Annotated in this window: 37 protein-coding genes (1 of these 37 cut by a window edge); 19 read left to right on the top strand and 18 right to left on the bottom strand. The window is 71.1% G+C overall.

Annotated elements, in window-relative coordinates; all coding sequences use genetic code 11:
* Positions 1-856 (bottom strand): serine/threonine-protein kinase (locus tag ACH34T_RS39025; protein WP_396026028.1); only part of this gene is annotated, 856 nt, incomplete at its 3' end.
* 383 nt (positions 857-1,239) lie between these two features.
* On the opposite strand from ACH34T_RS39025, the gene ACH34T_RS39020 reads away from it, so the two are divergent.
* Both ACH34T_RS39020 and ACH34T_RS39015 read left to right on the top strand, forming a co-directional pair.
* Positions 1,240-1,995, top strand: coding sequence for an SDR family NAD(P)-dependent oxidoreductase (locus ACH34T_RS39020; RefSeq protein WP_396026027.1), 756 nt, complete (start codon positions 1,240-1,242; stop codon positions 1,993-1,995).
* 74 nt (positions 1,996-2,069) lie between these two features.
* Positions 2,070-2,471 (top strand): MerR family transcriptional regulator, encoded by a 402-nt coding sequence (locus ACH34T_RS39015; RefSeq protein ID WP_396026026.1) that lies wholly within the window; start codon positions 2,070-2,072, stop codon positions 2,469-2,471.
* 121 nt (positions 2,472-2,592) lie between these two features.
* On the opposite strand, the gene ACH34T_RS39010 is transcribed toward ACH34T_RS39015, so the two are convergent.
* Positions 2,593-3,315 (bottom strand): S1 family peptidase, encoded by a 723-nt coding sequence (locus ACH34T_RS39010; RefSeq protein ID WP_396026025.1) that lies wholly within the window; start codon positions 3,313-3,315, stop codon positions 2,593-2,595.
* Positions 3,316-3,586: 271 nt separating this feature from the next.
* Between ACH34T_RS39010 and ACH34T_RS39005 the strand changes: the two genes are divergently transcribed.
* Together ACH34T_RS39005 and ACH34T_RS39000 are read left to right on the top strand one after the other, a co-directional pair.
* On the top strand, positions 3,587-4,288 hold the full coding sequence (locus ACH34T_RS39005; RefSeq protein WP_396026024.1) for a sulfotransferase family protein: 702 nt from the start codon (positions 3,587-3,589) through the stop codon (positions 4,286-4,288).
* A 214-nt stretch (positions 4,289-4,502) separates the two neighbouring features.
* The gene (locus ACH34T_RS39000) at positions 4,503-4,994 is read left to right on the top strand and encodes a DinB family protein (RefSeq protein ID WP_396026023.1); all 492 of its coding nucleotides are present in this window, start codon (positions 4,503-4,505) and stop codon (positions 4,992-4,994) included.
* 24 nt (positions 4,995-5,018) lie between these two features.
* On the opposite strand, the gene ACH34T_RS38995 is transcribed toward ACH34T_RS39000, so the two are convergent.
* Positions 5,019-5,330 carry a tetratricopeptide repeat protein gene (locus ACH34T_RS38995; protein ID WP_396026022.1) on the bottom strand — a complete coding sequence of 104 codons (312 nt, stop codon included), beginning with the start codon at positions 5,328-5,330 and terminating at the stop codon, positions 5,019-5,021.
* 354 nt (positions 5,331-5,684) lie between these two features.
* Between ACH34T_RS38995 and ACH34T_RS38990 the strand changes: the two genes are divergently transcribed.
* Both ACH34T_RS38990 and ACH34T_RS38985 read left to right on the top strand, forming a co-directional pair.
* Positions 5,685-6,374, top strand: a complete 690-nt coding sequence (locus tag ACH34T_RS38990) for a hypothetical protein (protein WP_396026021.1) — start codon at positions 5,685-5,687, stop codon at positions 6,372-6,374.
* A gap of 1 nt (position 6,375) precedes the next feature.
* Positions 6,376-7,020: an RES family NAD+ phosphorylase gene (locus tag ACH34T_RS38985; protein ID WP_396026020.1), complete on the top strand. Its 645-nt coding sequence runs from the start codon at positions 6,376-6,378 to the stop codon at positions 7,018-7,020.
* A 10-nt stretch (positions 7,021-7,030) separates the two neighbouring features.
* Here ACH34T_RS38985 and ACH34T_RS38980 read toward each other — a convergent pair whose 3' ends face one another.
* The 6 genes from ACH34T_RS38980 to ACH34T_RS38955 all read right to left on the bottom strand — a co-directional run bounded on the left by ACH34T_RS38980 (position 7,031) and on the right by ACH34T_RS38955 (position 15,397).
* Positions 7,031-10,765: a CHAT domain-containing protein gene (locus ACH34T_RS38980; RefSeq protein ID WP_396026019.1), complete on the bottom strand. Its 3,735-nt coding sequence runs from the start codon at positions 10,763-10,765 to the stop codon at positions 7,031-7,033.
* 93 nt (positions 10,766-10,858) lie between these two features.
* Entirely contained in the window at positions 10,859-11,860 is a 1,002-nt protein-coding gene (locus ACH34T_RS38975) for a hypothetical protein (protein WP_396026018.1), read from the bottom strand.
* Between the two features lie 141 nt (positions 11,861-12,001).
* Entirely contained in the window at positions 12,002-12,691 is a 690-nt protein-coding gene (locus ACH34T_RS38970; protein WP_396026017.1) for a 4Fe-4S single cluster domain-containing protein, read from the bottom strand.
* Positions 12,688-14,010: a hypothetical protein gene (locus ACH34T_RS38965; RefSeq protein ID WP_396026016.1), complete on the bottom strand. Its 1,323-nt coding sequence runs from the start codon at positions 14,008-14,010 to the stop codon at positions 12,688-12,690. Before ACH34T_RS38965 ends, ACH34T_RS38970 begins: the two co-directional genes overlap by 4 nt.
* 8 nt (positions 14,011-14,018) lie before the next feature.
* Positions 14,019-14,753, bottom strand: coding sequence for a hypothetical protein (locus ACH34T_RS38960; protein ID WP_396026015.1), 735 nt, complete (start codon positions 14,751-14,753; stop codon positions 14,019-14,021).
* The gene (locus ACH34T_RS38955; RefSeq protein WP_396026014.1) at positions 14,750-15,397 is read right to left on the bottom strand and encodes a hypothetical protein; all 648 of its coding nucleotides are present in this window, start codon (positions 15,395-15,397) and stop codon (positions 14,750-14,752) included. The genes ACH34T_RS38960 and ACH34T_RS38955 overlap by 4 nt, the downstream gene beginning before the upstream one ends.
* Before the next feature lie 273 nt (positions 15,398-15,670).
* Here ACH34T_RS38955 and ACH34T_RS38950 point away from each other — a divergent pair, with 273 nt between their 5' ends.
* Genes ACH34T_RS38950 through ACH34T_RS38935 form a run of 4 tightly spaced genes read left to right on the top strand, consistent with a single transcriptional unit; the run spans position 15,671 to position 22,389 of the window.
* On the top strand, positions 15,671-18,031 hold the full coding sequence (locus ACH34T_RS38950; RefSeq protein WP_396026013.1) for a serine/threonine-protein kinase: 2,361 nt from the start codon (positions 15,671-15,673) through the stop codon (positions 18,029-18,031).
* Positions 18,028-19,599, top strand: coding sequence for a hypothetical protein (locus ACH34T_RS38945; protein WP_396026012.1), 1,572 nt, complete (start codon positions 18,028-18,030; stop codon positions 19,597-19,599). The genes ACH34T_RS38950 and ACH34T_RS38945 overlap by 4 nt, the downstream gene beginning before the upstream one ends.
* Complete coding sequence (locus ACH34T_RS38940; protein WP_396026011.1) at positions 19,596-21,701, top strand: AAA family ATPase; 2,106 nt, start codon at positions 19,596-19,598, stop codon at positions 21,699-21,701. Before ACH34T_RS38945 ends, ACH34T_RS38940 begins: the two co-directional genes overlap by 4 nt.
* 13 nt (positions 21,702-21,714) lie before the next feature.
* A complete protein-coding gene (locus ACH34T_RS38935; RefSeq protein ID WP_396026010.1) occupies positions 21,715-22,389 on the top strand; it encodes an FHA domain-containing protein in 675 nt (224 codons plus the stop codon).
* Here the strand turns inward: ACH34T_RS38935 and ACH34T_RS38930 are convergent.
* A complete protein-coding gene (locus tag ACH34T_RS38930; RefSeq protein WP_396026009.1) occupies positions 22,355-26,254 on the bottom strand; it encodes a CHAT domain-containing protein in 3,900 nt (1,299 codons plus the stop codon). The genes ACH34T_RS38935 and ACH34T_RS38930 overlap by 35 nt on opposite strands.
* A gap of 227 nt (positions 26,255-26,481) precedes the next feature.
* Here ACH34T_RS38930 and ACH34T_RS38925 point away from each other — a divergent pair, with 227 nt between their 5' ends.
* The gene (locus tag ACH34T_RS38925; RefSeq protein WP_396026008.1) at positions 26,482-27,705 is read left to right on the top strand and encodes a hypothetical protein; all 1,224 of its coding nucleotides are present in this window, start codon (positions 26,482-26,484) and stop codon (positions 27,703-27,705) included.
* A gap of 199 nt (positions 27,706-27,904) precedes the next feature.
* On the opposite strand, the gene ACH34T_RS38920 is transcribed toward ACH34T_RS38925, so the two are convergent.
* Positions 27,905-28,891 carry a hypothetical protein gene (locus ACH34T_RS38920; protein ID WP_396026007.1) on the bottom strand — a complete coding sequence of 329 codons (987 nt, stop codon included), beginning with the start codon at positions 28,889-28,891 and terminating at the stop codon, positions 27,905-27,907.
* Positions 28,892-28,895: 4 nt separating this feature from the next.
* The gene (locus ACH34T_RS38915; protein WP_396026006.1) at positions 28,896-29,753 is read right to left on the bottom strand and encodes a hypothetical protein; all 858 of its coding nucleotides are present in this window, start codon (positions 29,751-29,753) and stop codon (positions 28,896-28,898) included.
* A gap of 710 nt (positions 29,754-30,463) precedes the next feature.
* Between ACH34T_RS38915 and ACH34T_RS38910 the strand changes: the two genes are divergently transcribed.
* A complete protein-coding gene (locus ACH34T_RS38910) occupies positions 30,464-31,243 on the top strand; it encodes a hypothetical protein (protein ID WP_396026005.1) in 780 nt (259 codons plus the stop codon).
* 61 nt (positions 31,244-31,304) lie between these two features.
* Positions 31,305-32,408, top strand: coding sequence for a hypothetical protein (locus ACH34T_RS38905; protein WP_396026004.1), 1,104 nt, complete (start codon positions 31,305-31,307; stop codon positions 32,406-32,408).
* Between the two features lie 43 nt (positions 32,409-32,451).
* Here ACH34T_RS38905 and ACH34T_RS38900 read toward each other — a convergent pair whose 3' ends face one another.
* Entirely contained in the window at positions 32,452-34,971 is a 2,520-nt protein-coding gene (locus tag ACH34T_RS38900; protein ID WP_396026003.1) for a hypothetical protein, read from the bottom strand.
* Between the two features lie 354 nt (positions 34,972-35,325).
* On the opposite strand from ACH34T_RS38900, the gene ACH34T_RS38895 reads away from it, so the two are divergent.
* Complete coding sequence (locus ACH34T_RS38895) at positions 35,326-35,937, top strand: hypothetical protein (protein ID WP_396026002.1); 612 nt, start codon at positions 35,326-35,328, stop codon at positions 35,935-35,937.
* 89 nt (positions 35,938-36,026) lie between these two features.
* Here ACH34T_RS38895 and ACH34T_RS38890 read toward each other — a convergent pair whose 3' ends face one another.
* Both ACH34T_RS38890 and ACH34T_RS38885 read right to left on the bottom strand, forming a co-directional pair.
* Entirely contained in the window at positions 36,027-36,908 is an 882-nt protein-coding gene (locus ACH34T_RS38890) for a hypothetical protein (protein ID WP_396026001.1), read from the bottom strand.
* Positions 36,901-38,256: a radical SAM protein gene (locus tag ACH34T_RS38885; RefSeq protein ID WP_396026000.1), complete on the bottom strand. Its 1,356-nt coding sequence runs from the start codon at positions 38,254-38,256 to the stop codon at positions 36,901-36,903. Before ACH34T_RS38885 ends, ACH34T_RS38890 begins: the two co-directional genes overlap by 8 nt.
* Positions 38,257-38,855: 599 nt before the next feature.
* On the opposite strand from ACH34T_RS38885, the gene ACH34T_RS38880 reads away from it, so the two are divergent.
* The 4 genes from ACH34T_RS38880 to ACH34T_RS38865 all read left to right on the top strand — a co-directional run bounded on the left by ACH34T_RS38880 (position 38,856) and on the right by ACH34T_RS38865 (position 48,356).
* Positions 38,856-39,731: a hypothetical protein gene (locus ACH34T_RS38880; protein WP_396025999.1), complete on the top strand. Its 876-nt coding sequence runs from the start codon at positions 38,856-38,858 to the stop codon at positions 39,729-39,731.
* Between the two features lie 272 nt (positions 39,732-40,003).
* The gene (gene pafA, locus ACH34T_RS38875; RefSeq protein ID WP_396025998.1) at positions 40,004-41,362 is read left to right on the top strand and encodes a Pup--protein ligase; all 1,359 of its coding nucleotides are present in this window, start codon (positions 40,004-40,006) and stop codon (positions 41,360-41,362) included.
* 259 nt (positions 41,363-41,621) lie between these two features.
* The gene (locus ACH34T_RS38870) at positions 41,622-44,453 is read left to right on the top strand and encodes a LuxR C-terminal-related transcriptional regulator (protein WP_396025997.1); all 2,832 of its coding nucleotides are present in this window, start codon (positions 41,622-41,624) and stop codon (positions 44,451-44,453) included.
* Between the two features lie 552 nt (positions 44,454-45,005).
* A complete protein-coding gene (locus ACH34T_RS38865; protein WP_396025996.1) occupies positions 45,006-48,356 on the top strand; it encodes a S8 family peptidase in 3,351 nt (1,116 codons plus the stop codon).
* Between the two features lie 172 nt (positions 48,357-48,528).
* Here the strand turns inward: ACH34T_RS38865 and ACH34T_RS38860 are convergent, their stop codons facing one another.
* The 3 genes from ACH34T_RS38860 to ACH34T_RS38850 all read right to left on the bottom strand — a co-directional run bounded on the left by ACH34T_RS38860 (position 48,529) and on the right by ACH34T_RS38850 (position 52,109).
* On the bottom strand, positions 48,529-49,269 hold the full coding sequence (locus tag ACH34T_RS38860; protein WP_396025995.1) for a DUF6069 family protein: 741 nt from the start codon (positions 49,267-49,269) through the stop codon (positions 48,529-48,531).
* Between the two features lie 5 nt (positions 49,270-49,274).
* The gene (locus ACH34T_RS38855; RefSeq protein WP_396025994.1) at positions 49,275-50,273 is read right to left on the bottom strand and encodes an RNA polymerase subunit sigma-70; all 999 of its coding nucleotides are present in this window, start codon (positions 50,271-50,273) and stop codon (positions 49,275-49,277) included.
* Positions 50,274-50,435: 162 nt separating this feature from the next.
* Positions 50,436-52,109, bottom strand: a complete 1,674-nt coding sequence (locus ACH34T_RS38850; RefSeq protein WP_396025993.1) for an amidase — start codon at positions 52,107-52,109, stop codon at positions 50,436-50,438.
* A 675-nt stretch (positions 52,110-52,784) separates the two neighbouring features.
* Here ACH34T_RS38850 and ACH34T_RS38845 point away from each other — a divergent pair.
* Positions 52,785-53,142, top strand: the start of a protein-coding gene (locus tag ACH34T_RS38845; RefSeq protein ID WP_396025992.1) for a LysR family transcriptional regulator. Its footprint extends 548 nt past the window's final position; the window shows 358 of its 906 coding nt (coding positions 1-358); the start codon lies at positions 52,785-52,787; the stop codon falls past the right edge of the window.

Below are 53,142 nucleotides of genomic sequence, written 5' to 3'. Positions count from 1 at the left end.
GTGCGGGGGCGGGTGGTGCGGGGGCGGGTGCGGGTTGCGGCTTGTGGAGGTCACGTAGGTGGGCGCTCACCTCGGCCGCGGTGGGGCGTTTTGCGGGGTCCTTCTGCAGGCAGGCGCGGACGATGTCGGCCAGGTCGCCTTCTAGACCGTCCAGCTCCGGTTCCTTGTGGAGGACGGCGAGGGCGACGGCGGAGAAGCTGGCGCCGGGGAAGGCCCTGCGGCCGGTGGCCGCGAAGACCATGGTGGCCGCCCAGGCGAACATGTCCGCCTCCGGACCGGCCGTCTCGCCGTCGATGTGTTCGGGGGCCATGTACCCGGGGGTCCCGATGGCCTGGCTGCTGGTGAGTGACTGGCTGAGGTCCAGGGCGCGGGAGATGCCGAAGTCGATGACCACGGGGCCGTCGGGGCCGAGCAGGACGTTACCCGGCTTGAGGTCGCGATGGACGACTCCACCTTTGTGGATGGCCGCCAGCGCGGTGACGGTGTTGATCGCCAGTCGTTCGAGTGCGGCTTCGCCGCGCGGCCCGTTGCCGCCCTTGACGGAGGCCAGTAGGGACGGCCCGTCGACGAATTCGCTGACGATGTAGGGCTGTTCGTTGATCACGCCGCTGTCGAGGACCTGTGCCGTGCAGAAGGGGGCGACGCGTTTGGCGATCTCGACTTCGGCGAGGAAGCGGCTGCGCGCCGTTTCGTGGGTAATCAGGTGGGCGTGCAGAAGTTTGATGGCGGCGCGCTGGCCCTGCTCGTCCTGCCCCAGGTAGACGGTCCCCTGGCCGCCGACGCCGAGCCGCCCTCCGAGCTGGTACCGGCCGATGGTCCCGGGGTCGGTGGACAGGAGCGGCGTCGGCTCGGGCACGTATCCTCCAAATGCACGGATCGCCATGATCATATGAATGATTAGTAGATCGCGGAGCGATTTGGGACGATTTAGACCCTTAAAACGTCACGGCCCCGACCTGCTCGGCTTGTCTTGGCCTCGTCCGATCAACGGCTGTCAAGCCTCGACATATCTATCGGACCCAATCGGTCGTGGGCAAGGACTGGAGAAAGACCGGGGACCAATCCGGAAACCTCATGGCGGCGGGCCCCGCTCCCCACCTGCGGCGGAGGCATTTCCGGCTGCCTTGAGCCGTCCGGTCTTGACCCTGACGCCGGGGTCAACCCTTAGCGTCGCAGCCGACCGGGCCGGCGGTTGCCGGCGACCAAGTGCACGGAAGGACGCATCCAAGCATGCCGGACATGGCTTCCACCACATTCCACGGCAGAGCAGTGATCATTACCGGAGGGGGCACCGGGATCGGCCGTGCGACCGCCCATCGGTTCGCCGCCCTCGGCGCCGACGTTCTGGTCGTCGGACGGACGGCCACCCGGTTGAAAGAGACCGCCGACGGACACCCGACGATCCGGACCCTGGTCGCCGACCTCGCGACACCGGAGGCCGCCGGAGCGATCGCCGCCACCGCGGTCGAGGAATTCGGACGCATCGACGTCCTGGTCAACAACGCCGCGATCTACCGTCCGGCTCCGCTGGAGGCGATCGACCTGAAGACCGCCGAGGAGGAACTGGCGACCAACCTCCTCGCCCCCATCCTGCTGGCCCAGCAGGCTCTGCCGCACTTGGCGACCAGCGGCGGCGTCATCGTCAACGTGACCACCAGCCCGCCCCAAGGGGGCCTGCCGAACAACTCGGTCTACGGCTCGACCAAGGTCGCACTCGACTTCCTCACCCGCACCTGGGCGGTAGAGCTCGCGCCGCGGGGGATTCGCGTCGTCTCGGTCGCCCCGGGCTCGACCCAGACGCCCGTGCTGGTCCACGCCGGGCTCTCCGAGGAGCAGATCACCGCGACCGAGAAGGGGGTCACGGCCCGGATACCGCTCGGACGCCTCGCCCGGCCGGACGAGATCGCCTGGTGGATCACCACCGCCGCCGGTCCCGAAGCCGGCTATGTCACCGGGGCGGTCGTTCACGTGGACGGCGGGCTCGGCGTCTCCTGACGACCCCGTCCAGGAGCCGGTGAATCCCGGCTGCGCGATCGCGGCTAGCCTGCGGACGGAGGCGAGACGAGACGATGCTGATCGGCGAACTGGCCCACGCGGCCGGCACCACCATCCGGGCGTTGCGGTACTACGAGCAGCAAGGCCTGCTGCACCCGCGGCGGGCGCCCAACGGCTACCGGCATTACGAGGAATCGTCCGTGACCAGGGTCCGCAACATCCGGCGGCTCCTGGCGCTGGGTTTCACCGCCGACGACATCCGCAGCTATCTGCCCTGCCTTGACGGCGAGATGCCCCACGGCCCCGCAAGCCCGGCGAACATACCGCAGATCACACGGAAGCTCGGCGAGCTGGAAGAAAAGATCGCCGCTCTGAACGCTGTCCGTGAACGTCTCATCGAGATATTGGCCCACGCCAGAAACCAAACCGGAAATGGCGAGCGCCACGGGCCAGGCGGTGCTCGAACGCAAAATTGACCGTCGACTTGGAGGCCCCACCGCGGACACGGTGGCGGTGTGTGTCCGCGGCGGGGCGGGTTGGGAACCGGGGTCAGGACGTGAAGCAGTCCGCCTATTCGGCGATCCTGCGGGTGCGGGGTCAGCTGCCGATCTGCTGGTTGATCCAGGACAGGTACGCCGCGATGCCGGTGTAGAGCGTGCTGGTCGCGCACTCGCCCCGGTTGTCGCCCGGGCCGTGGGTCTCGCCGACGAGCGTCCAGTCGCCGCGGCCGCCGACCACCGCCGGACCGCCGGAGTCGCCGTGGCAGGCGGAGTGCGTCCGGTCGCCCGAGACGCAGACGTCGTTCGCCGTGCCGCCGCCGGGGGCGCACTGACCGCTGGGCAGCACGGTCAGGTCGATCTCCTGGAGGGTGGTGGCGGTCCTGCAGCTCGGCCAGCTCATGCAGCCGAAGCCGAGCAGCCGGACGGGGGTGTTCGCGGCCGGGTTGGACTGCGCCATCTTCACCGGGGCCAACTGCGACGGGGTGCTCAGGTGCATCAGCGTGAGGTCGGTGCCCGGCCGGGTGACCCGCCGGTCGATCTGGCGGACCTCGCCGCCGGAGTTCTTGCTGTTCGAGCCGATCCGGCCCTGCGACGCCGACCCGCAGTGGTTCGCCGTGACGATCCACTGGGGCGCGACCAGGCTGCCGCCGCAGCCGTTGCTCAGCGACACCATCCAGGAATACGTCTCGGTGGCGTTGTGGCCGCCGATGATCGGCCGGCCGCCGCCACCGCCGGGTTCGGCGGCGTTCGCGGCGGTCGTACCGCCCAGCGCGAGCGCGAAGGCGCAGGCGACCAGCGCCCCCCGCATGAGTTTGCGCATGACAACTCTCCAATCGGCTGTGTCCACGCCAGGGCGAAGTGCGGCGGGGACGTACTTCTCGGGACGGTTCTCAGCACCGTATGGAAATGACATTCGCGTAAAGACGGCAGTGGCCGGCCGTGCGCAGGACGGTACTATTAGATGTTCAATGTTGATTTCGAGGGGTTCGGAAATTCGCCGACACCGGGGCACGTGTATGGCCACTCCGCCCCCGGAAGATGAGTGCGCGGCTAGCATTTGAAATGATCGAGGTGCGGAGAAGGGACACGTCATGACCGAGGGACTGCAGGTCATCGGCGTCGGCTTGCATCGGACCGGATCGACGTCGGTAAAGGCGGCGCTGGAATGGCTGGGGTACGGGCCGTGCTATCACGGCTTGGAGGCACTCCGCCGATGCGTGGACGGCGAGCATTGGCAGGCGGCGTACGACACCGGCGGCGCGGCCGACTGGTCGGTGATCTTCGAGGGGTATCGGGCCGCCTTGGACTGGCCGACCGTCCACTTCTGGGAGCAGTTGGCCGCCGCGTATCCGGACGCGAGAATCCTGCTCACCGACCGCGATCCGGAGCGCTGGTGGGACAGCCACGTCCAGATGTTCCAGCTCGGCGCCCAGTTCAACCGGGAACTCACCGGCGAGCAACGGCAGTGGGCCGAGGAGTCCGGCTTCGCGCGGACGCAGACGATCCTGCGCACGATCGTGACGGAGACCTTCGGCGGACGGGTGTTCGACAAGACGCACTGCCTGCGGGTGTTCCAACAGCACTACGAACGTGTCCGGCGTACCGTGCCGGACGATCGGCTGCTGGTCTATCGCGTCCAGGACGGTTGGGAGCCGCTGTGCCGATTCCTCGACGCCGACGTCCCGGACGAACCATTCCCGCACGTGAACACCCGCGACAACCTGCTGCACAACATCCGCGCGGCGATGCGGCTGGCCAGTGAACAGGCGGGTGGGGAGGCGGTCTGGCACTGACCACCGGCCGGGCGTCAGGCGCGGGCCGCGCTGGCCGGTCGGGCGTGTTCGCAGGTGCGCTCGCTCGCCACGCCATCTTGCCAAATCGGCAATTTTTCGTGCCGGTCGCACCGGCCCGCGAGCAGAGTGGTGTGCGCAACCGATCCTGCGAGGAGAGCATGAGACTTCACGACCACGTACTGGTCATTCGCCGAGCAGACCCGGAGGGACGGCCATGAGCACCAGGCGCAAACGCGACACAGGACCGCCCTCGACCGGACCCGGCGAGCGGGACGTGCTCATCGGCTTCCTGGACTACCTGCGGGCCGCCGTCGCCGCCAAGGCCGAAGGGCTGACCGAAACGCAGGCCCGCGCCCCCGGCGTTCCGTCCGGGACGAACCTGCTCGGGCTGATCAAACACCTCACCCACGTGGAACGGCACTGGCTGCTCGGTCACGACGTGGCCGACTGGCAAGCCACCTTCCATCTCGTCCCGGAAGACACCGCCGACGCGATCCTCGCCGCCTACCGGGAAACCGCCACCGAAGCCAACGAGCAGATCGCCTCCTGGGACGACCTCACCCAGCCAGGTCCCCGCCCGGCCAGAGGCGGCCGGCCGGGGCCGTCCCGGCGCTGGACGCTGACCCACCTGATCGAGGAGACCGCACGGCATGCAGGACACGCCGACATCCTGCGCGAACTCACCGACGGCAACACCGGCCGCTGAACTTGCTTCGGTGCCTGCCGGTCCCTACTCGTCGGCCGGGGCGCTGTTCTCCAGGGCGGCCAGGTAGGCGGCGGCCTGGTCTGTTTCGGTGGAGCCGAGTCGCTGGTAGAGCGCCACGGCTTCCCGCATACGGGCCACGGCTGTGGGCCGATCGCCGATGTGGTCTGCGCAGTGGGCCAGGCCGTCGAGTGCGTGCGCTTCGTCCAGCGGGCTCTGGACCCGCCGGGCCAAGGTGAACGCCTGCTCGAACACGGCCGCCGCCGCGTGAGGGCCGGTCGTCTCGGTCAGTACCTTGCCGAGCTCGTTGAGCGCCTCGGCCTCGCCTGCGGTGGCCAACGCGCCGGCAGATCGCTCGCGACCGGTCGTACAGGCGTTCCGCGGCGACGTAGTCGCCGCTCAGGTGGCGCCCAGATTGTTGAGGGCGTCGGCCTGGCCCGCTGAAAGGTCCTCTTTCAGTCACACGTTTCCTTCGATGTGGGGGAGGTCGTCACCTGGGGGTGTGTTGCGCCATCAGGGCGATTGGCGGCGCGATCTCGAATTCCCAGGTTCGTGGTTATTTATGGAATCTGTCAGATCTGCGGTGCGGGCCTGAATCGTTGCATATGATCGGGATGGTCGGCGTGCCTTTTGGAGGCTGGGCTGCGGTGGATCGGCGTGGTGTTCCGCTGTACTGATCTTGGGAGGACGGGAATGGCGGCTCGCAGCCCGCTCGAAGAGGCGTTGCGCGCGTTGCGCGACGACTGGGAGGGGGTCACCAGGGAGCTTGACGAGGAGGCCCGCGCACAATTGATCGAACTGGTCCGGGAGTATCGCGGCGCGGAACCGGACGAACGGCCGGACGTGGCCCTTCATATCGCGATGTTCCTGGGCGAGGTTCTGCCGCGCGACCATCCGGTGCGCCGGGCGCTCGCCGAGGGGGACTCGTCCGTCCGCGGGGTCGGCACGGCCGATCCGTCGCTGGACGTCCAGGCCGAGGTCGATGCTCTCTTCGCCGAGCTGGACGAGCTGGCGGCGGCGGGCTCGGCACGGGCGCAGGCGGTGTGGGAGGCGAAGGCGCGGTTGCTGTCCTTCCCCACTGTCACCGCGGCGGAGCTGCGGGAGCGCGGCGCCGATCCGGCCGCCCACGCGCTGGTCCGGCTGACGGACCCGGCCGGCGAGCAACGCCTTCCGGCGTTCCAGTTCGACGCGGACGGCCGTCCCTTGCCGGTCGTGCTGCGGATCAACGAGATCCTGGGCGCCCGCACCGACCCCTGGGGGGTCGCGAGCTGGTGGCTCGACCCCAACGCCCGCCTGCGGGACGCGCCGTTCCGGCTGCTGGGACGCATGCCGGACGAGGATCTCACCGCCGCCGCGTCCGCCGTCGTCGAGGACGGTGACTGAGGTGCCCCCCCAGGAGCCGCCCGAGAACTACGGCGGGACGCCCAATTTCCACCATCTGGAAGCGGGTACGGTCCTTTACCGGATTCACGACGGGAACAGGACGGCGGCCGATTTCAGCGACCGCCTGGCCCGTTCGCCTTTCAAGGGAGGGCGTTTCGACTCGGTCCCGGGGCACGAGTACCGCTACTGGTACGCGGGGACGAACCAGACGACCGCCGTGGCCGAACGCCTGCTCCGCGATATCCCGTTCGGATCCACGGATCACCGTTTCCTGCCCCGCGCCGAGCTCGCGGGACGCGTACTGTCCACGGTCGAGACCACCGTCGATCTCACGCTGGTGTCGCTGATCGAGAGCAAGGATCTGGCGGCCGTGTGCCAGGACACCTGGCTCGTCCACTCGGGTGCCTATGCGGAGACGCGTTACTGGGGCCAATGGTTGCGGAGGCAGGCAACGGACGCGGCGGGGTTCATCTGGCAGTCGCGGTACGACATCCCGCATTCCAGCCTCGTGCTCTTCGGCGATCGCTGCGACGCGAAGAACGTGCTGGCCTGCCCACCGGATGATTCGTTCGCCCTCGACACCCCCGCGGGGATCGCCCGGCTGAACGTGCTGCTTGAGCCGTATAACGCCAGCATCGAACCCTAGGTCGGCCAAGTCACGCTGGAGGGGCGGGCGCCTTCGCGGCCAGCGCCCCCTGGTGAGTGAACGCGGCCCAGACGTAAATGTCGGTGAGGTCGGCGTCGCTCAGCAGCGAGAGGTTCCCGGAGAGGGGCTCCGGGAGCGTGCCCGGGACGCTCCTGCCGGAGTCGAGCATCCACAGCTGTGCCAAGCGCAGCGCGTCGACCGGCGGATGCTCCTCCTCCACCAGGAAGTGGTGGAACATGAACATGAGGACGGCCGTGGCGAAGTCGGGGACCCTCCAGCGGGAGCCGACCACGCAGGCGCATCCGGCGGTGAGGAACGCTGTCGCCAGCGTGAGCGCTTCATCGTGGTCGTACGCGGCCAGGTTGCTGGTGCACGCGCTCAGCACCACCAGCCCGCCGGGGGCGTCCACCGGGCGGTCCCGCGCGCGTTCGATGATGCTGCGGACGTCCAGTTCGCCGGTCTGGTCGGCCGGGTGGAGGTAGAGCACCGAACGGGTCGGCGGGTTGCGCGTCGTGCCGTGGCAGGCGAGATGGAGCACCTCGGCCCCGGTGCTTCCGGCGTGGGGAAGGGCGTCCAGGATCGCCTCGACGGTCCCCAGTCCGTGGGTGAGCTTCTTCGGTCGGCCGAGGACGGTCGAACCTGGATAGAAGGCCTTGGAGATGGCCTTCGCCTCCGGGAACGCGTACACCAACTCATCATCGGGGTCCGGGTATACGCGCGGGTTCGCCACGAAGGTCGGCCTGACGTCGGCCGGTGGCCGCGAACCTGCGAGCGGTTCCCCGGCCCGCGCCGCGACGATCTTCGCCTTGTCGATGAGCTGGCGTCCCGTGGCGGCGTAGGAGATCACGAGGTCCTGGACGGCGTGGCGCGGACGTCCCTCGGCGGTCACGGTGCGGGCCGCATGCCACGGGACGACGCCGAGCATTCCGCACGGGACGAGCACGATACGGGGAGCGTCCCCGGACGTCCGGTCTGGGAACAGGTCCAGCAGCGGGCCGATCGCCGCGTCCCACGCCCAGTCGCACAGCGGCTCCAAGCCCGCCTTGCCCACGCCGTCCTGGTGAGCGTTCTCGTCCAGGGGGATGTCGTCCTGCGTCAGCCGCGGCAGTTCGACGGTGTCGAGCCGTCCGTCCGCCCATACGACCACGGCGTATCCGGATTCCGTGCCGGCGCCGTGCTGCAGGTAGACCAGTGCGTCCATGGAAATGGTGGAAAGCGCGGCGGCGATGTCCGCCGGTCCGGGCGGGTCGAAGAGCCCGGCGGCCTTGGGCGACTCCGTCAGCGCTTTGAGCACCTCGTGGCGGAGGTCGGTGGGAATGCTCCGCTCCGCGAGATCACCGAGAAGCCCGTGCAGAACGTCCTCACTCATCAGCATGATCCTTATGGAGCTGTAGTCGGACGCGGACTCTTCCGGCCGGGCCGGTGTGGCGGCGGCGAACAGCCGCGAGAAGGACGATCTCGCGGAGTCCTCGGTGGCGGTACGCCATTTCTCCGCCAGCTCGGAATGGCCGTCGCCGAGGAGCTCGGGCACGTCGGCCGCCACCGTGCTCGCGTAGAGCACCAGGCCACGGCCGAGTTCCAGGGCGTGGACCGCGGCCTCGGGCCGCCCGTCCCGCAAACACCATTCGGTGATCCGCCGGGCGAGCGCCGCCGCGCCCCGCGCGGCGCTGAGCCCGTGGTCGGGGGTCGTCTGGAGGAGCACCTCCGCCGCGTACGCGCGCAGCGCGTCCAGACCGGCGTCCACGGCCTGCGTCAGGTCGCCCCTTTCCGCGTGGGCCTCGGAAAGGTAGGCCGGAATTTCGGTGCCCCTGAGCCAGCGTGGACGGTCGGCCGCCAAGGCGCGCGCCTCTTCGAGTACACGGACGCACTCGTCGAGGTCCTCGCGATTCCCACCGAAGAACTGTGCCCTGAGAAGCCGGGCGAGGCCGATCGTCCGCAGTTTCAAGACGCGGTCGCCGTACGGGGGGCGGATAACGTCGAGCGCTTCGAGCAGTGAGGTGAGGCCGCGGTCGAATGTGGCCGCGTCCTCTTCGCGCACCCCGGCGTAAAGGCGGCCGAGCGCCGAGGCCACTTCGCAGAGCGTGCCCCATTGGCCGGTGCCGCCTTCGGCGACGTAGCCGTCGACGATGTCGGCGGCCGCGCGGACTTCCGCGGGGTCGTCCGACTGGAGGCCGTGCCGCAGCCTGGCCATCCCGAGGCCGACCAGCCACAGGGGCCGGAACGCGGAGGTCGCGGGAGGGGCGTCCGCGGCCGCCGTCAGATGCGTGATCGCGCGCTTGAGGCGAGCGTCCTCGTTGTCGTCGGCATCGGGGAACAGCAGTGACAGCAGCCCCAGGCCGCCGCGCACGAGAGGGTCCGGCAGGGTGCCGACGTCGGCGTCGGCGAGCGTGGCGTGGATCTCCAGGCCCTTCATCATCAGATCGCGGCCGAGGTGCGTGTCGGCGAGCCCGCCGACCCCGCGCTGGACCAGGACCAAGCCGAGGGAGGGCAGGACATAGGCGGCCAGTTCGGCATCCCCCGCGGCGAAGGGCAGGACGGTCGCCAGCCGCTTCTCCGCCTCGCCGAGCGAGCCGCCGTCGCCCAGCCAGCTCCGCAGCGCGAGAGCCGAGCCCAGCGCCGCCACATTCCACGCCTGCCGCACGTCCTGCGGAGGGTCCTCCGGCCTCGCCGGGACGGTCAGGCGGCGCGCCACCGCCACGGCCTCCTCCACGGCCTCCGGGGTCGGAGCGAAGGTCGCCAGGACGTACTGCACCGCGGCCAGCGACACGCGGATCCCGTCGCTCTGAGGATCGTCGTCGTCGAGGTCGTCGAGCACGTCCGCCAGCGCCTCGCGCGCCTTGACCAGCTCGGTGGTGTCCGCTTCGCCGCCGGCCGACATCGCGTACGCGAACGCGAGATTCTGGAGGATCTGAGTTCGGAGCGGACCGGCGGAATCCTTCAGCGGCTCCAGGTCCTCGGCCAATTTCCGGGCCCGGGCCGGATCGGCGCTGACCCGCAGCTCGATACCCCTCGCCAGGCCGCGGAAGGTGTCGGCGATCTGTGGCGGAAAAACCGTCTGGCCGTCCCCGGTGAGCAGGGTCTGGATTTTCTGCATCACCGTGAAAATGCCTTGGGGGGTGAGCGCGCCGCTCTTGGCCTCCACGAGCATGCGAGCGCTCGTCAGGATGAGCCGCATCGGGGGCGGCAATGGCCGCAGATCGGCGGGCAGCAGCGGTTCACGAATACGCCCGAGCACGTCGATGGCCTCTTCGAGTTCCGACGTGTCGCCGGTCATGAACCTACCGACGGCTTCGGCGAACCCGGTTGCCCCGCGGCCCAGATAGGGCCGTAGCGGCTGCCGGAGCAGGAGCAGGCCCAGCATGAGCCGGACGCCCTCGGCCTTCTCGGGCGGGAGGCGGCTGCCGGAGGTCAGCGCCTCGCGCAGCAACCCGGCGCAGCGGTCCAAGTCGGCTTCGGACGTCGGGTCTTGCCGTGAGGTGAGCAACTTCACCAGCCAGAGGGCCACGTCCGTGCGCAGGCCCGCGTCCGATGCCTCGCCGGTGGCGTCCAGCAGCACGTGGGCCGTCTCCGTCACCTCGATCGCCTCGTCGAGGAGCGGACGTCGGGACTCGCCGGTCTCCTCCGCGAGGGCCGCCCTTCCCAGCGCCATGCCCAGGTCGAGCAGCGCCCGGACGCGTTCACGCCCCTCGATCTCGGCCGCCCTCCGCCGCAGGGCGTCCATGTCGGGCGGGGGCGTGTCGCTCATGGAGACCTCCTGGGCGTCGTGCCGTCCCCATCAGGGTCACGTCCCGATGACCACGACGGCCAGACGTTCCAGAGAAGTCCTGGAAGTACGGAATCAGCCGGGATGTGGTTGCCAGCGCAGGCCGAAGGCGTGGCCCACGGCCAGGTCCTCGAAGCCGACCTGGGCCTCCGCCGCTCGATCCAGGGCGACCTCGGTGAGCCCGGTGGGCGGATCGTCGAGTGTCCGGGGCGGGACGCCGTCCAGGAGCCAGACCCGTCCTGGCGGACGGGAGAGGGAGAACCTCACCCGGAGCATGAAGGCGTCGCAGCGGGTCAGCGGGGTAAGGGCGTAGTGCGGGACCATGCGGTGCCCCGCCGGGAACCAATACCTCAGGGCGAGGTCGTGCCTGTCGCCCGCGCGGAGCGGCCGGGGCGGCTCGATGACGAACTTGAAGAGGCTGTTGCTGGGATGCTCGCGGGAGACCAGCAGGCCGCCGAACACGATCTCGGCGAACAGGTCGGGGGCGGGCGCCCGCGGGTTCGCGGGCAGGCTGACGGCGATGACCAGGCTGCGCAGCTCGGCGACGGTGACGGCGATCCGCCGCATCTCCAGGATCTCCGGCTCCGGCACGTCGAGCCGGACCACGGCCCGGACGGTCTCGAAGTACCACCCGGCGCGCCGCTCGCCCGCCCCCGGCACGGACGTGCCGGACACCGCCGCCGGGGTGCCGGCCGCGACGAACTCCGCGAGGAGGCGCAGGGCCTCGTCGATGCGGCGGCGGACGGTGCGCTCGTCCCGTTCCAGCCGTCCGGCCAGCCAGCCGATGCGCTCGCCCAGGAAGCGCTGGCCCGCCTCCGGGTGCAGGCCGAGCGCCACCCGCGCCACGAATTCCAGGTCGGCGGGAAGCGAGCGGAGCCAGGCCGCGAGCCACTCGGCGACCGGGCCGCGCTGCCAGTGCCCGGACGTGCCGAGGCCGGCCGCGCTCATCCGCCGGATCAGCGCCGGGCCCAGCCGGTTGGTGAAGTCCTGGCCGAGCAGCCCCCGTCCCTTGCACAGCCGGCGCAGCTCCTCGTGAAGCGCGTCATGAGATGCGGGAGTCTCGCCTTTCGGCCCCACAACGAACTCACCGCCCACCTACGGTCGCCGTGCGCTCACACTCCCATCATCCACATCCGGAGGACGCCTCCTATGGCGGACGACACAAAGGCGGAATTCGGCGGGCCGCGGGTGGGCCGCTACGGCCGGGTGGGGGCCGCCTCAGTCGCGCGTCCGGCGGTGGCGCCAGGTGGCGCCGCCGACGTCCGTGCCCTCCGATCGAAGTGCCCGTTCCAGGCTCGGCAGCATGCCCTGCCTGGGGACGCCGATGAGGTGGACGTCCAAGCCGTCCGTGGCCACCTGGAGAGGCGGATGCTCGGGGACGTGCTCCAGGTACGGCCGGTAGCGCCGCAGGCCGAGGTCCGTGCGCGGCAGCAGGCGCTGGTTGCCGGAGCCGCGCCAGATCAGTCCGGTCGGGTTGGTGATCTCGAACCGTCCGGTGATCAGGGCGTCCGCGCCGGCGACGGCCGCCGGGTCGAACTCGTCCTCGGTCAGGCCGGTGTAGAGGAGCACGTCGATCTCCCGTCCGGCGGCGGGCCCGCCCGGGGCGGTCGACTCCGCGCGGATCTCGGAGGCGGCCGCGAGCAGGGCGGCGAGGCCGTCCGGCTGGGCCAGCGGTTCGCCGCCGGTGATGGTGAGGCCGTCCGCGCCCTTCCGGACGGCCCCGCGCCAGAGCTCGGCGAGCTCCGGCACGGTGAAGGCGGCGCCGCCGTCCGGTTCCCACGTGTCCTTGGACATGCACCCGGCGCACGCGAGCGGGCAGCCCTGGAACCAGATTCCGAGGCGGCGGCCGAAGCCGAGCGCCGTCACGGGGTGGTGCATCCGGTTGACACGTATCTTCGCCGTGGTCATGGGCCCGCCGATCGCGCCTGGGCCCGGGGCCGGCGCGGCCCCTGGTGGAGCGCCTGCGATGCACGGCTGATCGCCTCGGTGAACGCGGGCGCGCCGACCGCCTCGCCGAGTGCCTCAAGGTAGGCCAGCTCCGCCTGGTCGTAGAGGGCGTGGATCCGCTCGGTGCCCTCCTCCAGGCGGACGTCGCCGAACCGTGTCTGCTCCTCAAGGTCGGCCCGCGCCTGCGCCAGCTCGGACTCGGAGTCGCGCGCCCCGGGCTCGGCGGCCACCAGGCCCGCTTCGGCCTCGCGGCGGTCCCGGTACGCGCCGCGGTAGGCGACCTGCAAGGGATGCTCGCGCGCGAGGCCCATGAGGAACGCGATGCCACCGGTGATCAGCAGCAGCGCCACGTACATCACGCTGATGGTGGACGGGGTGAGGTCGAGCTGGTCGACCGGGCTCATCCCCTCGATGAGCTCCCCGTCCGGTCCCCTCGGGGGGACGAGCAGGACCTTCGCCCGCAGGCCGCCCAGCACGTAGGCGAGGTAGAACCAGGGGACGAGGAGCGCGAGCGGCAGCCATCCGAGGACGCGCTCGCTGCCCGTCACGTGGCGGCCGCGGTAGAGGTGGCCGGAGAGGTGCGGCAGCAGGATCATGATCGCGGCGACGGGCAGGGTGAAGATCCACGTCTCGATCTGCTGCGCGATCGAGTCGCCGTGGAAGTACCTGAAGATCTCGCGCTGGATCGGCACCTCCACGCCGATCAGGCCGAGCAGGATGCCCATCTTCCAGCGGCCCCGGAGCGGCGGCTCGGTGTGCAGCCCCTCCCAGCACTCGTGCGGGTGGGGGTCGTGGTCGCAGTGCTCGCGGGCGTCGGCGCCCGGCACGTCCGCCTCGTCGGGACGGTCGGGAGGCGGGGCCTTGTCGTCCGGCGCGCCCGGATCCGGCGGGAGCGGACGGCGCCGCGCCTCGGCGGCCGCGAGGTGGTCGAGCCTGGCCCGGACGACCCCCTCCTGCCGGGACGTCTCGGCCAGCCTCCGCTCAAGGTGGCGCACGGTGGTGGCGGCGTTCCCGGCCTGCGCGTCCGACGTCTCGACGCGGGTGCGGGACGCTCGCGGCGCCTCGGCCAGGTCGTGCTGGAGCCGGAGGATCTCGCGTTCCCGTTCGGCCCGCAGCTCCACGAGATACGGCGGGAGGGCGTCGACGTCGAACGACCAGGGGTCGTACATTCCGCGTCCGATGTGCTCGAACGCCTCCCCGCGGACGCGCTGGATCAGCGGCGGGTCGTCCGGCCGGACGCGGGCCCGTCCACCCGTCCCCGGGTCGGCTCCGCGTTCCATCGGGCCGCTCACAGGATGACGAGGGGGTCGGAGGCCTTGGCGCGCTCCTTCAGGAGCTGCCGCCAGAACCGGTCGAAGCCGGTGAACTTGGCCGGGTCGGACCCCTGGAGGCGCCCGTAGCCCGCCAGGCTGAGCCGGAATCCGGACAGGTCAGGGATGCGGCCTTCGGCGGCGATCCGTCCGATGAGCTCGGACCGCTTGGCGGGCGTGCTCAGATCGGCCCTGTAGAGGTTGACGCTCCGGTCGTGCTGCAGGAAGTCGCTGATGACCAGCACCGGGAACTCGCTGATGCCCGCCGGTCTGCGCTGGGCGACGGACGCCAGCCCGCCCAGCACGTCGGAGCCACCGGTCGAGCGGGGATCGGTGCTGATGCAGCGCCGCAGGTTCTCGGTCTTCTTCACCACGTCCTTGCGGCGGCTGGACCACAGCAGCTCGCGGTCGACGTTGCCCGTGACGTCCGGGTCGAGCTGCACCGCCTCCTGCTGGCAGATCGAGGACAGGGACGCCCCGCTGATCGGCGCGAAGACCACCTGGGCGCAACCCGCTTTCTCCAGGAACTTCTTCACGTGCCGCTGTGCCTCGCCGTCGGCGTTGAACCCGGTCACGCTGTGACTCGAACCCGACCCGTCGACGACGATGCCGCACGCTCCGGAGAGGCGTTCGGGGCCGCATCCGCTCAGCAAGGAGGCGGCGACCGCCACCAGCGGCACCAGCGGCAGGCCGCGCCTCCAGGGAGATGTCATGACTGCTGTCCTCCTGATCCGTTTCCGTAGGACTCGACGATTTCCAGGGCTCGCCGCAGCTGCCCCGCGTCGCTCGCGGCGGTGGCGTCCGCGCTGCCCGGCTGGCTGTAGAGCAGCGCGACCGGGTCGGCCCAGAACGCGCTCACGGCCTGCGACGCCAGGGCCGGGGTCCAGCGGTCGAGGTGCCGCTCGCGGTTCTTGCGCAGCCCTTGGTGGTGCGACGACAGCGCGCGCCAGTAACGCGCGATCCACAGGTCGGCGGACGCGGCCAGCACCTGCGCCCTGTTGTGACCGTCGTTGACGGCCCAGACCCATTCGCTGTAGGCGGCCCGGAAGCGTCCGGCGGCGGCCGGGGTCAGCTTGCCGACGGCGTCCGCCTCGTGGATCACGACCAGCTTCAGGCGTTCGAGCCGCTCCACCACGCCGCGGTTGGCGCCGTACAGGTCGCCGAAGACCCGGCGTGAGACGGCGACGGCCCGCCTGTACCGGTCCTCGATCGCGGCGGTCGTCGGGGGCGCAGGGGACTCGGCCTGCTCCTGTTCGGTGGGCAAAGTGAAGACGCCGCGCCGGCCGTCGCGCGCGCCGATGCACCAGGCGGAGAACATTTCCCGCCTGGTCAGTTTCCCACCGCGTTTCCGCGTCATGGCCCGGCACCACCCCTTCGCGAACCGGCGCGCAACCCCGCCCCAAAACGATCACCGCGCATTATCGATTCGCCGTCCCGACTTTTGGATCGCATCATGTACGCTCCCACAAAAGGCGCTTTGGCGACAACTTTTCGACCGGGTGACGACCAATTCCAAACGCTTATGGAGAAGCTTGGAACGGGGTCATTCCATTTCTGCACGGCATTGTTGAGAATGCCTTGTGCGGTCGCCGCCGAAGCCTTAGAGAGCAGACGAGGGGAATGAGGCCGGATGAGCACGGAACCACCGGATCCGGGACCGCCGGATCCACCGGATCCACCGGATCCACCGGAGACCGAACTCGGGCCGGGGCGCACCGGCCGCGCGGCGGGCGCGGCCGGGCCGCCCGCCACCGAGCCGGGCCCGGCCCCCCGCGCGGGTCGTGCGGCGGCGCGCGAGAGCGGTACCGGCGACCTCCCCGCCGGGCTCGCCGCCCGCTTCGAGATCGACGGGACGCTGCCCGGGGGAGTTTCGGGGCAGGCGCGGCTCTACGTCGTCCGCGAAGGCGGCGGCCCCCGGCAGGTGCTCAAGGTCTACAACGACGGCTGCGTCCCCGACGAGAAGGTCCAGCGGACGCTCGCCGGCCGCCGGATCGCGCCGGAGCTCGTGTTCATCGCCGAGGCGGGCGAGCAGGACGGCCGGTCCTACGAGCTGATGGAGTACGTGCCCGGCGGTGACCTGAGCACCCTGCGCGACGGTACGCGCGAAGGCCCCGACGGCGCGCCCCCCGTCGGCACGTTCCGGGAGATCGTCCGCCAGCTCACGACCGCGATCCGGCTCCTGCACGAGCGGGGGATCGTCCACCGCGACGTCAAGCCGGGCAACGTGCTGCTGCGCTCGGCGCCGGGTGAGGAGGTCCGGCTCGCGCTGACCGACTTCGGGATCAGCCGGTGGCGGGACCAGACCGAGATCCTCCGGACCACGTCCTGGACCACCGCCTACGCCTCGCCCGAGACCCTCATGGGCAGGCCGACGGAGCGCTCGGACTGGTGGTCGCTCGGCGTGATGGTCTACGAGCTGGCGACCGGGGAGCTGCCGTTCGGCCTGAACGAGCCCGACGTGGTCCGGAACCAGATCGCGGCCGGCCGCGCGGTCGACTACGACCGGATCGCCGATCCGGCGGTGCGGCTGCTCTGCCGGGGGCTGCGCCTGGCCGACCCCGAGGACCGGTGGGACCACGTCCAGGTCGAACGGTGGCTGGACGGCGAGTCGCCCGAGGTCGTCGAGCCGGCTCCCGCCGCCGAGGAGCCCGCCGCCAGGCCGCTGCACTTCTACGAGGAGAAGGCGTATTCGCCGCGCGAGCTGGCCGAGATCCTGGAGGCCCGCTGGGAGACCGCGGCGCAACGCTACTTCGAGCCCGCGATCGGCACCGCCTGGGAAGAGCTGAAAGATTGGCTTGAGCAGTTCCCCGGCACCGACCGGCATCACGCTTCCGACAAGAAGAAGCTGTATCGCGCGGTCGAGGCGTCGTCCGGTAAGCGGGAACCCTCACATGTGCTGCTGCTGCGGCTGCTCCATTGGCTCGAACCCGAGCGCAAACCGCTTTACCGGCGCTGGTCGATCACCCCGGAAGAGCTCGGGGCGCTCGCCCACGAGGCCCTTTCGAAGGAGGGCCGGGCGGGTGACGCCCGGGAGGTCATCGGCGATCTGCGGCGGCATGGCCTGCTGCCGCTGCTGGCCTCCACGGAGGGGAATTCTGCGCTCGGCGACATCGACCGGAGATGGACCGGGCTCCGCCGCCGCTGGGACAAGATCCCGCGCGTGCTGATCAGGGAGAACATCGACCACGTGCGGTCCGGCGATCCGGCCGTCGGGGCCTACCTGCTCTGGTTCGCCACGGGCGACGGCCAGTGCCGGACGTGGCTGGAGCGGCAGGTCGCCCACGTCCGCGAGTCCCTCGTCGCCGAGGTCCCGTGGTTCACCGAGCTGGCCGCCTCCGACGACGAGATCGACCTTTTGCGTGCGGTGATTCTGGAGCCGCGCGCGATCACCGCGGCGCGGGACGCGGTGGCGGAGGCCGCCAGGGACGCGGCCCGGCTGGCGCGGCACCACGCGCGGAGCGACAAGGAGCGCTGGCACCGCGACCAGCAGCGGCTCCTCGCGGCGGGCTGGGCGGCGGCGGGCTGCGCCGTCGTCCTGATCGCCTGGTACGCGGTGATCAGCCTCAGCGACGCGCTGCCCTTCGCCGCGGCCGGGACGATCATCCTGGCCTGGCAGTACGCGCTGCTGTCCTGCCTGGTCGTGGCCGCGGGCGAGCTGTCGCTGGCGCTGATCATGGGCGGGAACTACTACGTGTACCGGAGCTACGCCCTGTTCGGCTCCCTCGTCCAGCACGGGAACGTGCTGCTGCGCCCGTTCCGCCACAGCGGCTGGGGCGCCCTGCCCTACGTCATCGGCATCGCCGCGGTCCTGGTCGCCTCGACCACGTACGCGCCGTACCTGCTGCCGCTGCTCGGCGGTCTCGCGCACCTCTACTGGACGGCGCACCGGCACACGCGGTGGCACAGGCATTCGACCTCGTTCCGGGCTCCGCGGAGCGACGGAACACCCCACCCATCGTCGACGACGAACCCGTCGAGGAGGCAGGCATGAGCGGCGCGGAATTCGCTCTCGGGACGCTGCCCATATCGGTCATCCCCCAGTCGGCGACCGTCCCGCCGGTTGACCTGATGCAGGTCGACTTCGGGTCGTCGGCCAGCGCGGTGCACGCCCTCGGGCACACGCTCGGCGATCAGGCGGCGCACGGGGTGGCGGCGGGCGCGGAACAGGTCCTGGCGGTGGGCGCCACCTGCCTCGGGGTCGCCGCGCTGGCCGTCCTCGCCACCTACGCGACCGTCAAGGGCACCGAAGCGCTCGCCCGGGGGCTGGCCACGCTGGACCGTGAGCTTGAGCAGCGCGAGAAATGCCATGCCAGGGCCTGCGACGCGGCGGCGCTCTGGGAGCACGCGGTGGACCAGGTCGTCGATCTGAACGCGCGAACGGCCGCGCTTCGCGGCACGATCCGCCGGGAGTTCGGCGACGATCCCGACCTGCCGAAACCGCCGCCGATGGAGATCGGCGCCAAATCGCTCCAGGAGGTCTACGACGAGTGCGCGCTGCGCCGGGCGGAGCTGGAGCGGGCCCAGGCCGCGGTGGACGCGAAACTCGCCGAGGTCACGGCCGCGCGCCTGGCGGCATCGCTGCCGAGCCTGGAACCCGCCCTCGTCCCGGCGGCGCGGCGGATCGCGGCGCGGCGGGCCGAGCATTCCGACCGGCGGGCCGAGCGTTCCGACCGGCGGGCCGAGCGTTCCGACCGGCGGGCCGAGCGTTCCGACCGGCGGGCCGCCCGGCACGCTGGGCCGGACGCGGGCGGCGGGAACGCCGAGCGGGAGATCCAGGCCAAGATCGATGAGCAGCTCGACCGGCTCGGCGCGGGAGTCACGGCCGCCGAGCACGAACGGCTGATGAAGTCGGCGGCCAGGGCGCTCGCCGCGGGCTCGGCGCGGGCGGCGCGCCCGCACCTCGACATGCTCGGCTGGGCGGTCGACCGGTTCGTCGAGCGCGCCGGGAAGCGCGCCGGCCAGGCGGTGACCGCCGCCCGGCTGCTGGAGGGCATCGACTTCCTCGGCCGGCAGGACGAGCTGGGCGAGCGGGACCGCGAGGTCGTCGCCGCGCTCCAGGACGTGGTCGACGGGTCAGGCGAACTGCACGACCTCCTCTTGAGCGACGCCGAGGACCTGCGTGACCGGGCCATCGGCCTCGCGCGGCGGCTGCACCAGACCGAACGGCTCACCGCCCTGCTCACCGAGCTCGGCTACGACGTGTCGGAGGGGTTCGGCACCGCGCGGGAGCCGGGACGGACGCTGAACCTGGTCCGGCCGGACTGGCCCGACCACCGCGTCAACCTGATGGTCGGCGATCGCGGGGCGGGCGGCGTGGTCGTCCGGAACCGGCCGGTCGCCGGCGACGACGCCGCCCGGCAGGACCGCGAGCGCTGCGAGACCTGGACCGCCGACTTCCGGCGGATCGCCGACCGGCTGCGCGGCGAGGGCGTCGAGATCGAATCGCTGCGCGTCTCGGCCGCCGATCCCGTCCAGTACGCCGAGGCGGAGACGGCCGGCGACGACACCACCGCGGCCGAGGCCGCACCCCGGGCCAGGACGAGGGAGCAGGACCGTTGACGAACACCGAACGGCTCGCCGGCTGGCCGACGTTCAGCAGGGAACTCGAAGGCACGCTCGCCGTGCACTCGCAGTACATCCTGCATGGCAACATCCGGGATCTGTACCTGATCCCGCCTGACGACCCGTCCGGGGCGAAGGGCCGGGGGACGCGGCTGGAATCCGTCGCCACGGTGCTGTGGGAGGGGCTGCGCCGGTCCGGATACCAGTGCCTGCTGAGGTTCGACATGGTGGACGGGCTCAGCGTCCACTCGAAGGATCAGGAGGACGCCGCCCGGCGGCTGCTCGGGGACAAGGGAGCGCTGGACTCGAAGCCGTCTCTGGACAAACTCCGGACACATCTGAGCTCCGTGGTCAATCCCACGGCAGAGCCGCCTGACGGATCGTCGCCGGGCGGGGCGTCCCCGGGTGGATCGTCGCCGGGCGGGGCGGCGCGTGCCGTTCCGGCGCCCGCCGCTCCTCCGCGCGCCGCCGTGCTGATCGACTACGCGTCCCGGATTTCGCGCACGCCGGGCAGCCTCGACCAGTCCGAACGGGATTTCTTCCTGTTCTGCCAGAAGCTCGCCAACACCGCCCAGCCCCATCCGGCGGCCGCGGGGGACCGTACGTACGCGCTGTTCAATCCCGTCATCTGGCTGGTCGACAGCGAGCGCGACCTGCCGTCCTGGCTGGCGGCCGGGACGGAGCGCATCCGCACGATCGGGCTGGCCCTGCCGGGTCTGGACGAGCGCCACACCGCGGCGCGCCTGCTCGCCGCACGGTTCGGCGTGCGGTTCGGCGCGCGGGAGCCGGATCTGCGGTCGGCGGAGGAACGGCTGATCGACCGGTTCGTCCAGGAGACGGACGGGATGACGCTGCACGCGATGCACGAGTGCTGCCACCTCGCCCACGATCGGTCGATGGGGTTCAACGGCCTGCCCGACGCCGTACGCGTTTACAAACTGGGCGTTGCCGACAATCCCTGGGCGAGCGTCCGCCTGCGCGAACGCATCAACGCCGGCACCGAACCCGAGCCGGAGGAGGAAACGAGGCCGAGGGAGGAAACGGGGCCGGACGGCCGACCGCGGTCGAATTCGCTACGCCTGCGCAAGGAGGGCGTGGACGAAGGCGGCGGCGGCCTGTCCCTGCACCGGCGGGTGAAGGGGCAGAAGGCCGCGGTCACCAAGACGCTCGACATCCTGATGCGTGCGGCGCTCGGGCTGTCCGGCTCGCAGGCGACGAGCACCGGGACCCGTCCGCGCGGCGTGCTCTTCTTCGCCGGGCCAACCGGCGTCGGCAAGACCGAGCTGGCCAAGGCGGTCTCGGAGCTGCTCTTCGGCGACACCGAGTCCTACCTGCGGTTCGACATGAGCGAGTTCTCCGCCGCGCACGCCGCGGACCGGCTGATCGGCGCGCCGCCCGGCTATGTCGGCTTCGAGGCGGGCGGCGAGCTGACCAGCGCGATCCGGCGGCGGCCGTTCCGGGTGGTGCTCTTCGACGAGATCGAGAAGGCGCACTCCTCGATCCTGGACAAGTTCCTGCAGATCCTGGAGGACGGGCGGCTGACCGACGGTCAGGGGATCACGACGTACTTCTCCGAGTGCGTGCTGATCTTCACCTCGAACCTGGGAGTCGTCGACACCGATCCGCGCTCCCAGGAGAAGACCGTCAAGGTCCGGGCGGACGGGGGGATGTCCTACGACAAGCTCAAGGAGACGATCCTCGAAGGGATCAAGCAGGAGTTCACGATCAAGCTCGGCCGTCCCGAACTCCTCAACCGGTTCGGTGACAACATCGTCGTCTTCGATTTCATCTCGCTGGCGACGGCGGACCGGATCTTCGACACCCAGCTCGCCAACATCGTCCGGCGGGTGAGCGCGGAGCAGCGGGTCGGCGTCCATATCGACGGGGAGATCCGGGAGCTGCTGCGCGCCGCGTGCACGGCCGACCGGGACAACGGCGGCCGCGGCATCGGCAACGCGCTGGAGTCCAAGCTGATCAACCCGCTGGCCCGCGAGCTGTTCCGCCTCGCGCCCGAGCCGGGAACGGCGGTGCGGATCACCGCCGTCGATCTGGACGTCGAGCCCGTCACCCTGACGCTGGGCGAGGCGACCGGGACGTGAGGCGGCGAGCCCGATGAGCCGGTGGGTCTGCACCTTCGACCGGGCGCTCGTCTACGAGGGCGACGACGGGGAGGGCCGGTTCTGCCCCGCCCACGGGACGCCCTTGACCGAGGAGAGCGAACAGGCGCCCGAGCCGACCCCGCCTCCCGAGCCCCCGGCCGAGCGTCCGGCCGAGCGTCCGGCCGAGCCCGTGGCCGAGCCTGCGGCCGAGCGTCCGGCCGGGCCTGCGGCCGAGCGTCCGGCTGAGCGCCTGGATGAGCCCGCGGAGGTCGAGCCGCGGGCCTGCCTCTACTGCGACACGCCGGTCCCGCATGCGAGTAACACCCGGTGCCTGACCTGCCATCGGCCGCTCGACGGACCGGCCGTCCTCGTTCTGCGGTTCGCCGGCGGCGAGACGGTGGAGGTCGAGCGCGACGGCACCGTACTGCTGGGCCGCGCCCTCGCGTCCCCCGCCGAGAAGGCGCTGCGCGACTCCGGGAGAGTGAGCCGCGAGCACGCCACGGCCGGGGTCGACGGTGAAGGACGAGCCTGGGTCCGGGACGAGAGGTCACTGAACGGGACCTTCGTCAACGGCGAAGAGGTCACCCCGGGAGTGCCCCGGCCGTTGCGCGATGGCGACAAGGTTCGCCTGGGCGACCGCGAGACCGTCGCCGTCAGGCTGGCGCCACCATCGGCCCCTGATGGGTGAACGCCGCCCAGGACGCGAGGTCGTCGAGGACGTGCCGGTGGTCCTCCAGTCGCTCCCGCAGCGCGACGGGCATTCCGGCCGGGACCTTCCGCTCCGGGTCGAGCATCCACCGCTGCGCGGCTCGGAGCGCGTCCACGGGAGCGAGCCCGCCGGTGACCAGGCGATCGTGGAAGACGAACATCATCAGCGCCGTCGCGGCGCTCGGCACCCACCAGCGGGAGCCGACCACGTGGCGGGCGCCCCCGGCCCGGAAGGCGGTGCACAGCGTCAGCGCCTCGTCGTAGACCCGGCTCGTCACGTCGCTCACGCACGCGCTGAGGACGACCAGCTCGCAGACCAGCGCGAACCGCCGCCGCCCCAACTGCGCCAGGATGTCGGCGACCGGGAGCGTGCCGCGCCGGCCGTCGCCGCGTCCCGAAAGGATGAGGGCCGAGCGGGACGGCGGGTCGGATGACAGCGCGTGCGAGGCGCAGTGGAACAGCCGGGGCGCCTTGCCCGGATCGGTGAGCGCGGTCAGGACGGTCTCGGGAGTGGCATGGCCGTCCGTCCGCCGGACCGGCATCCCGTAGACGGCGCCGTCGGCGTAGAAGCGGTCGCGCAACGCCGCGGCCTCGATCCCGGCGGTGATGAGACGGGGGCTGCCGTCCGGGTTCCCGACGAGTACCGGGGCCCCTTCGGCGCGGACGCGATCGGGTCGCGCACCGTCCAGGAGTTGCCGCCCGGACGCCGCATACGACAGGACCATGTATTCCAGCGCGTACCGGTAACGGCCGCGCCCCTTCGCCCCCGCCACCGGATGGCGCGCGGCGTGCCAGGCCACCATGCCGAGCACCCCGCACGGCACCAACACGACACGCGGCTCCACACCCCCGTCCGCCGCCTCCACACGGGCCGCCTCCACACGGGCCGCCTCCGCGTCCGCCGATTCCGCGTCCGCCGACTTCGCGCGGGCCGACTCCGCGCCGGCTGCGAGGACCTGTTCCATGAGCTGGGGCCAGGCCCAGTCACAGACGCCTTCCAGTGCGCTCCGCCAGCGAGTGACCGTCTCGTCGTCGGGCGCATCGTCCAGCGTCTCGGAGGCGGCTCTGCTGTCGTGCAGTGCCGCGTAGCGCCACAGCGGACGCATGTTGGCTTCGGCCAAGGCCGGGAGCGGAAGGGCGGTAAGTGTGCCGCCGCTGCCGATGACGATCGCCCACCCTCGCTCCTCGCCGTGCAGCAGGTACACCAGCGCGTCGGCGCCGGTCTTGGCCAGACCCTCCGCCAGTGCGGCGGCGTCCGGCGGGACGCGCCATTCCTCGGGCTCCTGCGCGGCCAGCGTACGCAGCGCGCGTCTGCGCAGGTCAACGGGAAGTTCGCCGCCCACGAAACCTGCGACCAGCCGTGCCGCGGTCGCGGTCTCCCGCGCCGCGCCTCGCCAGGCGTCGCCGAGGTCGGCGCCACCGCCCTGCGCGCGCCACCGTTCGGCGAGGTCGGCCGCCTCCTGGGTGCCGGCGACGGCGAGCAGGTCCGGCACGTCCGCCCCCACGGTGGCGCTGTGCAGGACGAGCGCGCGGCCGAGTTCCAGCGCTTCGACCGCACGTTCCGGACGGCCGTCGTCCAGTGCCCACAGCGCGATGCGACGCGCCTGGTCGGCGCCCGATCGCGCGGCGAGCAGACCGTGCTCCGCGCCGATCTGGAGCCGCACCTGGTCGGCGACGGCGCGCAGCCCGTCCAGCCCCGCCTCGACGGCGCGTTCACCGTGGCCGCGCAGGCGCAGCGCCTCCGCCAGCCCGAACAGGACGTCGGGCGCGGCCGCGTTCCCCGGCTCGTCGCCGATCAGGTGGGCGGCCGCGGTGAAGTCGGCGATCGCGGCGTCGAGATCGTCCGGTCGTCCGGCACCGGCATGATGGCGCGCCATCCGCGCGACGCCGAGGGCCCACCGCAGGTGAGCGCGCTGGCCGTGCAGGAAGACCGCTCCGTGCGCGGCGTCCTCCAGCCGCGGGACCGCGCCGTCGATCGCCTCGGCGTCGGAGTCGAGCATGCCCTGCGCGAGCGCGGCGATGGCGGACACCGCGCGCATGCCGGGATGGGACGTACGGTCCGTGGTGAGGCCGGCCGCGGCGTCGGCTCCGTAGCCGAGGCCGAGGGACAGCTCCACGGTGTCCTCGCGGAGCAGGCCATGCCCGGCGTGGGCGAGCGCCAGCCCGCCGACGAACCGGTGCCGCATCGGGAAGCCGTCCGGGACCGCGTCGAGGATCTCGTGCAGGGTGGCGGCGGCGGTGGCCAGCGCGTCCTCGTCCCGGCTGTTCCAACCGTGCACCGCGCGCGAGATAGCGGCCATCCCGCGCAGGAACAGCAGGTCGTCCGTGACGCTCCGGCCCCCGGTCCCCGCCGCCTTGGCGTCGTCCGCCCGGGACCGGAGTTCACGCTCGCTCCGATCCAGCAGGACGTGCGCCGCCTCGGCGTGCTGAAACGTGCCGTGCGCCAGGTGCCGGTCACTGAGCACCGCGCCGAAGGTGCCCGCCACGACCGGCGTCAGCTCGTCGTCGTCGGGCAGCAGGAGCATCGCGCGGGACAGGTGGGCGGAACCGGCCCGCAGGTCTTCCTCCGCGTCCGCGTCCGGGGTCGTGTCGCCGCCGGGACGTCCGCACACCGATTTGAGAATCAACGCCATGCCGTAGAGGAAGTGGTCGCGTCCGAGGGCGACCCGCGCCTCCCTGTCATCGGCATCGGCCCCGGCGGTGGACGCTCGCGTCTGCCGGTCGAGGATCTCCCTGGCGGTCGCCACCACCCGGGCGACCTCGGACTCGACGCGCTCCGCGTCTTCAGATCCGCGAGCGGGATCAGCGGCCACCGCGCTGAGCAACGCGCCGCCGAAGAGCTTCCGGGTGTTGTCGTACAGCGGATGGTCTTCGTCCATCCCGTCGAGTGCCTGGGCGAACCAGGCGAGCCCGGCCTCCGCCCCCTCGAACGAGCCGAGTTCGCTGAGGCCCAGCTCGCGCTGGAGTACGCCGCGCAGCGCATGTCCCTCGGGGAGTTCGTCGAGTTGCCGCCGGGCCTCGTCGAGCGCCTCGGCGGCTTCGTCGAGGCGTTCACCGTTCCGGGCGTGCTCGATGATGGTCCACAGCCGGACGACGGCGAATTCCGCTTTCCCGGGGGTCGCGGCCGATGTGGACTGGAGCGCCTGCGTCATCAGTTCAATGATCTTGAGCGGGTTCTGCTGCCCGGGCCGCACGAGCATCATCAGCGATCGCAGCATCGCCGCCAGCGCACGTATGTCGGACGGCCACAGCTCGCATTCGGCGGCGCGCCCGAGATGGGCGGCCGCCTCGTCGACCTCGTCCACCGAAACGGCCTGGCCGCCGCCCAGGAAGCCCGTCACCATTTCGAGCATGGCGTTGAAATCGGGGGTCTGGTCCGGCTGCGCCGCGCGCAGCCCCGGCGGCATGAGGCGGAGCACCAGCAGGATCCCGAGGAGGAGCCCGGCGAGCTCGCGATCCCACCGGTCGGCGCCCGGCTGCTCCATCACCTTCCGGAGTGCGCCGATCGCCGTCTCGCGGTCGTCGACGGGACCGTAGAAGGCCACGAACCGCACGGTCAGCAGGGCGCCGAGGCGCACCAGGGTCAGCTCCTCGCGGTGCGCGCCCGCGGCGATCAGCGCGGCGATCGACTCGTCGAGTGCATCGGACGCGAGCGGAGCGCGCGCGGACGGGTCCGGTGTACGCGGCTCTTCTTGGTCGGTGGGATGGGGGCGCAGATAAAGGTCCGCGAGCAGGATGCCCAGTTCCGCGTTCAGTTCCTCCCGTTTGCGACGGTGCCCGGGCGGCAGTGCCGCTATCTCGGCGCGCAGCCACGCGATACGGCGCTCGACATCCTGGTCGTCCATTCCGGTCACCCTCGATCGATCCGCCGTCTGGCCCGAAAAAGTCCGGCAAGGCTCACTATTGTGGATTATGGCCGGTCGACCCGCTCGCGGCGATGCATTCTTTCATCTTTAGAAATAGCTGGAATGGACGTCCGTAGACCTGTTTCTGGCGAAAGTATTCCCAGTCAAGGGATCGGTGTTGCACACTGAACGCGATGCCCGCCGGCACGACAGAGGACAATTCCACGATGGAACCGCAAGGTTTGGAACTCCTGCACGGCGACGCCCCCGACCCGCTGGTCGGCGAACCGGACGAACCCATGACCCTGAACGGGGTCACCCTGCTGCTTCTCCGCGGTGCGGCGGTCTGCAACGCCGCCCGCACCGCCTACCAGCCGTCCGAACTCCGGCCGTGGGAGCTGACGGCGGCCCGGTTCGTCGACCTGACCGCCCGGATCATGGTGCTGGGCAGCACCGTCGGCGCGCGGGGCGGAGCCGGGGCCGGGGCCGGGGCCGGGGCCGGGGAGGTGCCGGTCCCCGTCCGGTTACAGCCGGGCGGAAGGCGTCTCCGGGAGATCGGACACTGGTGCGCCGCCACCGTCAACGCGATCCCGAGCGCGTGGCGCGTCCACCAGGAACGTACCCGCGCCCAGGTGCTGGCCGGGCTGAGCACGCGCCGGGCGCGGCCGAGCGCGGAGGTCCTCAGCGCGGCGAGAGCCCTGGCCGGACGTCGCGACGCCTGGACGGCGCCGCCGGAAAGCCTGCGCGACCAGCAGGTCCGCAGGCGCTTCCAGTCGATGGCCCCGGAGGCGCCGGCGGCGGGAGTGGAGGAGGCGCTCGTCCTCGGCGCGCGGGCGATCGCCACGACGTCGCGCGTCGCGGCCCGCGCCTACGCCGACGAGCTGATCTCCGTCGTCCGCGACGTCAACGAGGAAACGGCCCGGCGGCAGGCCGAGCGGCTGACGGCCGCCCGCTACCTCCTGGCGCTCGGCGCGACGCCCCTCGAACAGTACGCGCACGGCCGGGACCTGATCGCGCGGCTCGGCCAGGTGCTCGCCGGGGAGACGCGGCTGACCGGCGATCTTCACGACGCCTGCGAGCGGCTGTGCGGCATCCTGGAGGCGGACGTCTGCGCCGACCGCCTCTCCGAGCTCCTGCACCGGTCACTGACCGAGCACGGCTTCACCGTCCGGATCGACCGGGAGAGCGCCGCACCGGCGATCCTCTTCTCAGCGTTCGAAAAGGGCACCGCAGCCAGATGCGGCAGCCTCGTCATCGACGACGGAATGGTCGTGACCGCGCCGCCGCGCTCGCAACGGCGCCTCTCGGCGTCCGCCGCGTCCGCCGCATTCCACGAAGCCGTCGACCATTTCCGGCGGCAGCTCGGCATGGCGGTGTCGTCGACCCTCCGCCCGCGCCCGCTGACCCACCCCACCCTCCGCGCCGACCCCCCACCGCTATACGGCCCGTGAGACCGCCCGCACGGCCGCGAGACCGCCCGCACGGCCGCGAGACCGCTGGCACGGCCGTGAGACCGCTGGCACGGACGGCGAGACCGCTGGCACGGCCGTGAGACTACTTGCTCGGACGGCGCGACCGCTGGCACGGGTCGCGAGACCACTTGCACGGGTCGTGAGACCGCTGGCCCCGACCGTAAGATCCGGCGTTCGTTCAGGCGATGCCGCCTAGCTCTCGGACGAGGTCGCGGGCCTCTCGAACCTGGCGGCTGCCCCTCGGGTAGTAGCGTCTGCGCAGGTCGAGGGCTTTGCGGGCGTGGGTGAGCGCCTCGGTCGGCTCGTCCCGGGTGAGGGCGCGGGCGAGCAGGAACTCGGGCCAGCCGGGGTCCATGCCGGGCCGCCGGGGGATCGTCCGGACCTCGCGGAGCTCGGCGGCGGCCTCGGCGGTCCGTCCCAGCACCAGCAGCGCCTGGGCGTGCACGAGCCGGGCGTTGAGCGTCGACTTGTCGGAGCCCCCGTACCGTCGGCGGCGTGCGCCGAGCAGCGCCCCCGCGATGTCGAGGGCCTCCCGCGCGTGCCGCTCGCGTGTCTCCTCGTCGGGCGCCCGTTCGGCGGCGCGCACCTTCGTCTGCGCGAGGATGATCTGCGCCCGCCACGTGAAGGGGTGGCCCGCGCCGTGCCGGTCGACACGGCTCAGGGTCTCCTCCTCAAGGATCCGCAGCGCGTCGTCCACATCGTCGGGACGCCCGCGTTCGCGCAGGGCCAGCGCGAGGTTGGTGCGGGCGATGCCGGTGCGGGGGTCGTCGCGCCCGAGGTGCTCGACGCGCCGGTTCCACTCGTCCTGGTACATGAGGACGCCCAGTTCCTCGTCACCGGGTTCGCCCCGGCGGCGGACGTACTGGGCGTGCATCGACCTGATGCTCATCAGCGTCGGGTCGTCCTCGGGAAGGAGCGCGGCGGCCCGGCGCTCCAGCCGGCCCCAGGCCACGGCGGAGTCGGCGAAGGCCCTGGCCCAGCTCAGCAGCGCCTGGACGTCGCACTCGACGCTGAGCCGCACGGAATCGCCGATCTCCCGGTTCCGGACGGTCTGCTCCGCGAGCTCCACCAGCCGCGCGCAGTCACCCGTCTCCGCCGCGTAGGCGAGCACGGTGCGCACCTCGGCCAGCAACCTGATCTCCGTCTCGCTCTTGGTGGCGACCATGGGCTCAGGCTCCCCTCTCCCGGTCCGTCAGCCGTTTGAGTTCCAGCAGCATCGGCTCCAGCCGGCCGGTCACCTTGCCGCGGACCTCGTCGTCCATCCGGTCGGCCAGATGGGACAGATCCTTGACCCCCGACTGCACCCTGGCGAGCAGGTCGTCCACGTACCAGTGGCGCTCGAAGCCGAGGTTCATAAGGTCGTCGTACAGCGTGTCGAGCACCATGTCGGGCTCGGTCCCGAGCGGCCCGGCCGCGAGCTCGACCGCGCGGGCCAGCAACGACGCGGCCGCCGCGTGCGGCACCTGCCCGTTCACGATCACGCACAGGTCCTCGACCGCGCTCAGCGGGGCGGCGAAGGCCCCGGCGGACGCGAGCCGGGGGTTCTCCGCCGCCCACACCACCAGCGTGCCGATCAGGGTCGTGGCGGCCTGGTGGCGGTCGTCCGGGGAGATCGCGGCCAGCCCGTTCAGCCAGCCTTCCCGGTGCGGCCAGTGGCTCCAGACCTTGGTCTCGGCGATCAGGCAGCCGAGGCTGTAGCCCTCGGTGGGCAGGAAGCCCTCCATCTCCGTGCCGGAGACGACCGCGAGCAGCGACGGGTGCGTCTGCTTCTTCTTCCCCATCAGGTTGTAGAGCGTGGACGACGAGGACGCGCCCGCCGCCTCGACCACCGCCAGGCGGGCGTCCTCACCGCTGAAGTCGGTTCCGCGTCTCCAGGCGTCGAGGCATCGGCACAAGGCGTTGTAGTAGTCGATACGGCGCCGGTGCGCCCTCGGCGGCTTGTTCTCTTTGATCGGCTTGAGCCCGCGGACCTTCATGTGCCACTCCGAAACGCAGGTGGAGTGCAGGGTGGCTGCCAATGTGCTCATCATGTGCCTCGTTCTTGTTCCAAGATGTTGCTCGCTTCTTCAACGCACCGGTGGGACGCGGAGTTCACGTTCCGGACGCACATTGTGGACGCATTCAGGGCCCGTCGGCGTACCAGAACGTCAAGTCGGTTCTTCACTGTCATTGATCTTGAGTTATAAGCGCGCGGCCGGCGGCGCATTCTCGACCTGCACGCCCCGTACGAATCACGACTCGGGAGGTTGAAAATGCGCTACGGCGTCAACGGCCCAGGCGGGCCGCCCGGTGAGGGCGAGGAGCCCCGGGCCGGGTACCGGAACTGAACGAGCTCCGCATGGCGGCCGGGCATCGGCCGCCATGCGGATCCGGCCCGCAATTCGTACGGGCCCAAACCGGACGAGTGGACACGCCGGCGCCTCGTCCCCCCGGATCCCGCGAGATCCCTACATCCAGAACTATTACGGAAGATCACACGTTTTGTCTGCCCTTATGGGCGAGATCGTCAAACAGAATGTGGTTCCATGCCCGTACTCCCTACCGTATGGCCTGTCCTTACCAGCACAGCTGGTCAGGTCGGCCTATCTCCGGCGGTCACCCGGCGGCCGCCTGGTCGCGATCCGGTGCGAATCCGGTGCCTCGGTGGGCGTACTTCTGTCAAGTTTTTGTCAGTTCACCGAATTCTGCCCGATATTCGGTATTTCCCCGCCCGGCCGCGCCATGGACGATCGGGGTCATGCACAACGACACGGAGTCGGGCCGGCACGGCCTCCACCGGATAAGAAACGACCTCCGGAAGGGCAGGAATCTGGAGTCCTACGTGGTGGCGCTCGCCTCGCTGATCTTCGCGGTGCTGTCCCCGCTCGGCGACCTGCTGCCCCCCGAACTGCTCTGGTCGGTGCTCTCTGCCGGGGTCGGCCTGCTGGTGTACCGCCTCACCGTGCCGGACGCCGCGCCGGTCCCCTCGCCCTTGGGCGGACGGAGCGCGGTGACGGACCCCGCCTTCCGGGAACGGCTCGGCCGGGCGCGCGAGGTGTGGCTGCTCGCGCCGTCCGGCAAGAACTTCATGTGCACCGCCAACCGGGACGTCCTCCGGGAGAACGTGCTCCGGCGCAGGGGCGGGGTCGTGCGCGTCGTCGTCCTCGACCCGTCCAGGACCGCGGCGGTGGAGGCCGCGCACCGGCAGCTGACCGGCGACTACGCCTGCCAGCCGTTCCATCAGATACTCGCCGGCGCGGTGGCGGGGCTGCGCCGGATGTCGCAGGCCGGCACGGCGGGGGAGTTCGAGTTCCGGCTGCTGGACCACAACCTCGGGTTCAGCATGGTGGCGCTCGACCCGTCCGCCCCCGACGGGGTACTCATCGTAGAACTGCAGGGCTACCACAACGAGTCGAGCTCGGCCCGGATGCATCTGCGGCTCACCCGGTCCATGGACGAGAAGTGGTACGAGTACTGGATCGACCAGTTCGAACAGGTATGGCGCGGCGCACGGCCGCATGCGGCCGATCCGGGCTGAGGCGGCCCCACGGGCGACCGGACGGTGGCGCGACCGCCGCACGATTGGCGACCCTGCTGCCATGACGGATTCCGCTCCCCTCCCCACCCATCAAGGGCTCGTCGAGGATCTGCGCCACCTCCGCGAGCGCGGCCTCGTCCAGCTGCGCAGGCTGTCGCTGCCGGCGCTGCGGCGGACCGCCGCCCTCCTCCGGCCGGACGACGCGGAGTCGCCGCCCACGATCGAGGAGATCATCAGGGCGGCCGCCGCCCGGCTGGAGGCGGGCCAGCTCGCGGACGCCGCGCAGTACACCCTCGGCCTCGCACCCGGGACGCGCGACTGGCCGGGCCAGGACAGGCGCAGGCGGGCCGCCGAGCTCTACGGCGTGACTCCCGGCCATTTCCGGAAGACGAAGGAACGCGTCGTCCTCGAACAGGTGGCGGAGCAGATCATCGCCATGTGCACCGAGCACGCCGCCCCGGCGCGGGCACCGGCGAGCCCCGCACCGGCCCGTGCCGGGTCGCGGTCTCCGGGGCGGACGGTCCGGTCGTCCACGGTTCTTCCCCGGGTCGGTTCGGCGCCGGCGGTGACCCTGGACGTCGGCCCCGTCGAGCTGCTCCGGAACGTCGACATCCTGGTCTCCTCGGAGAACGTGTGCTTCGAGATGTCCAAGACGTTCGGCACCTCGCTCTCGGCGGCGCTGCGGCGCGCGGGCGCTCTCCGCACGCCGGCCGGAGAGATCATCGACGATGTCGTCCAGCGTGAACTGTCCGCCTGGATGCTCAAGCACGGGCGGCTCGGGCTCCCGGTCGCGCCGGGCACCGTCGCCGACACCGCCCCGGGCGCCCTGGCCGAGACCGGGGTGCGGCGCCTCTTCCACGCCGCCATCGCCACGCCTCGTCCCGGGCTGAACTCCTACGAGGTGGGACGCGAGGTCATCCCGCTGGCGGTGCACAACGTGTTCAAGCTGGCCGAGCGGGAACGCGATCGCTTCACGCCGCCGCTCTCGTCCATCTGCTTCCCGCTCTTCGGCGCGGGCCGCGGCGGCCTCGACCCGGCGTCGAGCGCCGCCGAGCTCTGGGCCGCGCTCACGCGGGAGTTGCGCGCGGCGCCCTGCTGGTCCGTCCGCATCATGACGATCAACCCCGAACACGCGGCCGCGGCCGCCACCGCGATCGGCGTCTGACCGGCACCGACGTCCCCGCAACACGCCCGCCCACACGGACCGATCAACGCCCTGTGCCAACACCACCCGCGTCAACGCCGTCCGCGTTTGTGCCGTTCGTGTCGACGCCGTCTGTGTGGTCCGCGGTGGTGAGGGCGGTGAGGGTTCGTGCGCGCAGGTCGCCGGGTGGGACGCCGCCGAGTAGCTCCGCCAGCACGCGCACGTCGTCCGGGTTCGGGAGGTCGGCGGCTGTGGCGGAGTCCCACCAGGCGTGCGGGGCGCCGTCCGTCCGGGCGCGTGCCCATTCTTCGGCCAGCTCGGGATGACGGTCGGCCAGCCTCCCCGGCAGGTCGGAGACCACCGTCGCGGCGTGCAGGACCAGGCCGCGGCAGAGTTCGAGCGCGGCGACGGACCGGTCCGCCCGGCCGGCGGTCAGGCACCAGGCGGACACCGCCGCCGCCACCTGCCCGGCGCCGCGCGCGACCACCAGTGCCTTCTCGGCGTCGGCCTGGAGGAGGACGTCGTAGGTGTGCGCCTCCAGCGCCTCGAACCCGGCCCCGATGGCGGCGTCGAGATCGCCGCGCGCCGCGTGGAGGCCGGCGATCCGCCAGGCGAGCACCCCACGTCCCGGATCACCGGGCCGGTCCGCCATCAGCGCGCGGGCCTTCTCCAGGAACGCCAGGCCCCGCTCCTGGTCGGCGGCGTCGCCGCCGTTGCCGTGCCTGGCGAGGAGGGAGACTCCGAGGCCCCAGGCGAGCCGGACCGGCCCGCCCGGCAGGAGACCCGAGGCGAGCGCATCGCTGTGCAGCGCGGTGTCGAGCAGCTCGATCGACCGGTCGAGCAGCTCGGCGTCGTCATCGACCATCGCCCGGATGGCCAGGGCGGCGCCGCCGACCGCCTGCCCGGTCACCGTCCCCCCGGCGGGGCCCCCGCCGCCGCCGGGGAGGACGGCCGTGCCCCTGTCGGTCGCGATGGCGAGGAGGCCCGCGGCATGGACGATCCCGCCGAGGTCCCCGCGCCGCGCGCTGCCCGCGGCCAGGACCAGGCCCAGCGCGCCGCGCAGGTACGAGGCCGCGAAGTGGTCGGCGGGCGCCTCGTCCAGGAGGGCGCTCAGTTCCACGGCGGCCCGGTCGAGCTTCTCGGGGTCGCCCGTCCACCATCCGTGAACCCCGCGCACGTAGCTCGCGATCGACATGTACAAGAGCCGGTCGAGATCGCCCGGCTGCCCCCGGGACGCCGAGCGCGCGTCGAAGATCCTGGACACCAGCTCCAGGTAGCGGTCGGCGGCGGACGCGTCATGCAGTTCGCCGCGGTCGGCGTGCCTGTCGATGAGGACGCCCCCGAGGACGCCGAGCAGGGCGGGCGCCAGTTCGTCGCCGGGCGGCATCATCCCGGCCGCCCGCCAGAGCCGTCCGATCGCCTCGGCGCGGTCGCCGCACAGGGCCAGCGCCATACCGAGCAGGAAGTTCGCCCTGGCCTCGGCGCCGGGATCGCCGGACGACGCGTCCAGCACGCGGTGGGCCAGCGGCACGAGCCCGGCCGCGAGCCCGGGGTCGAACGTCCGCGACGCGGCGAGCAGGGTCAGCGCGGCGAGGTCGTGCAGCGTCTCCTGGTAGAAGGGATGGCTCTGCCAGAGGTGCGGGTCGCGCTCCAGGCCCGCCATCGCCTCGGTCAGGTGAGCGAGTCCCTCGGCCAGTCCGTCCAGCTGGGGGTTCCACGTCGCCCGCAACGCGATCATGGACCCGAGCTGGGCGCTCACCACGGCGCCGAGCGGGTGGTCGCCGATCTCGGATCGTGCCGCGGTCAGCGCCTCGATGGACTGCCCGGTCCGGAGCATGACATCGGCGCGTCCGCCGGCTCGGAGGTTGGCCGACCGCGCCTCCTCACCGGCCGTCAGCCCGATCATGGCGTGCAGCAGGCCGGACGTATCCGGGAAACCCGAAAGGCTCGGCATCGCGACGAAGCCGGTCACGGCCTTCATCAGCAGCGGCAGGGCCGCCCGGAAACCACCGCCGTCGCCGCCCGCCATTCCCTCGATCCAATGGCCGAAGCCGAGTTGCATCTCGACGTAAGGACGCATCTGGTCCGGCATCGACGGGGACGCGAGTGCCCACTCATGATGCGCGATCGCGGCTCGGACGTCCGCCATGACGGCCTCACCGCTCGGGCCCCCGTTCTGGAAGAGCCGCAGTAGGGTCATCATGTCGAGATCGCCGCTGAACAATTCCCGCGGCATGACACGCATGAGGTGGACCATGCCGAGCAGTCCGTTGGCGATGGCCGCCACGGCCGAGGACGCCGCCGACATGGAGACGACATAGCGCAGGACCGCAATGGACTCGGCGTAGTCCGCGGCCCCTTCTTCCACACACCGGATGACGTGGAGCCTGGCCAGCACCCAGGCGACATCGAACCGGTACGGCTGCGATCGACCGGACGGAGACGCGTGCACCGGAGCCAACACGTCGATGACCTCGGCGAGCGTCTCCGCCGGCGCCGACCCGGGGTCGGTGAAATAGCGATCGGCCAGCGCCAGCCCACGTTCCGCCCTCGCACGCAGCGGATCCGAAGCCGAATCGGTCACCCGACCTCCCCTGCCACGCCCGCTCGACTCCAGTGAAATACTCCGTCCAGAATAGGCGCGTAACGCGGAGAAATTCGAGCGTTCCACCAATCAGACCAATAATTGGAATTGCTTTCCAACAAACCCGAAAAAGCCTCAGCGGTAGGCGGGGGTCCTTTTGCTGTAGAGTAGCGCGCGCCATCTCCAGCACCCACCGATGAATATCGCCGCCCGTCGCCGACTCCGACCGAGCCGACAGCACCCGGTTCTACGGACGACACCTGGCCTCACCTTCAGGCGTGCGCGACGCGCTTCGCTGGCCGCCCGTGTCGGGGGCTTTCGCAGGCCGTCCACTGGCCGGGGGAGAATACTGACATGACCATGCTGGATGGGCGGCGCGTGTACACGCGTGGCGACCTGATGGTGCGCTACGGGCTGGGGCGTAGCACGCTGGAGAAGTGGTATCGGGAGCGAGACGTCAACGGTCATCCCGAAGCGGTGGGATCGGTCGGCTCGCAACTGGCGTGGGACTCGGGGGAGTGGGACCGCTGGTACGCGGCACGCCAGGCGAGCGGGAAGGTTCCGGCCGGTCTGGTCACGCGGGACGAGTTGAGCGTCAAGTACGGTCTCAGCCGCCATGCGCTCAAGAAGCTGTGGAGCGAACGCCAGAGCAATGGGCACCCGGACGTCGCCTACCAGGTGGGTAAGGCTCTCTATTGGAACGAGAAGGAGTGGGCGGCCTGGTACGCGGGCCGCCAGGAACGCTCCGCCGACGACGGTGATCCCGATGCCTTGGTGACGTTGGCCGAGGCGGGGCGCCTCCTGGGCCTTGCCCAGAGCAGCGTCACCGTCTATGCAAGGCGTCCACCTGCTGGATGGCCCGAACCCGTCCGCCAGGAGGCTTTGGGCGGCGGCCGGGTTCGTCGTCTCTACCGGCGAGGCGACGTCCTCGCCTACGGCGAGACCAGGCCTATTCATCGAACATGATGAGTTCCCAGACTGCGAATGGTCTGGGAAACGGAAGGGGTCGGCGAGAGCGGATTCGCCTCAACAGGATGATCGAACGTTCCGGTGCCTCAGTGACTCCAGGCGTGGGCGCGTTCGAGGTGGAGGGCGCGTCCGGCGGTCAGGGCCTTCGCCGCGTGGTCTGCCGTGGTGCCGGTCAGCCTCGTCCCCAGCGACAGCGCGCGGAGGGTGAGGACCTGCGCCGCCATCATGGCGATGACCCGCTCGCTGGACGTGAGGTAGGGCTCGCAGCCGGGGTCGGCCAGATCGTCGGGCTCCAAGCGGCGTCCGCCGACCAGTTGTGCGATGAGTTCCTCGATGCGCGCGCGCAGAGGAGGGGGCGCCTCGTCGGCGGCCCAGCGTAGGTACCTCAGCTCACGTAGGCCCATCGCTACCACGACGGTTTCCGCCATCCGCCGGACGACCGGATCGGGGTCCAGTAGCCGGTGCGCCTGACAGACGGGAATGCAGGTGCAGACCTTGTTGCACGTACAGATCTGTCCTCCGTCGCCACCGCCTGGCGGGTCGTACGTCGGCGGATCATAGGTTGGCGGGTCGTACGTCGGAGGGTCGTCCGTGGGCGGGTCATAGCTGGGGGTGTCGTCCGGTGGCTCGGGTGAGGCGTCGTCCGAGGGGTCCGGGGAGGAGTCGGAATCGCTGGGCGACGGGGACGAAGGGGTCCCCGAGCCGCCCTCGTCGCTGCATCCGCTGAGGAGGAGGGCCGCCGCCACCGATGACGCGATGCCGGCGCCGAGGAAGCCGCGCCGCCCGGCCTTCGCGTCCCACGGTGGCCGGGTCACCGGCAGAATCTCGACCGGCCCGCTGGATCCGTCGGCGTTCACCCGCTGGATCTCATATCGCGGAACAGCCTTTTCCTTGTCGGGTTCGGCCTTCTCGGGTTCGGCCTTTTCGGGACGCCTTGGCTGCGGCCAGGGCAGCATGACCTCACTCATGGTCGCCCCCATGGACGGCGCAGATCTCGCCGTCACGGTCGTCCCGCCAGAGGAGTCCGCCCGATCCCGCAATGCGCGCCAGAAGCTGGTCTTTCACCAGCTCACGGGTGATATGGCAGCGCTGGGACCCGGCGAACTCACCCCGCCCGTTCGCCGCCAGCGACTTGTGATAGCAATCGCCCGCGCAGTTCCACTTGGCGAAGCATCCGTCGCAGAAGGATCGATTTTCCACGCCCAGCCCGCGCAACCGTTCCAGAGCGTTCATGTCAAAGGTGTAACCATCCGGCCCGGGCGAGCCATAGAAAAAGATGTCGCTGAACTGGTTGTCCTCGGAGAACGCCTCGAAGCAGGCCGACACGTTCCCCGAAGGGGTCAGGCAGAAGTTGTCGCGGGTGACGCCGCAGAAATGGTTGGTGAGCGTCCCGACCCGGGCCGCGCTGTAGATCAGCTCATGACCGAAACGGGCGGCCCTGCCCTGGGCCTCCCGATAGGCGGCGATGAAATCCTCGGTCTCGGCGTCCGGTTCGCCCTCGTGCCGTCCCAGTTGGTAGGCGGGCTCAACCTGCACACGTTTGGGCGTGAAATTCGACAGGACGAACTCGATGGAGTCGGGTAGGAGCGGTATTTGCTCGGCGGTCACGGTCAGCCGCACAGCATAGGGGTAGCCCGCATCGGTGAAGCGCCTCATCGTATGCATGACGCGTTCGCTCGACCCCGTGCCCCGGACGGTCGGCCGATGCCGGTCGTGCACTTCGGGCAGGCCGTCGAAGGACAGGCTCATGCCGCCATTGAGGTTCGTGATCATCCAGTCGATCTGGCGGTTGGTGAACACGCCGTTTCCGGCCGACGCCGCGATGACGTCCAGGTCACCGGCCCGCTCGCGCGCATACGCCAGCGACTCGGTCATGAGGTTCCAGTGGACGCTCGGCTCCCCGCCACCGTGAAAATGCACCCCGGCGAACGGCGCGCCCTCGCGCCGGGCGTTGTCGATGACGAAGTCGATCCCCTGCTTGGCGACGTCCATGGTCATGTAGGTGGCCGGGGTGTCGCCCGCCGAGGCGTAGCAGTAGGTGCAGCGCAGGTTGCACGCCGTCGTCAGGAAGAGCGTCACCTCGGTCGGCGCGGGAGCACCGTGGTGGCGGGTCACCGGCGAAACGGGCTCGCGCAGAAGTCCACTCTCGCGGACGAACGCGGCCACCTTCTCGTCGCCACCGTCACCGGCCAGCACTCCCGGAAGCGCCGCCACCAAGCCCTGCGAAGCAGCGAACGCCACACCATGCAATGGTGCGTAGACAAGGTAGGCCTCGTTCCCCAACGGGATCGCGAAGATATCCGAAGTCCCCTGCACGGAATGCTCCCAACAGCCGCTATCAAGCCCTGTCGCCGCCGAACCAGTATCAAAGCACAACTCGGCAACACCGGCTGTGCAGAATTACCAACCCGGCAAGACGCCCACGTGCATTCTGTCGATCGACGCCGGGACCCCTCCCGACGATCACGTCCTATTGTCGATGTTCCGTGATCTGTGTCGCCTGGTGACTGATCGGCAGGTGGTCGGCAGCTCAAGGCCATGGCCATGGGTCACGTCCACCATCACACCAGATCGGTCTGGCGGTGATCCGCATGCGAGCTTTCGCGATTCCACGGACACTCGATCTATCCCGAATAGACACTGAAGCCTGGCTCGCAGGGAATCCCTCTCGGACCCTCGTATGGCCTGCGGTGCTCCAGGGCCGCCGATTGAGCCCATCGAATCGAGCCCATCGAATCGAGCCCATCGAATCGAGCCCATCTAGGCGACCAGGCCAGAGTCCTTGGCGCGCCGGGTGAAGGCGTTCCCGACGCCGAACCCCGACCGCAAGATCTTCGGGCCCTCTGCTCATCCGGGGGGCGGGGTGCGGCGAATACCCCGTCGGAACCTGTTGTCCACCGATGAGGAGTCGGTCAATGCGATGGTGGCGGAAATGGGCGGCCTGTGGTGCCGCCCTGCTCGGCATGACGGTGGCAGGCGCGGCGGTGGCGCCCGCGGCCTCGGCGGTGGGCGGGTTGAGCCGTGTGGTCGCCATGGGCGCGGCGGACTCGCTGACGCAAAAGAGCGTCGCGGCCTCCTGCCCGGCCGGTAAACGGGTCGTCGGCGGCGGGGGTGAGATCATCGGTGGCGGCGGACAGGTGGTGCTCACCCAGCTCCGGCCGGTTCAGGACGGCGCCGGTGGTCGCTACGTGGTCGCCGGACGGGAGGACGAGACCGGCTTCACCGGAAACTGGAGCCTGCGTGCGTACGCCGTGTGCGCCGACCCGCTGCCCGGGCTCCAGATCGTCGCCGCCACGTCGGCGACGTCGTCCGACCAAACGCGAAATCTCTTCGCGTTCTGTCCGTCCGATACGAACATGCTGGGATTGGGCGTCCAGGTCAACAACGGATCGGGTCAGGTGCACATCACCGCCGAGGCGAACTTCTTCTTCGATCCGCCCATCGCCAACAACGTCGCCGCGATCGAAGACTCCAGCGGCTTCGCCGGGAGCTGGAGCCTGACGTCCTACGCGGTGTGCGCGGCGCCCGTCCCGGGTGTGCAGATCGTGTACGGCAGCTCCGCGGCGAGCTCGGCCGGAAAGTCCGCGACCGTCACCTGCCCGCCGGGCACGCGCGTGCACGGCGCCGGTCCCGGCGTGTCGGCCGCGACCAACGGCATCCTGTCCCATCTGGTGATCGAGCGTGTCGTCGTCGACCCCGCGCTGAATCAGGTCACCATCAGCGCGGTCGAGGACGAGAGCGGCACTGCGGGCGACTGGACCGTCGGCGCAGCGGCGGTCTGCGCCCAGTAGCCACCCCCAGTAGCCAGGTCCAGTGACAGAGCGTCATGGCCAGTCGGAGTGGAGGACCTGGACGCGAGGGACATCGAAGCTCGCGCGGCCGTACGCATCCCTCTTGATCCGTCGTCGGTCTGTCCGAGGATGTCTCCGGGCAGACCGGCGAGGGTGAGGGCACCGCCGTCGTCCGGCGGCCGGGCGATGGCCGGGGTCCGGCTCTGTGGCGCCGCCCAAGATTCACCGGGCGCGATCTAGGCAGGGTGACTGCGGCTGCATATGGTCAGGGTGTGGACAGGCGCATCTTCGGGCTTGAGAACGAGTACGGCGTCACTTGCACGTTCCGTGGCCAGCGGCGGTTGTCGCCGGACGAGGTGGCGCGTTATCTGTTCCGGCGGGTGGTGTCGTGGGGTCGCAGCAGCAATGTGTTCCTGCGCAACGGCGCGCGGCTGTACCTGGACGTGGGCAGCCACCCGGAGTACGCGACGCCGGAGTGCGACAGCCTCGTGGACCTGGTGACGCACGACAAGGCCGGGGAGCGGTTCCTGGAGGAGTTGCTGCTCGACGCCGAGCGGCGGCTCCGCGAGGAGGGCATCGCGGGCGACGTCTACCTGTTCAAGAACAACACCGACTCGGCGGGCAACTCCTACGGCTGCCACGAGAACTACTGCGTCGGACGGCAGGGCGAGTTCAGCCGTCTCGCGGACGCGCTGATCCCGTTCCTGGTCACCCGGCAGATCATCTGCGGTGCGGGGAAGGTGCTGCAGACGCCGCGCGGCGCGGTGTACTGCGTGTCGCAGCGGGCCGAGCACATCTGGGAGGGCGTGTCGTCGGCGACGACGCGGTCGCGTCCGATCATCAATACCCGCGACGAACCGCACGGCGACGCCGAGCTGTACCGGCGGCTGCACGTGATCGTCGGTGACTCCAACATGAGCGAGACGACGATGCTGCTCAAGGTCGGCGCGACCGACCTGGTGCTGCGGATGATCGAGGCCGGGGTGGTGATGCGCGACCTGACGCTGGAGAACCCGATCCGGGCGATCCGGGAGGTCAGCCATGACATGACCGGCCGCCGGAAGGTGCGTCTGGCGAACGGCCGCGAGGCCAGCTCGCTGCAGATCCAGGAGGAGTACCTCACCAAGGCCAGGGATCTCGTCGACAGGCGCGGCGCCGATCCGATCGTCACGCGGGTGCTGGAGTTGTGGGAGCGCACCCTGCGCGCGGTCGAGACCCAGAACCTGGACCTCGTCGCCCGCGAGGTGGACTGGGTGACCAAGTACCAGCTGATCGAGCGCTACCGGCGCAAGCACGACCTGTCGCTCAGCTCACCGCGGGTCGCCCAGCTCGATCTGGCCTACCACGACATCCGCCGCGACCGCGGCCTGTACTACCTGCTGGAACGCCGTGGTTCGGTGGACCGGGTGGCCAGCGACTCGGACATCGTCGAGGCCAAGTCGGTGCCGCCGCAGACGACGCGGGCCCGGCTGCGCGGCGCGTTCATCAGCAGGGCGCAGGAGAAGCGGCGCGATTTCACCGTCGACTGGGTCCACCTGAAGCTCAACGACCAGGCACAGCGCACCGTGCTGTGCAAAGACCCGTTCCGCTCGGTCGACGAACGGGTCGACAAACTCATCGCAGGAATGTGACCTCGCCGCCCCACGGCTGAGCCTTCGAGCACCAGGCCGGATTCTCCGCCGTCCCGACGATGCTGGGGGAATCCCTTGCGGGGCGGGCGATGCTTGCCTCGCGCCGGGCGCCGCCTCACACTCACGACTGAGAGTCGGTCGGCTCGCGGTCGATGACCACAAGCCGAGGCCGCTCGCTTTCCCGCCGCAATGGTCGCGTCGCGCGCACCTGAGTCACGACCGTTCGCGGGACGAACTCCTACCGGGAGCGGAGGGGCCGATGGAAGGCAGCGATCCGGCGATGACGGATTGGCCGATGGTCGGCCGGGACGCGGAACTCGCCGCCATCGAGGCCGCGCTGGATTCGGGCGGCGCCGTGCTGGCGGGCGGGGCCGGGGTGGGCAAGACCCGGCTGGCGCGCGAGGCCGTGGACCGTGCGCGGCGGGCGGGCCGGGACACCGATTGGCTGCCGGCCACCCGCGCGGGCGCGTCGATTCCCTTCGGGGTCGTCCTTCCGGTGCTCTCGCCCGACAGACCGTTGAGCGGGAACCCGGCCGAGGTCTTCCGCCGCATCGCCAAGACCATGGCGGCGCGGGCGGAACGCCTGGCAGTGGTGCTCGGAGTCGACGACGCGCACCTGCTCGACGAGTGGTCGGCCTCGGTGATCCACCAGCTCACGGTCCACGGGCTGGTCTCGGTGGTCGCCACGGTGCGGACCGGTGAGCCCGCCCCGGATGCGATCGTCCGGCTCTGGAAGGACGGCCCCGCCCGGCGGATCAGCGTTGGTCCCCTCACGGCGGCGACCGTGTCCGTTCTGTTGGAGCACTCTCTCGGGGCGCTGGTGGAAGGGGTGACCCGGGCGGAGATCGACCGGATGGCGGCGGGCCATCCGCTGCTGCTGCGCGAACTGCTGATCGGGGCCCGGGAGGACGGTGCCCTGGCGCGCAGGGAGGGTGTGTGGTTCTGGGACGCCGCGGCCAAGCACGGGACGCGCCTGAACGAACTGGCCGAGGAGTGGCTGGGCACGCTGGACGGCGCGGCGCGGACGGTGCTGGAGGTCCTGGCCTGCGGGGAGCCGCTGCCCGTCGCGACCCTGGACCGCCTGACGGTCGCGGGCCCGCTGGAGCCGGACGCGGTCGAGGCGGTGGAACGCGCGGGCATGGTCGTGTTCGCGAGATCCGGGCGGCGGCGCGTGCTGCGGCTCGTCCCGCCCCTGCACGGCGGCGTCATCCGCGGCGTCCTCCCGGTGGCCCGGGCACGCAGAATCCGCGGCTGGCTGGCCGACGTCCTCGACGGGGAGCCGCGGCGCCGCCGGGACGACGAGCTCCGCCTGGCCGGGTGGCGGCTGGACACGGGCACGGCCGCACGCCCCAAGGCGCTGCTCAGCGCGGCGTGCCAGGCCGCCGAGCGGGTCGACCTCGCCCTCGCCGAGCGGTTCGCCCGAGGCGCCAGGGACTTCGGCGCCGGTCCCGAGGCGGATCGGATGCTGGCCCTGGCCCTGGCCTGGCGGGGGCAGGGTCCGGAAGCGGAGGCGGTGCTGGCCGGGAGCCTGTCCGCGGCCGGTGACGGTGACCGGCGTTGGCAGTGGGCGGCGGTCCGCGCGGCGTGCCTGTACTGGGGAGCCGGGTCATCGGACGCGGCGAGCGAGGTGTTAGACCGCCCCCGGCCCGGTGCCACGAGCGGCGGTCCCGGCGCGGAGACCCCGGACGGCGGACGCGGCGGAGACGACCGGGATGACCGGGCCGATCAGAATAGCGAGGCCGATCCGTCCTGCGAGTCCGACCAGAATGGCGAGGCGGATCAGAATGGCGAGGCCGGTCGGAGCGCCGCCGCCGATCCGGACTGCGAGGTCGCCGAAGCCGTCCGCATATGGCTCCTGCTCTGCGACGGACGTTGCCGCGACGCCCTGGACCTGGTCTCCGCGAGCGTGGACCGCACGGGCACCATGGGAGGCGAGATCCGGCCGGTCGCCGTGCTCGCCAACACGCTTCTCGGCCGTCTCGACACCGCCCTCGCGCTGAGCGACCGAGGACCGGCCCCGGCCGACGAGGTCCGCGACGAGTCGCCCTGGCAGGAGGCGATGCTCCGCTGGACCCGCTGCCTCGCCCTGCGCATGTCCGGCCGGCTGCGTGAGGCGGGAGAACTCGCCGAGGAGGGCTACGCGGGTGCCGTCGCCCAGGGCGCCCGGGGGCTGGCGGCGAGCTGGGCGGGATTCCGCGGCGGGCTCGCCAAGGTGCGGGGACAGGTGGTCACCGCCCAGGCCGCGCTGCGCGAGGCGGTGGCGGCCCGCGAGGGGGAGGACTCCTTCAGGATGACCCGCAGCCTGCTGGCCGACCTCGCCGCCGCCGCGGCGCTCGCCGGGGACGCGACCGGCGCCGAGCGATGGATGGCCCGCGCCGACGCGCTGCGGGACGAGACCAACCGCGTGATGAATCCGTGGATCGAGATGAACCGCGCCTGGGTGCTCGCCGCGACCGGAGACCTGACGCGCGCGGCGGCGCAGGCCCGGCACGCCGCCGCGCTGGCGAACGAGGGTGAGCTGTACGCCGACGAGGCGATCGCGCTGTACGACGCGGCTCGTCTCGGCGAGGCGCGGCCGGTGCTGCCCCGCCTCACCGAACTGGGCGGCTTCGTCGACGGCCCCCTGATGCCGGCACTGGCCAGTGCGGCGCACGCGCTCGTCTCCTCCGACGGCGAGGCCCTCGACCGCGCGGCCACCGACCTGAACCGCCTCGGCTTCGCGCTGCACGCCGCGGAGCTGGCCGCCGCCGCCACCAGGGCCCACCGGAAGGCGGGGCGTCCGGGACGGGCGGCGGCGGCGCAGGCACGGACGGCCGCCCTCCTCGACCTCTGCGAAGGCGCCCGGACCCCACTGGTCATGTTCGGGTCCGACGTCCTGGACTCCTCGCTCCCCCCGCGCGTGCGCCAGGTGGCGCTGCTGGCCGCCAGGGGAATGTCCAGCAAGGCCATCGCCGAGCGGCTGGCCCTGTCCGTGCGGACGGTCGACAACTACCTCGGGCGCGCCTACTCCCGGCTCGGCGTCTCCAACCGCGCCCAGCTCGCCACCGCTCTCCTCGGCCCGACCGGCGACGGCCAAGGCGAGCGGGAGTAGAGCAATGGGATTACTCGTCTTTGCCCGTCCCCCGGCGTCTTGTGACCATCGGCTCCCGGCTTTCCGGCGCCTGCTGGGGTGACGGCAATGGCGACAATAGAGTAATAGGCTACTCTATTCTTCGATGGAAAGTGAATTAAAGACTGAAATACCGGGCTGAAGTGGAAGCCTCATGGCGACTGATCGCTGATCTATTTTAATGAGGGCCTGCGCATACCAGCAAAGGAGCTGTGCATGCCCTCGCGACGTACCATCACCCGATGGACGCCGGGCCGGTTCCGCTTTTCGGAATGGCGCTTCCGGCCCTTGCGTTCGACGAACCGCGCTCCCGGGCGCCAGGGCCGTGCCTTTCATCGGCGGCCCTGGCCGGACCTTTCATCGGCGGCCATTTCGTCCCCGGCACTCCCCGGGGCCCCGCTTCCTCCGAGCGAACCGGTTCATGGAGACACGAGGTCCCTTGCCGCTGGTGGCTCAGTCGCGTGGCGCGCCCCGTCCAGCCGACGGCTGGGCGGGGCCGACGGGCCATTCCGGTCAGCACCAGGAGGAGAAGAAATGCATCCACGTCCAAGGGCGCGCTGGCGATTGCCGGCCGTCGCGGTACTGCTGAGCCTGCTCCCCGCGCTCAGTCCCGCCGGTCCCGCCTCGGCGGCGCCGGTTCCCTCGGGCGCGGCACCGGCTCCCCCTGGCGCGGCATCGGCTCCCTCGGGCGCGGCACCGGCCCGCGCGGCCGGAGCCGCGCCCCGCACCGTCACGCTGATCACCGGTGACCGGGTCACAGTCGCAGGCCAGGGCGTGTTGGTCGAGCCCGCCAAGGGGCGGACCGGCATACCGTTCCTCAACCAGCGCGTCGGCGGCGAGCAGCACGTCATCCCCACCGACGCCCTGCCCCTGCTCCAGTCCGAGAGGCTGGACCCGCGCCTGTTCAACGTCACCACCCTGCTGAACTTCGGCTACGACGCCCGTCCCAAGGGCCTGCCGCTGATCGTGACCCGTCCCAAGACGTCGCCGCGTTCGGCGATCGGGCTCCCGGGTCTGGCGGTGACCCGGGAACTGCCGGCGGCGCACGCGGTGGCGGCCGATGCCGGACCAGGAACGGCGCTGTGGAGATCACTCACCACGCGGCCCCCCGCCGCCGGAACGAAGGTCTGGCTGGACGGGCGGCGCCGGCTCCTCATCGACACCAGCGTGCCGCTGGTAGGCGCGCCCGCCGCGTGGAAGGCGGGCTATGACGGCAAAGGCGTGAAGGTGGCGGTGCTGGACACCGGCGCCGACGCGACCCATCCCGACCTGGCCGGACGTGTGGTCGCCGAGCGGAACTTCACCCCGGACGAGCCCGAGGACACCGTCGGCCACGGCACCCACGTGGCGTCCACCGTGGCCGGCAGCGGAGCCGCCGCGGACGCACGCTACCGCGGCGTGGCCCCCGGCGCGAGCCTGCTCATCGGCAAGATCTGCATCGGGCGCGAATGCCCGGACTCGCTGATCCTCGAAGGCATGCAGTGGGCTGCGGAGCAGGGCGCGGACGTCGTCAACCTGAGCTTCGGCGAGGCCGACTGGCCGGGGGCCGACCCGGTGGAACAGGCCGTCGGGAACCTCACGGAGCGGTACGGCACGCTGTTCGTGGCGGCCGCCGGGAACAGCGGCGAGTCCCACCCCAGCATCCGGATCAGCTCGCCGAGCAGTGCCGACGCCGCGCTCTCGGTCGCCGCGACCACCAAGACCGACGGGTTCGCCGGCTTCTCCAGCCGCGGGCCACGGCCGGGCGACCTCGCCCTCAAGCCGGACATCGCCGCCCCGGGCCAGTCCATCGTCGCCGCACGCGGCAAGGACATGTGGCCGCCCTCGCCCGACCAGAAGTACGCGTCGTTCACCGGCACCTCGATGTCCGCGTCGCACGTGACCGGCGCCGCGGCGATCCTCGCCCAGCAGCATCCGGATTGGACGCCGGCCCAGCTGAAGGCGCACCTGATGGGCACGGCCAGGCCGCTGCCCGGCGTCGAGCTCACGCGCCAGGGCGCCGGACGGCTCGACGTGGCCCGCGCGGTCGGCCAGGCGGTGACCGCCGAGCAGGGCTCGGTGAGCTTCGGCACGCAGCGCTGGCCCCACGACGGCCCCGCCGTGCCCAAGCCGGTGACCTACGTCAACCACGGCAAGGCGCCGGTGACCCTGAAGCTGTCCACGGACGCCAAGGGCCCGGACGGTAAGCCCGTGCCGGCCGCAGGGTTCACGGCCAGCCCCTCGTCCGTGACCGTGCCGGCGGGTGGCCGCGCCACGGTGACCTTCTCGGCGGACACCAAGGCGATCGGGGCGGTGTACGGCTACATCACCGGCCACCTGCGGGCGACCGCGGGCGACACCGTGATCGGCACACCGTTCAGCCTGGAGAACGAGCAGGAGAGCTACGACCTGACCATCAAGCACCTGGACCGTGCTGGCGCTCCCGCCGCCGGGTTCCTCGACACCCTCTTCCGGATGGACAAGCCGGGCGTCTACGGGACGCCCGGGCCCGGCAAGGGCGACACGGTGCGGGTGCCCAAGGGCGTCTACACCGTCAACTCCGTCATCGGCCAGAACCAGGACAACCTCAACACCCTGCTCGTCCAGCAGCGACTGGAGGTCACGTCGGCGCAGACCCTCGTCGCCGACGCGCGGCAGGCCGAACCGGTCACGGTGACCCCGCCGCGCACCGATCTGCAATGGCGCGCGGCCCAGGTGGGAGCCGGGTTCTCCGCCCCGGGCAACTCCTACAACTTCATGCTCCAGACGACGAGCTTCGACCAGGTCACGGCCGGCCGGATGGGGCCGGACGAGCCCGTCAAGGGCTTCCGCTCCTTCGTGCGCGGGACCGTCCTGCAACCCGGACCGGACGGCACCGACACCGACAGCCCGGCGGTCTACCACATGGCGTGGCCGACCGGGCAGCGCATGATCACCGGCTTCACCAAGAAGGTCGAGCAGCGGGACTTCGCCACGGTCAAGGTCAGCCGCGCGATCAACACCCCCGGCGCCACCGGTGAGTCGGGAACCTTCCCCAGCACCGACCTGGGGCTGCTGGGCAACGTCGCCCCGTCGCTGTCCACGCGGCTGCCGTTCCACCGCACCGAGTACTACACCACCGAGGGCGGGGTGCGGTGGCAGGCGATCGATTTCGAGTTCAGACCGGACTCCCAGCCGGCGAGCTACCTGGAGTCCGCACCCGTCGCCTACCGCGCCGGGCGGACCTACACCGAGAAATGGAACTATGCCGTCATCGGCCCGACACTGCCTCGCGGAGGCAGGCCGATGGTTTACCGCGAAGGTGACGTCCTCAAGGTCGAAACGGCGTTCAACGGTGACGGCTCCGGCCGGTACGGCACCGTATGGGGCGACGCGCGGACCCTGGCCGTCCTGTACCGCAACGGCGTCGAAATCGGCAGGAAACCGTTCGCGATGACGGAGTTCCCCGTGCCGCCCGAGCCGTCCGACTACCGGCTGCACATCACCAGTGAACGGCGGTCCGGTGAACTGTCCACCCTGGTGGACGTGGCCTGGACGTTCCGCTCCGGTCACGCCGACGATGGCAAGCCGGCCCTGCTGCCCCTGTGGGCGGTGCGGTACGTCCCACCGGTGGACGACCACGGCACCGCCGAGGCCGGACGCGAGATCGAACTGCCGGTCATCACCGAATCACAGCCGGACGGCGACGCCGGGCGGTTGCGCGGCCTGACCGTCCAGGTGTCCGTCGACGACGGAAAGACCTGGCAGGACGCACAGCTCAAGCAGACGCCGCGCGGATCGGTGGCGCTCGTACGCCACCCGCCCGCGAACGGGTTCGTCTCGCTCCGCGCCACAGCCGAGGACAGCGACGGCAACAAACTGGAACAAACCATCATCCGCGCCTACCGGATCGCAACTCGATCCTGACCGCGCACCCATCCGTCGGGGGACGCCGGGCACCGGCCCGGCGTCCCCCGGCCATCGGTCTCGCGGCCCACGCCTGTGGACGGCGGCGCAGACCGCCGAGTCCCTCGACGCCATTCGCGATCACCGCCTACCGTCTACCGCCTCATCGCGATGTCACGGTGTTGCGGGATCGTCAGTCGGTCCGGGTGTGGAGGCTCCGCGCCAGGGTGGGGATCATCACCGTCGCGGCGACGAGATGCAGCCCGAGGAGGGCGGCGATGGTGGCGGTGTTCGCCCCGGAGAGGAGGGGCGGGATAAAGGAGATCGCGGTCAGCGACACCGCCGTCCACACGAATCGCGCGGCGGGGCGAGCGCTCCAGCGAAGAAGAGCGACGGCGACGACGCTGCCCACGACCGAGAAGAACCCGGTCACCACGGCGAACCCGGACAACGGGATCGACTCGCCGCCATCGGGGACCTCGAAGTCGACGCCGGCGGCCTGGGCGAGCGCAGCGGCGAGGGTGGTGGCCGCCATGGCCGCGAGCGTGGCGACCAGACCGGCGCCGGCGAGCCCGCGGAGTCGGTGGGTGCGGCGGCTGGTCTGGCCCGATGCCGGACCTGCGACGACCCCGGTGTCGTTCATGCTGTTCATGTCGTCCTCGATCATTGGGTGATTGGCGTTGGGGTGTGTTGGCCGGCGTGCGGCCGTGGGGGTGACGATGCGCACTCTGGCCGTGCGGCGGCCGGGGTTGCGCAGGGCGCGGACGCCGGTGCCGCGGAGCCAGAACCCTGCGTCGCGTCCGAGGACCGGCCCGGGCTCACCGTCGCGCAGCTCCAGCTGCACCCGCCCGCGGGTGACGACGCCGAACGCGTCAGACCACTCGGCGTCGACCACCGCGACACGCCCGCCACCGCGCAGCGCGAGCGTCCGCAACGGGACTACTCCGTGCCGTCGGCGGGCAGGTGATCCGGCAGCCCGAGCCGCGGGAACTGGTCGTCGTGGAACGTGACGATCTCGGTGATCGCCCTGCCGGTGACGCGCAGGACGTCGATCGTCAGCGGCAGGTACGCGCCCTCCCGCTTCCGCTTCTGGTAGAAGGCGACGGCGGGCTGCCGGTTCACGGAGGTGAGGACGGCGCGCAGGTGCTTCATGCCCTCGAAGCCGCTCTCGATCCAGTCGTTCACCACCGCGTCGCGGCCGACGTACAGGCCCGGCGTGGGCGGCATCGAGCACCGGACGTCGTCGCGCAGCAGTGCGGCGAGCCTGCCGACGTCGGTGGCCACGCTGGCGTCGGTATAGCGGCGCACGACCTCGCGCGTCCCGGCGTCCTCCTCGCCGCCGGTCCAGTCCTGCCGCTCGGCGGGCAGGTGCTCGCGCATGCCGGCGCGGGCCCGCTGCAGCGCGCTGTTCACGGAGTTGACGGAGTCGCCGAGGAGCTCCGCGACGTCCTTGGCCGGCCAGCCGAGAACGTCCCGTAGGATCAGCACGGCCCGCGGGCGCGGCGCGAGGTGCTGGACCGCGACCAGGTACGCCAGTTCGATCGTCTCCCGCGCGACGGCGACGGCCTCCGGCTCGTCCGCGTCGCCCGCGGGCAGCTCGTCGAGCAGCCGGTCCGGGTAGGGCTGGAGCCACCGCACCTCGCCGCCGGTCGCGGGCTCCGGGCGGCGCTTGGCGAGCAGGTCCAGGCAGGCGTTGGTGGCGATCCGGTACAGCCAGGCCCGCAACGTCGACCGCCCCTCGAAGGTCTCCCGCCGCCGCCAGGCGCGCAGGAACGTCTCCTGCACGGTGTCCTCGGCGTCCTCGAACGACCCGAGCATCCGGTAGCAGTGCACGTGCAGCTCCCGCCGGTGCCGCTCCGCCAGCCCCGAGAACTCCGGCTCGCCGACCTCGTCCAGACCGCTCACGCCCAGCTCCTCCAGCCACGTGTCCGCACCCATCACGTCATCCTTCCGTCTCGTGGTTTCCCGTCATGGGTGTGACGGGTGCGGCCGCGAAAACTCATCACCAGGGCCGGTCGGCAAGGAGCCGACGATCAAGGCATCAAGGCCATCAAGTAGATGACGACCGCCGCGGAGGAGGAGGCGTTTGCGGCGACGGGGTCAGTTCAGGGGTGGGGTACTTGCCGGCGGCCGGCGGTGATGTGTCGCTTGCTGGTAGTCGAACCCGAGCCCGAGCAGTGTCGGCTCGCTGAACGGCCGTCCCAGTAGTTCGACTCCCACCGGCATGCCGTCGGGTGTGAAGCCGGCGGGGATCGTCAGCGCGGGGAACCCGGTGTTGGCGGCGAGGGCGCAGATCCGGAGACCCTCCTGAGGCTGCCCGATCGGCGCGGCCTGCTGCGAGACCGCCGGGTAGACCAGTGCGTCCAGGTCATGGTCGTTCAACAGCTTGTGGAGCAGCTGCTGCGCCTGCAAGCGCCGGGCCAGCCGCTGGCGGTAGGCGTCCTGCGGGCCGGTCGAGGTGCCCAGCCGTTCCTTGAGCCGCTTCAGGACCGTGGGCGTGACCTGGCCGGAGGTGACGATGTCGTCCAGGGTCACGATGTCGGCCGGCGGCTCAAGCCGGGCCAGCGAGCGGGGGAATCGCGAGCCCGGCGCCGCCAGGTAGCGGTTGAGGTCGCGCTCCGTCTCGTCGGGGAACACCCAGGAGGCGTCCACCGCCGACATCAGCGCGGGTTGGGGCGGCAGATCGACGACGGTCGCGCCCTGCGAGGCCATGTCCGCGGCGGCGGCCCGGACCAGCGCCGTCGTCGCCTGCGCGGGCCCCGACGTGCTCAGGTAGTCGGTGAACACGCCGATGCGGGTGTTGGCCAGAGCGGCGTCGTCCAGAGCGGCGGTGTAGGTGCGGGGGATCCGTCCGATGGACGCCTTGGTGGACGGGTCGTCCGGGTCGTATCCGGCGGTGGCGTCCAGGATCAGTGCGATGTCGGTGACCGACTTGGCGATGGGGCCGCCGGCGTCCTGGGTGTCGGAGAGCGGCGCGATGCCGTCGCGGCTGGACAGGCCCTGGCTCGGCCGCAGCCCGACCAGGCTGTTGTGGGCCGCCGGGCTGCGGATGGAGCCGCAGGTGTCCGAGCCCAGACCGGCCGCGCCGAAGCCGGCCGCGACACCGGCACCCGTGCCGCCGCTGGAGCCGCCCGGGTTGCGGGTCTGGTCGTAGGGGTTGCGGGTCTGTCCACCGAGCGAGCTGATGGTCTCGACGCCGGAGGCGAACTCGTGCAGGTTGGTTTTGGCGACGATGATCGCCCCGGCCGCGCGCAGCCGCGCGACCTGCTCGGCGTCATCGGCGGTGCGCCAGTGCCTCAGTGCCAGCGAGCCGTTGGACGTGGGCAGGTCTTCGGTGTCGTAGTTGTCCTTGATCAGGACCGGGATGCCGTGCAGTGGCCCGCGGACGTGCCCCCGTCCGCGTTCGGCGTCGAGCCGGGCGGCATCGGCGATCGCCGTGGGGTCCCTGCGAATGACCGCGTTGACACCGGGCTGGTCGGCGTACGCCCGCTCGTAAGCATCGATGCGCGCCTGGTAGGCCTTGACCAATCGAACCGAGGTCACCCGGCCGCTCGCCAATAGTTCGCGTAACTTGGCGGCGTCCATGTCCACCACCCATTGGGCGATGTCGCCCGGTGCCGCCCGGTTGCCCGGATCGCCAAGCGCGGCACCGTTGCCCGTCGCGGCACCGTTGCCCGTCGCCGCGCCGACCGTGGCCGCAGGCGCCGTCAGGACGACGATTCCGGCCACCAGGACCGTTGCTCGGGTGCGAAGCTTCCGCCTTGGTCTTGCCATATCGGCCTCCTCGTCACCGATTGGCGCCTCGACGTACGGCACAGGAGATGTGTGTCCGGCCCTGCCGACCGCGAAATGGCCGCTGACCGGGCCGCCCTGATTATGGCTCGGTTATGCCGTAGCGACTACCTACCAGAGGGAGACGCACAATCCACGAAGAGCGCAGCGGTGACCAGTCATGCCCGGCGGGGAGCTGAACCCGTCGCTCGGGCGCCCCGCTCACGTGCACAGATTCAGGCCGTCTGCGTACGGCCTGGGCACTATCGCCCATAGTGCGAGCCTTAACGAGGCCAAATTCAGGTCGTCCTATTCTGGTGCCCGAGTCGGGAGCGTGTGTCGATGATCTGAGTTTGGTCGGGCGGAGGTCGTCAGGCCCTGGTTCGTTCGTTTGATGAGTTGGGCAGTGCCGCAGGGCTGGACTCGTACCTGGTACTCACCGCATGGACACCGCGTGTAACTTACGACGCCGTCGGAAGTCAGATGCCGGGACACGACCCTGGAGGTGCCGGCGGCCGGTCGGCCGCAACTCGGACACTCACTCACCGTGCCCCCCTCGGCGCTCATCATGATGGCGGTCCTCCGCTCGTGCCCTCGTCCTGAAGTCCCAGAAGATCAGCCCGCGAAGCGGCGCACAAGCGCAACCTTTTCCCGATCATTGTTCGATATCGTTCACCTATGTGGTCATTGTCGTCCCTACGGCTGCTCCACGAGCTCCGGCTGCGGGGAACGCTCACCGCCGCAGCCGAGGCACTGTTCCTCAGCCGCTCCGCGGCCAGCCACCAGCTCGCCACACTGGAGCGGACCGTCGACGCGCCGCTGACCGAGAAGGTGGGGCGCGGTCTTCGCCTGACCGAGGTGGGCACCGAGCTGGCGTTGCGAGCGGAGCGCATCCTGCAAGAGATCGAACTCGCGGGCGCCGCGATCGAGCGGCTGCGCGGAGGGCTCAGCGGCACGGTCCGTGTCGGCTGGTTCCAGAGCGTCGCGATCCGCCTCCTCGCGCAGGTTCTCACCGACCTGCGCGAACAGCATCCCC

This window comes from Actinomadura sp. 9N215 (genome assembly GCF_044326345.1).
GTDB lineage: Bacteria > Actinomycetota > Actinomycetes > Streptosporangiales > Streptosporangiaceae > Spirillospora.
This window is presented reverse-complemented; position numbering and strand designations above follow the sequence as displayed.

What these genes read in the sequence shown, in the direction of transcription:
- ACH34T_RS38880 (WP_396025999.1), top strand. Translation starts at nt 38,856, where the DNA reads ATGCGATGGTGGCGGAAATGGGCGGCCTGTGGTGCCGCCCTGCTCGGC.
- ACH34T_RS38935 (WP_396026010.1), top strand. Translation starts at nt 21,715, where the DNA reads ATGAGCCGGTGGGTCTGCACCTTCGACCGGGCGCTCGTCTACGAGGGC.
- ACH34T_RS38960 (WP_396026015.1), bottom strand. Translation starts at nt 14,753, where the DNA reads ATGACATCTCCCTGGAGGCGCGGCCTGCCGCTGGTGCCGCTGGTGGCG.
- ACH34T_RS38950 (WP_396026013.1), top strand. Translation starts at nt 15,671, where the DNA reads ATGAGCACGGAACCACCGGATCCGGGACCGCCGGATCCACCGGATCCA.
- ACH34T_RS38865 (WP_396025996.1), top strand. Translation starts at nt 45,006, where the DNA reads ATGCATCCACGTCCAAGGGCGCGCTGGCGATTGCCGGCCGTCGCGGTA.
- ACH34T_RS38945 (WP_396026012.1), top strand. Translation starts at nt 18,028, where the DNA reads ATGAGCGGCGCGGAATTCGCTCTCGGGACGCTGCCCATATCGGTCATC.
- ACH34T_RS39020 (WP_396026027.1), top strand. Translation starts at nt 1,240, where the DNA reads ATGGCTTCCACCACATTCCACGGCAGAGCAGTGATCATTACCGGAGGG.
- ACH34T_RS38965 (WP_396026016.1), bottom strand. Translation starts at nt 14,010, where the DNA reads ATGGAACGCGGAGCCGACCCGGGGACGGGTGGACGGGCCCGCGTCCGG.
- ACH34T_RS39005 (WP_396026024.1), top strand. Translation starts at nt 3,587, where the DNA reads ATGACCGAGGGACTGCAGGTCATCGGCGTCGGCTTGCATCGGACCGGA.
- ACH34T_RS38870 (WP_396025997.1), top strand. Translation starts at nt 41,622, where the DNA reads ATGGAAGGCAGCGATCCGGCGATGACGGATTGGCCGATGGTCGGCCGG.
- ACH34T_RS38970 (WP_396026017.1), bottom strand. Translation starts at nt 12,691, where the DNA reads ATGACCACGGCGAAGATACGTGTCAACCGGATGCACCACCCCGTGACG.
- ACH34T_RS38855 (WP_396025994.1), bottom strand. Translation starts at nt 50,273, where the DNA reads ATGGGTGCGGACACGTGGCTGGAGGAGCTGGGCGTGAGCGGTCTGGAC.
- ACH34T_RS38905 (WP_396026004.1), top strand. Translation starts at nt 31,305, where the DNA reads ATGACGGATTCCGCTCCCCTCCCCACCCATCAAGGGCTCGTCGAGGAT.
- ACH34T_RS38955 (WP_396026014.1), bottom strand. Translation starts at nt 15,397, where the DNA reads ATGACGCGGAAACGCGGTGGGAAACTGACCAGGCGGGAAATGTTCTCC.
- ACH34T_RS38915 (WP_396026006.1), bottom strand. Translation starts at nt 29,753, where the DNA reads ATGAGCACATTGGCAGCCACCCTGCACTCCACCTGCGTTTCGGAGTGG.
- ACH34T_RS38920 (WP_396026007.1), bottom strand. Translation starts at nt 28,891, where the DNA reads ATGGTCGCCACCAAGAGCGAGACGGAGATCAGGTTGCTGGCCGAGGTG.
- ACH34T_RS38890 (WP_396026001.1), bottom strand. Translation starts at nt 36,908, where the DNA reads ATGAGTGAGGTCATGCTGCCCTGGCCGCAGCCAAGGCGTCCCGAAAAG.
- ACH34T_RS38980 (WP_396026019.1), bottom strand. Translation starts at nt 10,765, where the DNA reads ATGAGCGACACGCCCCCGCCCGACATGGACGCCCTGCGGCGGAGGGCG.
- ACH34T_RS39010 (WP_396026025.1), bottom strand. Translation starts at nt 3,315, where the DNA reads ATGCGCAAACTCATGCGGGGGGCGCTGGTCGCCTGCGCCTTCGCGCTC.
- ACH34T_RS39000 (WP_396026023.1), top strand. Translation starts at nt 4,503, where the DNA reads ATGAGCACCAGGCGCAAACGCGACACAGGACCGCCCTCGACCGGACCC.
- ACH34T_RS38895 (WP_396026002.1), top strand. Translation starts at nt 35,326, where the DNA reads ATGACCATGCTGGATGGGCGGCGCGTGTACACGCGTGGCGACCTGATG.
- ACH34T_RS38910 (WP_396026005.1), top strand. Translation starts at nt 30,464, where the DNA reads ATGCACAACGACACGGAGTCGGGCCGGCACGGCCTCCACCGGATAAGA.
- ACH34T_RS39015 (WP_396026026.1), top strand. Translation starts at nt 2,070, where the DNA reads ATGCTGATCGGCGAACTGGCCCACGCGGCCGGCACCACCATCCGGGCG.
- ACH34T_RS38990 (WP_396026021.1), top strand. Translation starts at nt 5,685, where the DNA reads ATGGCGGCTCGCAGCCCGCTCGAAGAGGCGTTGCGCGCGTTGCGCGAC.
- ACH34T_RS38925 (WP_396026008.1), top strand. Translation starts at nt 26,482, where the DNA reads ATGGAACCGCAAGGTTTGGAACTCCTGCACGGCGACGCCCCCGACCCG.
- ACH34T_RS38850 (WP_396025993.1), bottom strand. Translation starts at nt 52,109, where the DNA reads ATGGCAAGACCAAGGCGGAAGCTTCGCACCCGAGCAACGGTCCTGGTG.
- ACH34T_RS38930 (WP_396026009.1), bottom strand. Translation starts at nt 26,254, where the DNA reads ATGGACGACCAGGATGTCGAGCGCCGTATCGCGTGGCTGCGCGCCGAG.